Below are 57,671 nucleotides of genomic sequence, written 5' to 3' on the forward strand. Positions count from 1 at the left end.
TCCTCGTTTTGATCGTGATGACCGTGCCCCTCGTCGTGATTCGGGTGAGCGTCCTCGTTTCGATCGTGATGACCGCGCCCCTCGCCGTGAGTCGAACGACCGGGCACCGCACCGGTCGCAGGACCGTACGCGTTCGTCCGACCGCGGCTTCGGCGGCCGCGACGCGGGTCGCCCCGCGCCGCGCACGGACCGCCGCGACGATCGTCCGCGCCGCAGCGACGACAACCGCCCCGGTCGCTCGGACTGGACGGCCAAGCCCGCGCGTGACGAGCAGCGCGTCGATGTCGTGCACGAGCGTCTGCAGGCCCAGGCCGTGCAGGCCGGTGACGTCACCGATGTGACGTTCGGAGATCTCGGACTGGGTGAGAACATCGTCCGCGTCCTCGCCGAATTGGGCGCCCCGCGCCCTTTCCCGATTCAGGCCGCCACGATCCCCGCCGTCATCGAGGGTCGCGACGTGCTCGCACGCGGACGCACGGGCTCGGGCAAGACGATCGCCTTCGGTGCGCCGCTGGTCGAGAGCGTGCTGCGCAGCCAGTCCGGCAAGCGTCGCGAGTTCGCCCGCGCGCCGAGGGCGCTCATCCTCGCGCCCACTCGCGAGCTCGCGCTGCAGATCGACCGTACGATCCAGCCGATCGCTCGCAGTGTGGGCCTGTTCACGACGCAGATCTACGGCGGTGTGCCCCAGGCGCGTCAGGTCGGCGCGCTCCGCAAGGGCGTCGACATCGTGATCGGCACCCCCGGTCGCATCGAGGACCTCGTCAATCAGGGCAAGCTCGATCTGTCCGACATCGCGATCGCGGTGCTCGACGAGGCCGATCACATGTGCGAGCTCGGGTTCCTCGAACCCGTGCAGCGGATCCTGCGCCACACGGCCGAGGGCAGCCAGAAGCTGCTGTATTCGGCGACCCTCGATCGCGAAGTCGCTGCGCTCGTCGACGAGTTCCTCGTCGAGCCGGCGGTGCACGAGGTCGCCGGTGAGGACCAGGAGTCCTCGACGATCGACCACCGTGTGCTGCTCATCGACCAGCGCGACAAGGCCGAGATCCTCACCTCGCTGGTCGACCGCGAGGGCAAGACGCTCGTGTTCGCGCGCACCCGCGCGTACGCCGAGATGCTGGCCGAGCAGTTCGACGATGCGGGCATCAGCGCTGTCGCGCTGCACGGTGACCTCAACCAGGCCAAGCGCACGCGCAATCTTCACCGGCTCACGTCGGGCCGTGTCAATGTGCTCGTCGCGACCGACGTCGCCGCACGCGGCATCCACGTCGACGACATCGATCTCGTCGTGCAGGCCGATCCGCCGGACGAGTACAAGACGTACCTGCATCGCTCGGGCCGTACCGGTCGTGCGGGTCGTGCCGGCAACGTCGTGACGCTCATCACCCGTCAGCGCCGCCGTCGCATGACCGAACTGCTCGACCGGGCCGAGATCGAGGCGCCTTTCGACGAGGTGCGCCTGGGTGACGATCTTCTCGAGGAGATCTCCGGCCGGCAGCTGAACCCGGTCGCCTGAGGCCGGTCAGAAGAGCATCGCCGGCGCGGCTTCGGCTGCACGGCCACGGGTCGTCGTGAAGACTCGTGACCGTGTGGCCGCCGCCGACGGCGAGGGCCTTCTCGGCGCGGCTTCTTCGTCGTGCCCGTCGAGGCCGTGCACGCGCATCAGGGGACGCACGCGCTTGGCGAGCCACGTGCGATAGGCCTTCGGCGCGGTCGTCGATGCTCCTGGATACAACCCGCGATACGCCGACACGAGATCCGGATGCTCGTGCTCGAGCCATCGGAAGTACCACTGCTTGGCGCCGGGCCGCAGGTGCAGCGCGCCGAAGACGACCCGTGCGGCGCCGGCGTGCTTTATGCGTCGCAGTGCCTCGTCGATCGCCGCGACCGAGTCGGTGAGGTGCGGCAGGATCGGCATGAGGAACACCGTGACGCGGAATCCCGCGGCGGTCGCGGCGCGCACCGTCTCGAGTCGCGCCGTCGCCGACGGCGTGCCGGGCTCGAGGCTGCGCTGCAGAGAATCGTCGAAGACGGCGATCGACATCGCGATCGACACATCGACCGATGCCGCCGCCTCGGCCAGCAGCGGCAGGTCTCGGCGCAGCAGAGTGCCCTTCGTGAGCACCGAGAACGGCGTACCTGAATCCGTCAGCGCCGAGATGATCCCGGGCATGAGGCGATACCTGCCCTCGGCGCGCTGGTATGGGTCGGTATTGGTTCCCAGTGCAACGGGCTCGCGCCCCCATGAACCGCGCGCGAGTTCTCGCCGCAGCACCTCGGCGACATTGACCTTGACGACGATCTGAGAGTCGAAGTCGCGCCCCGGGTCGAACTCGAGGTACTCGTGCGTGCCGCGGGCGAAGCAGTAACTGCAGGCATGGCTGCAGCCCCGATAGGGGTTGATGGTCCAGTCGAACGGCATCGCCGACGAGCCCGGCACATGGTTCAGGGCGCTCTTGCAGAGAACCTCATGGAACGTCATGTCGGCGAACTCGGGCGTCGTCACGGACCGGACGAGACCGTTGAGATGCTCGAGGCCCGGAAGAGCCGCGGGATCCGGCACTCCGAGTTCCTGCCCCTGCCATCGCATGCCACCATGGGAACAGATCTACGAAAGTATGTCAACCGGTAGTGCGGTCTTCTTCGAAGACTGACGTCGTCCGACGCGACGACTGGCCTTCGAACCCCTGGCGGGACAGAATGGGACGCGGTGCCCGATCCCGAACAGACCCCCCCGATGCATCGCGCCGCGCACGCGGCCGGCGATGACGCCGGGGTGCCCGGCAGTGCTCCGCGCACACGTCGGGCGCTGCGCGAAGCGCAGGCGGAGGCATCCGATTCACCGCGCACGCCCGCGATCTTCAAGAAGCCCCTGCCGGACATGCCCCCGGTAGCCGCACGACCCGCGCCTCTGCTGGGCGGCTGGCGCCGCCGCGCCCCGATCCGTCATGCGCGTGCGAACCGCGTCGTGCACGCCTCGGTCGGCATGGCGCTCACGGTCGCGAGTCTCATCGTCGTCGGCTCGACCTCGGCGGTCACCGGTGCGCTCGTGCCGGAGCCGGTCGCGATCGTCGCCGAAGAGGTCGTCGCGGACACGCTCGGCGAAGTGCGCATCGAGGCTCGCCCCGGCCTCGGCGCACCGCCGCTGACGGCCGAGGCCTTCGCGCCCGGTGAGTCCTCTGTCGTCGTGCGCGATCTTCCGGACCCGTGCAGCGACCCCGTCGTTCTCGCGGCGCTCGAGGCCGGCAACGAATCCGCGACGATCGCCGCCGCCGGCGGGCCCACGGTGTTCCGCGATGCCGTCGCATCGGGCCTCGCGCCCTGCATCCGCCTCGACGACCCCGCCCGCACGTGGCTGGTCGTTGACAAGGCGCGGCCGTTCGTGCCCATCGACTATGCGCCCGACGACCTGGCGGTGCCCCCGGGCATGCGCGACCTCGGCGGCGGCGAACTGCGGGCCGATGCGGCTGACGCGATGGCCCGCATGGCGGCAGCCTCGATCGCCGCGGGCGCGGGAGAGATCGCCGTCGGCAGCGCCTACCGCTCGTACATGACGCAGGTCTCGACGTACGAGCACCACGCGCGTGTGCGCGGCGGTGACCAGGCCGACCTCGTGAGCGCGCGCCCGGGCTACAGCGAGCACCAGTCCGGTCTTGCGGCCGACGTCGTGCCGTGCGCCGAGACCTGTGCCACGATCGACGATCTCGCCGCGACGCCCCAGGGCACATGGATCGCGGCGAACGGGTGGCAGTACGGCTGGGTCGTCCGCTACGAAGAGGGCGGCACCGAGGTCACGGGGTACCTTTCCGAGCCGTGGCACCTGCGCTACATCGGCGTGGAGCTGGCCCGCGAGTACCACGAGGGCGGCTGGCGCACGCTCGAAGAGTTCTTCGGACTCCCGCCCGCGCCGCATTACGATCACCAGCACTGACCGGGTGGAGGCATCCGACAAATCCCGGTACCGAGTACCGCGGAACATGGGATGCGATCTCACAACGATGGCCTGACCGCGGATGCCGCGGCTAGACTCGCCTGCGGCGAAGAGGTCTGTGAGGCCCGCCGCTTCGGCTCACGAAAGGACGCAGCTCATGGAACGCGACATCTACGACGAGGACCACGAGGCATTCCGCGACGTCGTGAAGGAGTTCGTCAAGCGCTTCGTCACGAACGACGCGATCGAGCGGTGGGATGTCGCGGGCGAGATCGACCGCGACACGATGCGCGCGGCGGGCGACGCCGGCATCATCGGTCTCTCGGTGCCTGACGAGTTCGGCGGCGCCGGCATGCTGCAGGACTACCGCTTCCGCGCCGTCGTCAACGAAGAGATCATCGCCGCCGGTGCGGGATCGCTCGCCGGAGCATTCGGCATCCAGGACGACCTCGCCGTGCCCTACCTCGTGCACATGGGCACGCAGGAGCAGAAGGCGAAGTGGCTTCCGGGCATGGCTACCGGTGAGGTCCTCGGCGCGCTGGCGATGACCGAGCCCGGCGCCGGCTCTGACCTGCGCGGCATCAAGACCACGGCGAAGAAGGTCGAGGGCGGCTACATCGTCAACGGCGCCAAGACGTTCATCTCGTCGGGCAAGACCGCCGACATCGTCGTGACCTTCGTCAAGACCGGCGAGGGAAACCGCCCTGACGCGTTCAGCCTCGTCATCATCGAGAGCGGCATGGAGGGCTTCGAGCACGGCAAGAAGCTGCAGAAGATGGGCTTTCACGGCCACGACACCGCCGAGCTCTCGTTCAGCGACGTCTTCGTGCCCGAGGCGAACCTCATCGGCGGCAAGGAAGGCATGGGCTTCGTGCAGCTCATGATGAACCTGCCGCTCGAGCGCCTGTCGATCGGGGTCGCCGGCGCAGCCGCTGCGGCCGCTGCCCTCACGTGGACCCTCGAGTACACGAAGGAGCGCGAGGCGTTCGGCGAGCGCATCATCGACTTCCAGAACACGCGGTTCCGCATCGCCGACGTCGCGACGACGGTCGACGCGCTGTGGGCGTACATCGACCGCGCGCTGCTGGCCTACAAGGACGGCAAGCTCTCTCCCGAAGAGGCCGCGAAAGTCAAGTTCTGGGCGACCGAGCGCGAGTGGGAGGTGCTCGACACGTGCGTGCAGCTCTTCGGCGGCTACGGCTACATCACCGAGTACCCGATCGCCCGGGCGTTCCTCGACGCGCGCGTCCACCGCATCTACGGCGGCACGAACGAGATCATGCGCGACATCGTCTCGCGCCCCCTCGCCGGCAAGCGCTGAGTCGTACCGCTATGTGAGCTCGGCGGCGCCGACGAAGAGCGCCGCCGAGACCACCCAGAACAGCACGACGAAGACGGTATCGCGCGTGCGCCACGGCACGAGGTGCCGTTCGGTGCGGTCGCGGTGCGCGCCGAAGGCGCGGGCATCCATCGCGAGGGCGACACGCTCGGCGTGCCGGATGCCTCCGGCCAAGAGCGGCACGACGTAGCCGAACCAGCGCGCGAGCGCCGCGAACGGGCCGCGCCCACCGTGTGCCCCGCGCACGCGGTGGGCCTGCCGGATCACGTCGAGCTCGTGCCCGAAGCGCGGCACGAAGCGGAAGGCTGCGAGCGCGGTGTAGCCGATGCGGTACGGCACATGCAGCTGCTGAACGCTCGCCCGCACGAAGTCGGGCCCTGCCGTGGACAGGCCCGCGAGCAGCGTGAGCGCGATGATCGCGGCGAGCCGCAGCCCTGTTCCGACACCGATGACGAGGGCGCCTTCATACAGCGTCCAGTCGCCGATCCGCCAGGCGACGGGGGTGTCCGAGACGAGCGCGGGGTCGGTCCACACCGCGAACCCGAGTGACAGCGCGAGGGCCGCGACGGGGATCGCCAGTGCGAGCATGCCGACCAGGCGCGGGGTGAAGCGCACCCCGATGAGCAGCAGGGCGTAGGCGAGCACGAGGAAGGCCGCCGGCGTCGCGAGGTCGCGCACGAAGATGAGCACGGCGATGACCGGCAGGGGGGCGATGAGCTTCGCGAGCGGATTGAGGCCGTAGAGGAACCGCACGGGCGAGGCGGTGACCTGTTCGGCGTACGGGTCGGCTCGGCCGCTCGGGGCGACCGTGAGGATGGGACCGGTCGCGCTCATGACGTGCTCCCGGCCGGAAGGTCGGCCAGCCGCGTGATGCGTGAGAGCTCGGGATGCCGCGTGAGACCGCGCAGCGCTCGGCGCAGGGGCGGCGGGCGCAGACCTGCGCGTTCGAGCAGCTCGTCGTCGGCGAAGATGTCGGCCGTGGGTCCTGCCCGCAGGATCCCGCCGTCGCCGACGACGACCGTGCGGTCGGCGTACTCGGTGACCAGCTGCATGTCGTGGGTCACGACGAGGATCGTCGTGCCGTCGGCGTTGAGTTCGCGCAGCAGACCGAGCAGCTCATCGGCGCGGGCACGATCCTGCCCGAAGGTGGGTTCGTCCAGCGCAAGGACGGGGGCGCCGGCCACGAGCGCGGTGCCGACCGAGAGACGGCGCTTCTGCCCGCCCGACAGGAGGAAGGGGTGGGTTCCTGCCCGGTCGGCGAGGCCGAACCGTTCGAGCAGGCGAGTGGTGCGCTCGCGCACTTCGTGGTCGGGCACGCGTCGCAGGCGCAGGCCGTGTGCGATCTCGTCGTACACGGTGTGCGCGATGAACTGGTGCTCGGGGTTCTGGAAGACGAAACCGACGTGTGACGACAGCGAGCGCGGGTCGGCGCGTGCGACGTCGAGGTCGCCGATTCGCACGGTGCCCCGCGGGGGCGGCACGACACCGGCGATCGCCTGCAGCAGCGTCGTCTTGCCCGCGCCGTTCGCGCCGACGATGGCGACGAAGTCTCCTGCCCCGACGTCGAGATCGACCCCGTGCAGCACCTCGGTGCGCCCGCGTCGCACCGACAGCCCCCGCACCCGGATGAGGCCCGCGCCCTCGCGCGCAGCGACCGGAGGCGCCGGCTCGGCGACCGGCACGTGCGGCCCGTCGGCAGCCTCGAGCGCTGCGTGGAGTTCGGCGGGCGTCAGCGGCAATGGGTCGAGCTCGTACCCTGCGCGACGCAGCCGCAGGGCCGCGAGCGCCGAGACGGGCAGCCAGACGCCCATCTCGTGCAGATCGTCGGCGCGGTCGCGCAGCACGGCGTCGACCGATCCGTCGGCGACGACGCGACCGTCATGGTCGAGCACGATGACGCGGTCGACGAACCCGACGGCGGCGTCGAGGTTGTGCTCGACGAGCAGGATCGCGCGATCACCGGCGGCGACGAGTTCGTCCAGCGCCGCATAGACCTCCTCGATCCCGCGCGGATCGAGGTTGGCGGTCGGCTCGTCGAGCACGAGCAGGGGCGATCCCATCGCCAGCGCGCACGCGATCGCGAGGCGCTGCCGACCGCCGCCGGAGAGCTTGTCGGGGTTCTCGGTGCGCCGCTCCCAGAGGCCGACCCGGCGCAGCGCGTCTTCGGCGCGCGCGAGCACTTCGCCCACCGGCATCCGCAGATTCTCGGGTCCGAAGGCGACTTCGTCGAGCAGCGTTCCCGTGACCAGCTGCGCGTCCGGGTCTTGGAAGACCATCCCGACGTGCGTGCTGAGCTCGGCCACCGTCGCCTCGGTCGTCGGCCGTCCGGCGACCTCGACGTCCCCGCTGAGGTCGGCCGGCACGGCGTGCGGAATGAGGCCATTGAGGGCGAGCGTCAGGGTCGACTTGCCCGATCCGCTCGGGCCCAGCAGCAGCACGACCTCACCGCGGTCGATGTCGAACGACGCGGACGCGGGTAGCGCGATGTCCGCACCCTCGTGCCGGATGGCGAGATCGCGCACGCGCACGAGGGGTGCGGCGGTCACGTCGTCCGCGTGCCGCCGCGGTGGCCGACGCCGGCCCGGCGCAGGCCCGCGCCGATGGCGAGGCCGACGGCCGTCCAGGCGATGGGACCGAGCACCGATACGGCGAGGTAGAGGATCTGCGCCCACAGCGCCATCGTCCCGATGTTCGCGGCGAAGAAGACCGCGGCGGCGACGACGAATCCGATGAAGATCGCCGAGACGAAGAACCGCCACGGCGCCCACGAGCGGTAGCGCACGAGGGCGGCGACGAGCTCCTGGATGCCGCCGAAGAGGATCGCCGTGCCGAGGAACTGCATCGCGTACGGCGGAGCGATGGCGCACGACACGAGCGCCGCGAGCAGGTGAGTGGTCAGGGCGACCCAGGGGAGGCGCAGCGATTCCTGCGCGATGATGCCGGGAAGGACATGCACACCCAGCACGAGTCCGTACACCTGGGGGAGCGCCGCGAGCAGGGGGACGGTCACCCAGCCGGCGATGCCGCCGAGCAGTCCCGTCGCGACGCCGATCGCCGCGCAGACGAGCAGCGCGCGAGTCGACAACAGCGGGGTTCGGGCCACGGTTCGATCGTAGTCCGCGTCACATCCGCCGACGACGGCGGGTGAGCCGCACCGCCGGCATGGGCGGGGCCGGGATGCGCTCGTCGCCGTGCCCGACGACATGGCCGAAGCGGGCGGAGCCGGCTTCCCAGTCCTCACGAGCCTCGGCGATCTCTTCGTGTGCGCGGCCGACGAAGTTCCACCACATGATGATCTCGTCTTCGAATGGCTCACCGCCGAGCAGGAAGATCCGCGCACCGGCCTCGGTCGACACCTCGATCGACTCGCGGCGGACGCCGAGGTACAGCAGCTCGTCGGCGGCGACGGGCGGCGTCTCCCCCTCTGCATGCAGGGTCACCTCGCCGTCCACGCCCACCACGGCGTGCTCCCACGCGGCATCCAGCGGCAGTCGCACGCGTGCGCCGGGAGGCAGGTCGATCTCGGCTCCGACGATGGGGGTGTGCATCGTCGCGGGTGATGTCGCTCCCGCGAAGGTTCCCACGACGACGCATGCCGTACCCGCGGGTGCGTCTGCCGATGTGCCGGCGAGCTCGACGCGGGGAAGGTCGACGTGGCGCTCGAATCCGGGGGCGCCGTGGCGCCTGCTCTCGGGCAGCGCGACCCACAGCTGCAGCGCATCCAGCGCGATCGGGCCGTCGCCGACGGAGTACTCGGAGTGCGAGATCCCGGCGCCGCTGGTCATGATGTTGAGGGCGCCGCGTCCGATCTCGACGTCGCTGCCGACCGAGTCGCGGTGGTGCACTTCGCCGACGAGCGGCCACGTGACCGTCTGCAGGCCGATGTGCGGGTGCGGCTCGAGCCGCATCTTCACGCTCTGCTGGCCGAAGCGGTCCAGGAAGCACCAGGCCCCCACCATCGGCAGGTCGCGGTGCGGCAGCAGCCGGCGCACGTGCATCGCACGCACACCGCCCAGCGGCACGTCGCGGGGTTCGATGCGGACGGCACGCGGGCCGTCGCACACCGCAGCGCCGGCCAGCTGCGGTGCCTCGTCGCGCAGCAGCCCCGCCTCGTCGTGCCGGGTCATGTCAGGCGTTGTTCGGCCACGCCAGCGTGAGGCCGTCGATCTCGTTCGCACGCACGTACTTGGCCACGGCCGGGCACAGCGGAACGACGGTGTCGCCGCGTGCGGCGCTGTCGGCCATCGCCTCGCCGATGAGCGCGCCGGCCAGACCCTTGCCGCGGAAGGCCGGGTCGATCTCGGTGTGCGGGAACACAACGCGCCCGCGCGCGTCGGTGCGGAACTCGGTGAAGCCGGCGAGCACATTGCCGACGTGCACTTCATATCTGCTCTGCGCGTCGTCGCGCGTCACGGTCGGTTCCTGGGTCAGGTCGGGCAGGTCGGTGGTCATGCCGGTCCTCTCATCGGGGGCGCGTGATCCCAACGTATGCGGGCGTGGCACGTTTGGCGACCCTCTGCGCTCCGTCCCGCGATCACGGCACCGCTCGTCGCTCGGTTGGCGCCGTTCGTCGCATCCGGACCGGCACGACGACCCGACGGGCGGATGCCCGGCCTAGCGTGTCTTCACGCACAGAGTCGCGCGGATCTTGGAGTTGCCATGACATCACAGTCCCGTCCCCGGAAGGGTGGCGCCGCTGCCGTTCTTCCCCCCGTCGAGGTCCCCGAAGCCGAGCGCAGGCGCGAGGCGAAGTGGACGCTCCCGAAGATCCTGCTCTGGGTCGGGATTTCGCTCCTGGGCGGACTCGCCTGGGTCATGCTCGCGATCGTGCGGGGTGAGACCGTCAATGCGATCTGGTTCGTCTTCGCTGCCGTCTGCACCTACCTCATCGGGTACCGCTTCTACTCGAAGGTGATCGAGAAGTACATCACGCGGCCCGACGACACCCGCGCGACGCCCGCGGAGCGCAAGCAGGACGGCAAGGACTACGTCCCGACCGACCGCCGCGTGCTCTACGGCCACCACTTCGCCGCGATCGCCGGCGCCGGGCCCCTCGTCGGCCCCGTCCTGGCGGCTCAGATGGGCTTCCTCCCCGGCACGATCTGGATCATCATCGGCGTGATCTTCGCCGGTGCCGTGCAGGACTACCTCGTGCTGTTCTTCTCGATGCGCCGCGGCGGCCGCTCGATCGGCCAGATGGCCCGTGACCAGCTGGGACGCATCGGCGGCACGGCGGCGATCATCGCTTCGCTCCTGATCATGATCATCATCGTCGCGATCCTCGCGCTCGTCGTGGTCAACGCCCTCGGCGAGAGCCCGTGGGGTGTCTTCAGCGTCTCGATGACGATCCCCATCGCGCTGTTCATGGGTTGCTACCTGCGCTGGATCCGCCCGGGGCGCATCACCGAGATCTCGATCATCGGCTTCGTCCTGCTCATGCTCGCCATCGTGGCGGGCGGGTGGATCGCCGACACCGAATGGGGTGCGGCCGCCTTCACGCTGGATCGCACGACGATTGCATGGGGCATCATCATCTACGGCTTCGTCGCGGCCGTCCTGCCCGTCTGGCTGCTGCTCGCGCCGCGCGACTACCTGTCGACGTTCATGAAGATCGGCGTCATCGTCATGCTCGCGGGCGCCATCGTGCTCGTGCGTCCCGAGATCTCGGTGCCGGCGTTCACGGTCTTCGCCGAGACGGGCCTCGGGCCGGTGTGGGCGGGGCCACTGTTCCCCTTCCTCTTCGTCACGATCGCGTGCGGTGCGCTATCCGGCTTCCACGCCCTCATCGCATCCGGCACGACCCCGAAGCTCATCGAGAAGGAGCGCCAGACGCGCTTCATCGGGTACGGCGGCATGCTCATGGAGTCCTTCGTCGCCATCATGGCGCTCGTCGCGGCGATCTCGATCGACCAGGGCATCTACTTCGCGATGAACTCGCCCGCCGCTGTGACGGGCGGAACCGTCGAGGGCGCCGTCGCGTTCGTCAACAACCTCGGCCTTCAGGGAGTGAGCATCACGCCCGAGCTGCTCAACTCGACAGCCGCGGCCGTCGGTGAACCGAGCGTCGTCTCGCGCACCGGTGGCGCCCCGACCTTGGCGCTCGGCATCGCCCACATCATGAGCTCGCTCGACGGCGGAGCGCTCATGGCGTTCTGGTACCACTTCGCGATCATGTTCGAGGCGCTGTTCATCCTCACGGCCGTCGACGCAGGCACCCGGGTCGCGCGTTTCATGCTGCAGGACTCGATCGGGACCTTCATCCCGAAGTTCCGTGACGTCTCGTGGCGTCCGGGGGTCTGGATCGCGACGGCCATCATGGTCGCCGGCTGGGGCGCCATCCTCATCCTGGGTGTCACCGACCCGCTCGGCGGGATCAACACCTTCTTCCCGCTCTTCGGCATCGCCAACCAGCTGCTCGCAGCGATCGCGCTCGCGGTCGTCATGGCGATCGTCGCCAAGCGCGGCAAGAGCTACGCGAAGTGGCTGTGGATCGTCGCCGCGCCGCTCGCGTTCACGGCGGTCATCACCATCACGGCGTCGATGTACAAGATCTTCTCGCCCGTCCCGGCCATCGGCTACTGGGCGAATCACATCCGCTACCGCGACGCGCTCGCGGCCGGAGACGATTCGCTCGGCGCCCCCGAGGTGCTCGAGGCGGTCATCCGCAACACGGCCGTCCAGGGCACCCTGTCGATCATCTTCGTCGTGCTCGCCATCGTGGTGATGGTGATGTCGATCATCGTGACGGTCCGCGCGGTCATCCGCGGGGGAGGGGACGAGAACGAAGACGAATACGTGCCGTCGCGTCGCTTCGCTCCGTCGGGCTTCATCGCCACCAAGACCGAGCGGGCGATCGAGAAGGAGTGGGCCACGGTCGCCCCCGTCGACGGCGCACGCCCGCGCTCGGGACACTGACCAAGAGCCGGGGTGCAGCGCAGACTCCTCTGCGCGGCACCCCGCTCTGTCCGGACCAGGATGCGTCCATTACGCTCGCTACTGCGCACGATGACGGGAGGGTCTGATGACTCCGACGGATGCCGCAGCCACTGCGCTGCCCAAGGGCCTGTGGGCCGGCGTGCAGCGCGCCGGGCGCAGCGTGCGCTGGTACATCACGAACCTCATGGGTGACCGGGCCTACGACGCCTACCTCAGCCATCACCACGCGCATCACGACACCGAGCCGATGAGCGAACGCGAGTTCTGGCGTCAGAGGATGGCCGAGCAGGACCGCAATCCCGGCGCTCGCTGCTGCTGACGTGCTCGACCCCGTCATCGTCGCCGGAGCGATCGGCGTCGTGCTCGGGGCCGCCCTCATTCTCGCGCTGGGCCTGCTGCGCCGCGTCGCCGGCGGTTCGCGCGATCTCGGCAGCGATGCGGAAGGCGCGGAGTACCGCACGCTGCATCTCGCCGCGCTCGCCGCCGCTGCGCTGCGTAGCACGGGCGAGGCTCCCGATCGCGCCCGGGCCGCGAAGCAGCTGCGCGCACTTCTGCGCGCTCAGGCCGTCGCGATCGTGGGGCCGGACGGAGACGTGGCCCTCGACGGCGCGTCCGACGCCCTGCGGGCCTCTGCCGCCCGCGTCGCCGAGCGGGCTCGGCAGACCGGGCGCCGCCAGGTCTTTCCCCGTCGCCGTTCGGGTGAGCTCGAAGCCGTCGGTGCGCCCATCATCATCGACGGCAACGCGTGGGGCGCCGTCGTCGCCTTCTCGGAGCACGTGCGCGCACCGCTCGTGCGCGCGACGGGCGAGGTCGCCGCGTGGTGCGCCGCGCAGCTCGCGCTCGGCGAGCTCGAAGCCTCGCGCACGGCGCTCGCCGAGGCGCAGCTGCGCGCGCTCCGTGCGCAGATCAGCCCTCACTTCATCTACAACGCGCTGACGGCGATCGCGTCGTTCATCAGCACCGACCCGCCGCGGGCCCGCGAGCTCGTGCTGGATTTCGCCGACTTCACGCGGTACTCGTTCCGCCGGCAGGGGGAGTTCACGACGCTGTCCGAAGAGCTCGGCAGCATCCACTCGTATCTCGAGCTCGAGCGCGCCCGCTTCGGCGAGCGCCTGACGGTGCGGCTGCAGGTCTCGCCCGAGACGCTGTCCACCGTCATCCCGTTCCTCTCGGTGCAGCCGCTCGTCGAGAACGCCGTGCGCCACGGACTCGAACCCGGCGAGTGCGGCGGGATCATCACGATCACCGCGCACGACGACGGAACGCACACCGAGATCACGATCGACGACGACGGTGTCGGGATGGACCCTGCGGCGGCGGCATCCCTGCTCGCTGGAGCGGCGTCGTCAGCCCACATCGGCCTGCGCAACGTGGATACGCGCCTGCGCCAGCTGTACGGTCCGACCGGTGGACTCATCGTCGAGACGAACCCGGGGGCCGGCATGCTCGTGCGCCTGCGTATTCCGCGGTCCCAGCCCCTCAACGACCCTGAAGTGACCTAGCCTGGACCGCACCTGCCGGGAAGGGGCACGCGCATGACGATCGAGGTGCTCGTCGCCGACGACGAGCCGCCGGCGCTGGCCGAACTCGTCGCGCTCCTGCGCCGGGATGCGCGGATCGGCACCGTGCACGCCGCCTCGAACGGAGCAGAAGCGCTCCGACTGCTCGATGCGCATCGCGTCGACGGCGCCTTCCTCGATATCCATATGCCCGGGCTGACCGGCTTGGAGCTCGCGCGCGTGCTCTCGTCGTCACCCACGCGGCCCGCCGTCGTCTTCGTCACGGCGGACGACGCAGGTGCTGTCGAGGCCTTCGACGTGCGGGCCGTCGACTACGTGCTCAAACCCGTGCGGGTCGAGCGGCTCCGCCGCGCGGTCGACCGGGTCGTCGCTGCGGCGACCGAGGATTCCGGGGCCCCGGGCAGGGACGAGCTGATCCCGGTCACGATCGGCCAGAACGTGCGGATGCTTCGCCGCAGCGACGTCCGGTGGGTGCACGCGCAGGGGGATTACTCCCGGCTGTGGACAGCGACCGAAGGGCACCACGTGCGCACACCCATCTCCGAACTCGAGGAGCGCTGGGCCGACGCCGGCTTCGTGCGCGTGCACCGTTCATACCTCGTGCACAAGGAGGCCGTCGTGCAGCTGCGTCTGGCGGCGACGCCGCCGACCGTCGTGCTCGCCGAGATCGAGCTGCCGGTGAGCAGACGCCTGCTGCCGTCGGTGCGTGAGGCCTTCACGAGAGCCGAGCCGTGACCGGTGCGGAACCCTCTGACCCGCGCGCCCGCGTGCGGGTCTCGGGCATTCCGGATGCCGCCGTGCCGACGCGGGGCATCGCGCTGCCGGGTGCTCCCGTGCGCGAAGCCGGCACCGTGTTCGAGCGTTCGCTCGTGCGCGGTCAGCTGCGACTCGCCCTGGGCTGCCTGATCGGCTTCTTCCTCTTCGCGGGGGCGCTCACCGCCGTGATCTTCCTCGTCGCGCGGTTGCACGACCCCGTCGTCGCCGGGGTTCCCCTGTCGTGGCTCCTGCAGGCGTACGGGTACTACCCGCTCATCCTCGTCTTCGCGGTCATCTACGCCGTGGGGGCCAGCGGCAACGAACGGCGCTACCGCGAGCTGTCCCGCTCGTCGGCGGAGTCCCGGGGCGAACCGTGAATCCCGTGTTCGACCTCGTCGCGATCGCGCTGCTGGTCGCCGTCACGGTCGCACTCGGTGTCGCAGGGCTGCGCATCAGTCGCACCACGAGCGACTTCTTCGTCGCATCCCGCAGTGTGCGCCCCGTCTGGAACGCCTCGGCCATCAGCGGCGAGTACCTTTCTGCGGGCACGTTCCTCGGACTCGCGGGAATCGTGCTGCTGTCAGGTGCCGAGGGTTTCTGGTTCCCCATCGGCTACGCCGCGGGCTACCTGCTCGTGCTGCTCTTCGTCGCGGCGCCCCTGCGCCGCAGCGGGGCGTACACGATCCCCGACTTCGTGCAGGCGCGACTGCAGTCCTTGGGGGCCCGCCGGGTCACGAGCATGCTCGTGCTCATCATCGGGTGGCTGTACATCGTGCCGCAGATGCACGGCGCGGGTCTCGTGCTGGGCGTCGTCGCCGACGTCGAGCCGTGGGTCGGGGCCGTGCTCGTGGCTGTGCTCGTCGCCGGGATCGGCGCGGCGGGCGGGATGCGCGCCGTCACGGCGGTGCAGGCGATGCAGTACTGGCTCAAGCTGACGGCGCTCGCACTGCCGGTCTTCTTCCTCGTCATCGCCCTCTCCGACGGCGAGCCGTCGTTCGATCCGGCGCTGGTGTTCCCCGCCGAGGTGGGGCCCGCCGGAGTCGACATCTATGCGACGGTGTCCCTGTTCGTCGCGCTCCTGCTCGGCACGATCGGGCTGCCTCACGTGCTCGTGCGGTTCTACACGAGCCCCGACGGAGTCGCGGCGCGACGCACGACGGTCATCGTCATCGCGATGATCGGCGCGTTCTACGCGGTATCGAGCACGATGGGCCTCATCGGCCGTGTCGTGGCCCCCGACCTCGCCGTCCCCGGTCTCGCCGACACCGTCGTGCTCGCGCTGCCCTCGCGGGTCTTTCCCGGCCTCGGCGGCGAACTGCTCACGGCGCTCATCGTCGCCGGTGCGTTCGCGGCGTTCCTGGCGACGTCGTCGGGCCTGGTCGTATCGATCGCGGGCGTTGTGAGCCAGGACCTCTTCTCGGGCTCCGTGCGCTCGTTCCGTTTCTCTGCGGTGCTGTGCACCATCGTGCCCCTCGCCGTCGCACTGCTGACGGTGCCGTCGGGTCTCGGGGCGAGTGTGGGAACGGTGTTCATCTTCGCGGCATCCACCCTGACCCCTGTGCTGCTGCTGGGGGTGTGGTGGCGGCGCCTGACGGCACGCGGCGCGGTCGCCGGAATGGTAGGCGGGGCCGTGTCGTGCGCGGCGGCGCTCGCCGTGTCGGCGGTGGCGCCGCTGTCCGGCTTCGCGGCGGTGCTGCTCGCGCAGCCGGCGGCCTGGACGATCCCGCTGGCGGCCGTGCTCACGATCGGGGTGTCGCTGGCCGATCGCGCACGGATCCCGACGCGCACCGAGCGATATCTCGCACGGCTGCACCTTCCGGAGCGCGGCAGGCCCGGCGTGTCGGGCAGACTCGACGGGTGAGCCTTCTTCCCCCGCCGGTCGGCACAGACCCCGATGCCGTCTACGACATGTTCGTCGAGTGGGCGACCGACCGCGGGCTGACGCTCTATCCCGCGCAGGACGAAGCCGTCATGGAGCTCGTCTCGGGCGCGAACGTCGTGCTGTCGACCCCCACCGGGACGGGCAAGTCGCTCGTCGCGATCGCCGCCCACGCGGCATCCCTCGCCCGGGGCGGTCGGACGTACTACACGGCACCCATCAAGGCCCTCGTGAGCGAGAAGTTCTTCGCCCTCGTCGACATCTTCGGCGCGGCGAACGTGGGCATGGTGACCGGCGACTCGTCGGTGAACCCCGATGCGCCGATCGTGTGCTGCACGGCCGAGATCCTCGCGAACATCGCGCTGCGCCGCGGCCCCGACGCAGACATCGACCAGGTCGTGATGGACGAGTTCCACTACTACGGCGACCCCGATCGCGGATCGGCGTGGCAGGTGCCGCTGCTGATCCTCGAGCGCGCGCAGTTCCTGCTCATGTCGGCGACCCTCGGCGATGTCACGCCGATCGCCGACGACCTCACCCGCCGCACGGGCCGGCCGACGGCGCTCGTGACGGGGGTGGAGCGGCCCGTGCCGCTGCACTTCTCGTATTCGCGCGAGCCCGTGCCCCAGGTCGTGCAGAATCTGCTCGATGAGCGCGAGACGCCCGTGTACATCGTGCACTTCTCGCAGGCGGCCGCGCTCGAACGCGCGCAAGGGCTCGTCAACACCAAGATCGCCTCGCGTGAGCAGCGCGACGCGATCGCCGAGGCGCTCGGTGCGTTCCGCTTCAACACCGGTTTCGGCAAGACCCTCTCGCGCCTCGTGCGAGCGGGGATCGGGGTGCACCACGCGGGCATGCTGCCCCGCTACCGCCGCCTCGTCGAAACGCTCGCACAGCAGGGGCTGCTCAAGGTCATCTGCGGCACCGACACGCTCGGCGTCGGCATCAACGTGCCGATCCGCACCGTGATGGTGACGGCACTGACGAAGTTCGACGGACAGCGGATGCGGCAGCTTTCTGCCCGCGAGTTCCACCAGATCGCGGGGCGCGCGGGCCGGGCGGGCTTCGACACGCACGGCAACGTCATCGTCATGGCGCCGGAGTGGGAGATCGAGAACGCGGCGGCGTTGCGCAAGGCCGGCGACGACCCCGCCAAGCGCAAGAAGATCGTGCGCAAGAAGGCCCCCATGGGCACCGTCAACTGGGGTGAGGGCTCGTTCGATCGGCTCGTCGCGGCCTCGCCGGAGCCTCTCGTGCCGCACCTGCAGCTCACGGCCGCGATGCTCATCAACGTCATCGCGCGCGGCGGCGACGTGTTCGGCAATGTGCGCTCGCTCGTCTTCGACAACCACGAGCCCCGCGCGCGTCAGTACGAGCTCGCCCGGCGCGCGCTCGCGATCTTCCGCACGCTCGTGACCGCGGGCGTCGTGCAGGCCGGGCCGTCGGGCATCAGCCTCACGGTCGACCTGCAGCCCAACTTCGCGCTCAACCAGCCGCTGTCGCCGTTCGCGCTCGCCGCGATCGGGCTGCTGTCACCCGATGACGACGAAACCGGCACAGGGCACTACGCGCTCGATGTCATCAGCGTCATCGAATCGACCCTCGACGACCCGCGCGCGATCCTGTCGCAACAGGAGCATCGCGCGCGCGGCGAGGCGATCGGCGCGATGAAGCGCGACGGCATCGAGTACGACGAGCGGATGGCGCTGGTCGAGCAGATCACCTACCCCAAGCCGCTCGCCGACCTGCTGGCCCAGGCGTTCGAGACGTTCGCGTCGTCGCAGCCGTGGGTGCTGGATTTCGAGCTGTCGCCCAAATCGGTCGTGCGCGACATGTACGAGCAGGCGCTGTCGTTCGGAGAGTTCGTCTCGCTCTACGACCTGACACGCAGCGAGGGTCTCGTGCTGCGTTATCTGTCGGATGCCTACCGGGCGGTACGCCAGACGGTGCCGAACGAGGCGCGCACCGACGAGTTCGACGACCTCGTCGAATGGCTCGGCGAACTCGTGCGCCAGGTGGACTCGTCGCTCGTGGACGAATGGGCCGCGCTCATCGACCCCGTCGCGGCGGGTGAGGCACCGGTCCTGCCTCCTGCGCCGCCGTCCATCCTGACGAACCGTCGGGCCTTCACGGTGCTCGTGCGCAACGAGCTCTTCCGTCGCGTGCAGCTGGCCGCGCTGCAGCGCGACGACGCCCTCGTCGAGCTCGACCCCGACGTCGACTGGCCCGCCGTGCTCGATGCGTACTACGACGAGCACGACGAGATGCTCACGGGCGGATCCGCGCGATCGCCGCGGCTGTGCGCGATCGACGAGACCTCGACCCCGGGCCGCTGGCTCGTCGAGCAGACGATCGACGACCCGGCGGGCAACCACGACTGGAGAATCCGCGCCGAAGTCGACCTCGCGGCATCCGTCGAGGCGGGCGCGGCCGTCGTGCACGTCACCGAGGTGCTGCGGCTGTAGCCCATCCCGCTGCGCGACAAGGGGGTGCCGCCCGTGCGTCGCGCGCAATACCGTAACCGTATGGCGACCTTCTTCGCGTTTCTGAGGGCCATCAATCTGGGTCCGACACGCAAGTTCTCGAAGGACGACATCAGCCGGGTCGTGACCGGTGCCGGGTTCGCCGACGCCGAGACCCACATCAACACCGGCAATGTGCGGTTCGCGACGACGATGCGCTCGCGCGAGCGCATCGAGCAGACCCTCGAGAGGGCGTTCCTCGCCGATCGCGGCTTCGAGGTGCCCACGATCGTGTTCCGGCCGGGTGAGTTCGCCGAGATCGCGCGGGATGCGGCCGCGCTCGCCGCCGCGCGTCCGAAGACGGTGCGCCACTACGTCTCGCTCATGAAAGAGGCCCCCGAGCCCAGCGTCGTGGCCGAGGTCGAAGCGACGTCATCCGATGCGGGAGACGTCGTCGTGCGCGGACGCGCCGTGCACGCGCTGCTCGTCGAGGGCTATGCGTACGCCGATGTGCCGGCGCTGCGCGTCGCGAGGCTGCTGGGGGTCAGCACGACCCGCAACGCCACGGTCATCGCGGCCATCGCGGCGAAGTGGGGCTGAGTCCGCTCCGGGTCTGCGCCCGGCGTCGGCGGCCGTGGTTACGCTTGAGGGATGTCCCGCGAAGCTGAGTCCGCCGCGCCGTTCGCGACGGCTGACGCGGCGACCGATCCTTATGCCGACCTCGCGTGGGATCCCGATGAGTTCGCGCCGCCGCCCGAGTTCGACGAGCCGCCGTTCGGGCTCGACGCTCCCGCCGCCGACCCCTTCGCGGGCACTCCCCGGCGTGACTTCACGGGTGCCGATCCGCGCGTCGTCCTGAAAGAGGTCTTCGGCTACGACGCCTTCCGCGGGGATCAGGGCGCGGTCGTCGAGCAGGTCGTCGGCGGGGGTGACGCCGTCGTGCTGATGCCGACCGGTGCCGGCAAGAGCATCACGTACCAAGTGCCCGCCCTGGTGAGGCCGGGCACGGGGCTCGTCGTGAGCCCGCTCATCGCGCTCATGCACGATCAGGTCGACGCGCTCGTGGCCAACGGCGTGCGCGCGGCCTATCTCAATTCGACGCAGGCGCCGGCCGAGCGGGCAGCGGTCGAGCGGGCGTATCTCGCGGGTGAGCTCGACCTGCTCTACGTCGCGCCCGAGCGCCTCTCGGGCTCGGCGACGACGGCGCTCCTTCAGCGCGGGCGGCTCAGCGTCATCGCGATCGACGAAGCCCACTGCGTGTCGCAGTGGGGGCACGACTTCCGCCCCGACTACCTTGCCCTCGGCGACCTGCATGAGCGGTTCCCCGCTGTGCCGCGCATGGCGCTCACGGCGACGGCGACGCGCGAGACGCACCGCGAGCTGACGCAGCGCCTGCACCTGCCCGACGCGCAGCACTACGTCGCGAGCTTCGATCGCCCGAACATCCAGTACCGGATCGAGGCCAAGGTCGATCCGCGACGCCAGCTCGTCGGGTTCATCCGGTCGCTCGGCGACGAACCTCGGCCCGCCGGCATCGTCTATGCCCTCAGCCGCAAGTCGGTCGAGCAGATGGCCGAGTTCCTGCAGACGCAGGGCATCGATGCTCTGCCGTACCACGCGGGGCTTCCGGCTGAGGTGCGCGCGGCGAACCAGTCCCGCTTCCTGCGCGAAGACGGCGTCGTCATGGTGGCGACGATCGCGTTCGGAATGGGGATCGACAAGCCCGATGTGCGCTTCGTCGCGCACATCGACCTGCCGAAATCGGTCGAGGGGTACTACCAAGAGACGGGGCGCGCGGGCCGTGACGGCGCAGCATCCGTCGTCTGGATGGCCTACGGGCTCGGCGACGTCGTGCAGCAGCGCCGGCTCATCGACCAGAGCCCCGGCGAGCGGGCGTTCAAGATGCGGCTCGGTCAGCATCTCGACGCGATGCTCGCGCTCTGCGAGACGGTCGGATGCCGCCGCCAGAACCTGCTCGCCTACTTCGGCGAGGACTCCGCTCCGTGCGGAAACTGCGACACGTGCCTCGAGGCTCCCGACACGTGGGACGGGCTCATCCCCGCACAGAAGCTCCTCTCGACGATCGTGCGACTGCAGCGCGAGCGCGGTCAGGCGTATGGCGCGGGGCACCTGATCGACATCCTGCGCGGGGCCTCGACCGATCGCATCCGCCAGCAGGGGCATGACTCGCTGTCGACCTATGGCCTGGGGTCCGACCTTTCCGACCAGGACTGGAGAAGCGTCGTTCGGCAGCTTCTCGCGCGGGGCATCCTCGTCGCCCGCGGCGAGTACGGCACGCTCGCCCTCGGCGAGCCGGCAGCGGGTGTGCTGCGCGGCGAAGTGCCCGTGCCACTGCGCCGGGATGTGCTCGGACGCGGTGCGGGGCCTGCCCGGCTGCGCAAGGGCTCGGCGCCCGTCGATGTCGCCGACAAAGACCGCGACCTGTTCGAGGCGCTGCGCGCGTGGCGTGCCTCGGTGTCGAAAGAGCTCGGGGTGCCCGCGTACATCGTGTTCGGCGACGCGACGCTGCGCGCGCTCGCCGAGCGGCGCCCCGCGACCCTCGCCGACCTCGACGGCATCACGGGTATCGGAGCGAAGAAGCGCGAGGCATACGGCGAAGCCGTTCTGGCCGTCGTCGCCGACGCCTGAGGTCCGCCTCCGCGACCGGCCGGCCGTGCTGCTGTCGGGACCGCACAACCGGTCCGGACGGCGCCCCGACCCCATTTTGTGACATTCGTCTAACGCGGTTGGCGCCCACTTGTGGGAGTCCTACGGTTGGTGGAGATTTCCTGTCGCACGAAAGGTGATGTTCCATGGCCGATGCCGTCGTCCGGTCCTCGAAGCCCGCCACCAGCAAGCGCACGCCCGCCGGCGGCGCACCGACGGCTGCGCACACGGCCGCCGAGGCGTCCGAACCGCGCATCGACACCGCGGCGGTCAACGATCTGCTGCTGGGCACGTGGGCTGACACCCGCCGCATCGCTCGCGCCATGATCAAGGACCCCGTGTTCTGGCAGGTCCCCGGCACGCCCATGGCCGAGCACCGGGAGCGCGTCCTCACCCAGCTGCACCTGCTGGTCGACCACGGTGCAGCCGGTCGGGCATACCCCAAGGAGTACGGCGGCGAAGCCGACAACGGCGCGAACATCTCGGGCTTCGAGGAGCTCGTGCTCGCCGACCCCAGCCTGCAGGTCAAGGCGGGCGTGCAGTGGGGGCTGTTCGGGTCGGCGATCCACCACCTCGGCACGAAGAAGCACCACGATCTGTGGCTCGAAGGCGCCATGACGCTCGAGATCCCGGGTGCGTTCGCGATGACCGAGACGGGCCACGGTTCGGACGTCGCCGCGATCGGGACGACAGCGACCTACGACCCCGAGACCGAGGAGTTCGTCATCCACACGCCGTTCCGGGGCGCCTGGAAGGACTACCTCGGCAACGCCGCTCTGCACGGCAAGGCCGCGACCGTCTTCGCGCAGCTCATCACGGGCGGCGTCAATTACGGCGTGCACTGCTTCTTCGTGCCGCTGCGCGATGACGAGGGAGCCTTCCTGCCGGGTATCGGCGGCGAGGACGACGGCGTCAAGGGCGGCCTCAACGGCATCGACAACGGCCGCCTGCACTTCGACCAGGTCCGCATCCCGCGCGACAACCTGCTCAACCGCTACGGCGACGTGGCACCTGACGGCAGCTACTCGAGCGACATCGCCAGCCCGGGCCGCCGCTTCTTCACGATGCTCGGCGCGCTCGTGCAGGGCCGTGTCTCGCTCGACGGTGCGGCGATGACCGCGACCGCGCTCGCGCTCACGATCGCGATCACGTACGGAAACCAGCGCCGCCAGTTCGACTCGGGCAGCGGAACCGACGAGGTCGTGCTGCTCGACTACGGCAAGCACCAGCGCCGGCTGCTGCCGCTGCTCGCCCAGAACTACGCGCATTACTTCGCGCACGATGAGCTGCTGCGAAAGTTCGACAGCGTCTTCTCGGGCCGCAACGACACCCCCGACGAGCGCGAGGATCTCGAGACGCTCGCCGCTGCGCTGAAGCCCCTGTCGACGTGGAACGCCCTCACGACCGTGCAGGAGGCCCGCGAGGCCTGTGGCGGTGCGGGCTACCTCGCCGAGAATCGCATGGTCACCCTGCACCAGGATCTCGACGTCTATGCGACGTTCGAGGGCGACAACAACGTGCTGCTCCAGCTCGTCGGCAAGCGTCTGCTGTCGGACTACGCCAAGCAGTTCAAGAACAAGGATGCCGCGGCTCTGGCCCGCTACGCCGTCGGGCAGACGGCGGGCAAGGTCTTCCACGGCGCGGGTCTGCGACAGCTCGGGCAGGCTGTCGCCGACTTCGGTTCGACGGCGCGGTCGGTCGAGCTGGGACTGCGCGCCGACCAGCAGCACGAACTGCTCGCGGAGCGCGTCACGCAGATGGTGGCCGACGTCGGCGGGCGACTGCGTCCGGCGGGGAAGCTGCCGATCGACGAGGCGGCCGACCTGTTCAATCAGAACCAGGCCGATCTCATCGAAGCGGCGCGCGCCCACGGCGAGCTCTTGCAGTGGGAGGCCTTCACCGACGGAATCAACAAGCTGACCGACCCGTCGACGCAGCAGGTGCTCTCGTGGCTGCGGGACCTGTTCGGCTTGCACCTGATCGAGAAGCACCTCGCGTGGTATCTGATCAACGGCCGCCTGTCGGCTCAGCGCGCGGCGTCGGTGTCTCGCTACATCGATCGTCTGGCGGCGCGGCTGCGTCCGCACGCGCAGGATCTCGTCGAGGCGTACGGGCTCGAGCCCGAGCACGTGCGGGCCCCGATCGCGTCGGGTGCAGAGCGCGAGCGTCAGAACGAGGCTCGCGACTACTACGCGGCGCTGAAGGCGTCGGGGGCGGCGCCGGTGTCCGAGAAGTCGCTCAAGAAGAAGAAGTAGCTGACGAGGGCGCCGCGATGCGGCTCGTAGTCTGAACGTGTTCCGTTCGACGAGAGGATCAGGGATGCTGCCACGTGTCGTCATCGCGGGTGCGACGGGCTTCGTCGGCAGGCGGGTCGTCGAGGCCTTCGTCGCCGACGGGTATCACGTCGATACGATCGGCAGAACAGCGCCGGTGACGTGGGATGACCCGGCCGCGATCGCTCGCGTCGTCGACGGCGCCGACGTCGTGGTCAACCTCGCCGGCAAGTCAGTCAACTGCCGCTACATCGACGCCAACCGCGATGAGATCTACCGGTCGCGCATCGAGACGACGCGTGCGCTTCGCGAGGCCGTGGTGGCTGCCGCCCGGCCGCCGCGCGTGTGGCTCAACGCCTCGACGGCGACGATCTACCGCCACTCGATGGACACCGCGAACACCGAGGCCGACGGCGTCCTGGGCAACGGGTTCTCGGTCGACGTCGCACGGGACTGGGAGGGCGAGTTCTTCGCCGGCGATCGGCCTGAGACGCGGCGCGTGGCGCTGCGCATGGCGATCGTGCTGGGCGATGGTCCCGCGACGCGGATGCTCGCGACCCTCGCCCGTAATGGACTCGGCGGTCCGCATCTCGACGGGTGGTGGCCGCAGCATCGTCGCTACCGCGGGATCGGCGTCTCACCGAGCGGCGACGGGCGCGCCCCGCACTATGACACGCGTGGACGGCAGCGATTCAGCTGGATCCACATCGACGACGTCGTCGGCGCGGTCAGGTTCCTGCGGGACCGCGATGACATCGACGGCGTGGTCAACCTCGCGAGCCCGACCCCGTCGGACAATCGCACGCTCATGGCGACCCTGCAACGGATCGTGGGGGTTCCGTTCGGGCTGCCGATCCCGCGGCGGATGCTCGAGCCCGCGATGTGGTTGTTTCGAACCGAACCGGAGCTCGTGCTCAAGAGCCGGTGGGTCGTGCCGGAGCGGCTCGTTCGCGAGGGGTTCGGATTCGAGCACGTCGATCTCGAAGAGGCCCTTCGGGCGGCGCTGTCGCGCGCGTGAGCCCGCCGGAAGAGCCCGAAAGCACCGCGGAAACGCCGCATCGTAGAGTCGACCCGTGACGACCGACACGATCATGGGGCTCGACGGTCGTGCTCGGTGCTCGTGGGTCGGTACGGACGCCGAGTATGCCCGGTACCACGACGAAGAGTGGGGCGTTGCGCTGCACGGCGACCGACACCTGTTCGAGAAGATGGCCCTCGAAGGATTTCAGGCCGGATTGTCGTGGATCACGATCCTGCGCAAACGGCCGAGATTTCGCGAGGTCTTCGCCGGGTTCGATCCGACGGCCGTCGCGCAGTTCGATGAGCGCGATGTCGAACGGCTCATGGCCGATGCGGGCATCATCCGCAACCGCGCCAAGATCGAGGCCACGATCTCGAACGCGCGCATCGCGCGCGAGATGGATGCCGGACAACTCGACGCGCTGATGTGGTCCTTCGCACCCCCGCCCGGCACGCGCCCCGCATCCTTCGCCGACGTCCCCGCGACCACCGCCGAATCCACGGCGCTCAGCAAGGAGCTGCGCCGCCGCGGCTTCCGCTTCGTCGGTCCGACGACGATGTACGCCCTCATGCAGTCCGCCGGCATGGTCGACGACCACGTCGCCGGCTGCTGGCGCACCCTGCCTTCGCCCTGAGGACGCGAAGTGTCCGCGGTGTGCGGCACAATGTAGCCGACTCGAGGAGGACCATGTCCGACAAGCACGTCGCCGATTCGCATGAAGTCATCCGTGTCGTGGGGGCACGCGAGAACAACCTCAAAGACGTCAGCGTCGAGATCCCGAAACGTCGACTCACGGTTTTCACGGGCGTGAGCGGCTCGGGTAAGTCGTCGCTCGTGTTCGCCACGATCGCGAACGAATCACAGCGCCTCATCAACGAGACCTATCCGACCTTCGTGCAGCAGTTCATGGGGCAGCTGAACCGCCCCGAGGTCGACGCACTCGAGAACATCAGCCCGGCGATCATCGTCGACCAGGAGCGCATGGGAGCCAACTCCCGCTCGACGGTCGGCACGGCCACCGACGCCCACGCGATGCTCCGCATCCTGTTCAGCAGACTCGGTCAGCCGCACGTCGGCTCGCCGCAGGCGTTCTCGTTCAACGTGCCCTCGGTCACGGGCGCCGGCGCGGTCACCATCGAAAAGGCGGGCCAGCGCATCAAAGAGCGCCGGTCCTTCGAGATCACCGGCGGCATGTGCCCGAACTGCGAAGGCCTCGGCGAGGTCAGCGACGTCGACCTCGACGAACTGTTCGACCGCACGAAGTCGCTCGCCGACGGCGCCATCACGATCCCCGGCTACAGCGTCGACGGCTGGATGGTGAAGGGCTACACCGAATCCGGCTTCGTCGACCCGCACAAGCCCATCGCCGACTACACCGATCAAGAGCTGCAGGACTTCCTCTACAAAGAGCCCACGAAGGTCAAGATGTCGGGCATCAACATGACCTACGAGGGGCTCGTCTCCAAGATCACCAAGTCGATGCTGCAGAAAGACCGCGATGCGCTGCAGCCGCACATCCGCGCGTTCGTCGACCGTGCCGTCAAGTTCTTGCCCTGCCCCGCGTGCGGGGGCACCCGTCTCAACGACGGGGCCCGCTCATCGAAGATCAAGGGCACGAGCATCGCGGATGCCGCGGCGATGCAGATCACCGATCTCGCCGCCTGGCTGCGCACGGTCGACGACCCCGAGGTCGCCCCGCTCATGCGGGGCCTGCGCGACACGATCGACTCGTTCGTCGAGATCGGGCTCGGCTACCTCTCGCTCGACCGCTCGTCGGGAACTCTCTCAGGCGGAGAAGCCCAGCGCACGAAGATGATCCGCCACCTCGGGTCGTCGCTCACCGACATCAGCTACGTCTTCGACGAGCCGACGGCGGGCCTTCACCCGCACGACATCCAGCGGATGAACGACCTGCTGCAGCAACTGCGCGACAAGGGAAACACGGTGCTCGTCGTCGAGCACAAGCCCGAGGTGATCGAGATCGCCGACCACGTCGTCGATCTCGGGCCGGGCGCGGGGCGTGCGGGCGGAGAGATCCAGTACACGGGCGACGTCGCGGGGCTGCGCGCATCCGACACCGTCACCGGCCGCCACCTCGACCATCGCGCGCGCCTTAAAGACACCGTGCGCACGGCGATGGGCAGGCTCGAGATCCGCGGTGCCGACCGGCACAACCTGAAGGACGTCGACGTCGACGTGCCGCTGGGCATCCTCACGGTCGTGACGGGCGTCGCCGGTTCGGGCAAGTCCTCGCTCATCCACGGCTACGTGCCCGCGTTCGACGACGTCGTCGTGCTCGATCAGGCACCCATCAAGGGCTCGCGCCGGTCGAGCCCGGCGACCTACACGGGCATCCTCGATGCTGTCCGCACGGCCTTCGCCAAAGCAAACGGGGTCAAGCCCGCCCTGTTCAGCGCGAACTCGCAGGGCGCGTGCCCGGCGTGCCGGGGGCTCGGCGTCATCATCACGCAGCTCGGGTTCACGCAGAGCGTCGAGACGATGTGCGAGACGTGCGAGGGCACGGGGTTCAGCGATGACGTGCTCGAGTACCGACTCGACGGCAAGAACATCGCCGAGGTGCTCGCGATGTCGGCGGGCGAGGCAGCGGAGTTCATCACGAAAGGCCCCGCCCACACGACGCTCGCGCGGCTCATCGACGTCGGGCTCGGGTACATCACGCTCGGCCAGGCGCTCAACACGCTGTCAGGCGGCGAACGCCAGCGACTGAAGCTGGCGATCTCGATGGCCAAGAAAGGCGCCGTCTACGTGCTCGACGAGCCCACGACGGGGCTGCACCTCGCCGACGTCGACAACATGCTGAGCATGCTCGACCGGCTCGTCGAGGCGGGCAATTCCGTCATCGTCATAGAACACCACCAGGCGGTCATGGCGCATGCCGACTGGATCATCGATCTCGGCGCCGGCGCAGGCCGCGACGGCGGGCGCATCGTCTTCGAGGGGACGCCGGCTGACCTTGTGGCATCGGGTGGCACTCTCACGGCGACGCACCTGGCGAAGTACGTCGGCATGTGAAAGATGGGGAAACTTCCCCATCTTTTATGTTGCGAAAGAGGAACATTCCGCGGTTAGGCTAAGCAGATCACACCTCCGAGTGTGAGCACCCGGGGCGGCCCCGGGATCCGACGCTCCGCGTCGGCAGCGCCCCGGGGGAGGCCGAACTGATGAAGTCGTTTGCTTGGCTGCGCGCGCGCCCGAGGACGCTCGCCTCGGCGGGTGTCGTGACCGTGTCCGCGCTCGCGCTGACAACGATGGCGTTCTTCCACGAAGGAAAGCCGACGACCGAGGTCGACCTGCACGACGGCGGGGTGTGGGTGACGAAGCAGTCGAGCCTGCTCATCGGCCACTTCAACCACGAGTCCCGCGTGCTCGACGGTGCCCTGCGCACGACGAGCGACGACTACGACATCCTGCAGTCCGGTGAGACGGTCCTCGTGCACAACGGCACCGATGCCACATTGACGACCATCGACCCCGCGATGGTGGCCCTCACGACGGCCGCGAAGGTGCCCGGCGATGCGCAGGTCGAGCTGGGCGGATCGACCGTCGCGGTCCTCGATCGTCCGTCGGGTGACCTGTGGGTGCTGCCGTCTGCGGCGGCGAGCGCTTTCGAGCTGCAAGGTACGGACCCGATCGCCTCACTCGGCGCGGGAGCTGCCGTGACGGTCGGTGCCGATGGCACGGTGCGCGCCGTGGCGCCCCAGACCGGCGAGCTGGTCACCGTTCCCGTCGATCCTGACGGTGCGCCTCTCGAACCCGTATTCAGCGAGCTGCCCGGCGTGGATGAGACCAGTCGGGTGAGCATCACCGTGGTCGGTGAGATCGCTGTCGTACTGGATGCCGCATCCGGAATATTGCACACCTCGACGGGTCAGTCGACCGAGGTCGACCGCGGTGACACCGGTGTGCTTCAGATGCCGTCGGTCGCCACCGACGCCGTCGTCGTCGCGACCGCATCCTCGCTCGTGCGGGTGCCTTTGGACGGTTCCGAGCCCGTGGTGACCTCGTCGGGTGCGCAGGGTGTCCCCGCGGCGCCCGTCCAGCTGTCGGGCTGCACCTATGGGGCGTGGTCGGGATCGGCCGCGTTCATCCGCGACTGCATCGGGGCGGACGACGACCTGACGACGACGGTCGAGGGAGCGGATGCCTCGGCCGTGCTGCGCTTCCGCGTCAATCGCGACGTGATCGTGCTGAACGACATCGTCGGCGGCGCGGCATGGATGGCCAGCGACAGTCTGCAGCGCATCGACAACTGGAACGACGTCACTCCGCCCGAGAGCGAGTCCGAAGAAGAGAACGAGCAGACGACCGAGGAATCCGTCGAGACGACGCTCCCGGAGCGCACGGAAGAGAACACTCCGCCGATCGCGACGGACGACGATTTCGGTGTGCGTCCCGGCCGCACGACGGTGCTTCCCGTGCTCGACAACGACAGTGACCCCGACGGCGACGTGCTCACCGTGACGCTTCCCGATGGCGCGCCCGCCCTCGGTGAGATCCAGCCCGTCAACAACGGTGCCGGTCTGCAGATCGCCGTCCCCGACGACGCGACCGGGTCGGACGCCTTCGTCTACCTGATCGATGACGGGCGCGGCGGTACGGACACCGCGACGGCCCGGCTGTCGGTGCACGGATGGGACGTCAACGCCGCGCCCGTGCAGAACCGCATCACCGCGGTCACGGTCGAATCCGGCGGCACCGTGACGTACAACGTGCTGCCCGACTGGATCGATCCTGACGGCGACGATGTCTTCCTCTCGGCGGTCGTCCCCAGTGAGGGCGATGAGGCCGACTTCACGTCGGACGGACGCATCACCTACCGTGCCGTCGGTGGCACGCAGGGCCGCAAGGACGTTCCGATCATCGTGTCCGACGGTGACAAGGTCACCGAGGGGATCGTCCGCTTCGACGTGCGCCCCGTCGGCTCGACGGTGCCCGTCACCAACGCCGATCACGTCGTCGTGCGTGTGGGGCAGACCGTCACGGTGTCACCGCTCGCCAATGACACGAGCTCGAGCCGGGAGCCGTTGCGGCTCACGCGTGTCGACGAGGTGGCCGGCGCGACGATCGTCCCCGACTTCGCCAACAAGTCGTTCTCGTTCACCTCCGATGTCGCCAAGACCTATTACGTGCAGTACTTGGCTTCGGCCGGGGCGAACGGCGTGCCGGGCCTCGTGCGGGTCGATGTGCTGGACGACGCCGACCTCGAGCGCGACCCGATCGCCGTCCGCGATGTCGCGCTGCTTCCCAGCGGCGGCGACGTACTCGTCAACGTGCTCGCGAATGACAGCGACCCGGCGGGTGGCATCCTCGTCGTGCAGTCGGTGACGGTCGAGCCCAACAGCGGCATCGCCGTGTCGGTGCTCAACCACGAGACCCTGCGCATCACCGACCAGGCGGCGCTGGGCGCACAGGTCGTGATCAGCTATCGCATCTCCAACGGCGCCCGCTCGGCCGAAGGCGAGGTCATCGTCATCCCGGTGCCGGCCCCGGCACAGCTGCGCCCTCCCGTGGCCAACGATGACGAGGTCATCGTGCGCGCAGGAGACATCGTCACGATCCCCGTCCTCGAGAACGACTACCACCCCAACGGCGACACGATCCACGTCTCTCCCGACCTGATCCCGCCGTTCATCGACGCCGCCGTGGGCGAGATCTTCGTGTCCGAGGACACCCTGCGCTTCCGCGCGGGCGACGAGCCCGGCACCGCCTACGCGACCTACGAGGTGTACGACAGCACGGGGCAGAAGGATGCCGGCTACGTCACGATCCAGATTCTGCCGGTCAACGAAGAGACCAACACGGCTCCGAGGCCGCGCGACCTGACGGCTCGCGTGCTCAACGGCTCTCAGGTGCGGATCGCGATCCCGCTGGACGGCATCGACCCCGACGGCGACTCGGTCGAACTCGTCGGCGTCGCAAGCGCCCCCAAGAAGGGACGCATCGTCGAGGTCGGCCCCAACTACCTGACCTATGAGGCGTTCACCGAGTCCGCCGGCCTCGACTCATTCACGTATCGCGTGCGCGATCGGCTGGGCAAAGAGGCGACGGCCCCGATCCGCGTGGGCATCGCCCCCGCCGAAGCGGCGAACCAGGCACCGTATGCCGTGAAGGACTCCGTCATCATGCGCCCCGATCGCTCGGTCGCCGTGCCTGTCACGGCGAACGACTCCGATCCCGACGGAGACCAGTTCGGCCTCGTCCGCGATGGACTCGTCGTGCCGAACGTCGAGGGCCTGAAGGCCGTCGTGCAGGGCGAGCGCGTCGTCGTGACGTCGCCGCCCGAGCCGGTCGAGACGAGCGTGCAGTACACGATCCGCGACGCACGCGGCGCGGAAGCCATGGCAGTCCTGCAGATCACGGTCGCCGAGAATGTGCCGCTGCAGCGCCCCATCGCCCGTGACGACCGGATCCGCCCCGAAGACATCGACGGCGCCACGGTCGACGTCGAGGTGCTCGCGAACGACGAGGACCCCGACGGTACGAAGGACGGTCTGACCGTCACGACCGACGCCGAGACGGCGCGGGTCGTCGGCGGCGACACCCTGCGGGTGACGCTCACCGACGAAGCGCAGCTGCTGACCTACACGATCACCGACCAGGACCGCCTGACCGCCTCGGCGTTCGTCTTCATTCCGGGCCTCACGACCATGCCGCCTGTACTCACGACGGTGCAGGGCATCGAGGTCGTCAGTGGCGAGACGGTCGAGATCCCGCTGGCCGAGCACGTGCGTGCGGCGGCGGGCAAACGCGTCGTCATCACCGAGGCCGCCAAGGTGCAGGCGTCGAACTCGAGCGGCGCGAACCTCGTGAAGGACCAGACGACGCTGGTCTACACGTCACGGGACGGCTACTTCGGTCCGGATGCCATCACCTTCGAGGTGACGGATGGCACGGGGCCCGATGATCCCGCCGGCATCAAGGCGATGCTGACGCTCCCGATCACGGTCCTCCCGCCCGACAATCAGCAGCCCACGTTCACGAACGGCCAGATGGACGTCGCTCCGGGTGAGGATGCGGCGACGCTCGACCTGCGCGCGCTCACGACCGACCCCGACAGCGGTGACCTCGAGCGCATGCGGTACCAGCTCATCGGCGGCGCTCCGTCGGGGTTCTCGGCCTCTGTCGACGGCGGCAGCCTTCTCGTGAGCGCGTCGCCCAGCACGCCGAAGGGCACGGCCGTGACCCTCGCGATCCGCATCTCGGACGGCGAGACCGAACCGATCGAGGGCAGTGTGACAGCGCGCGTGACGGCGTCGACCCGCCCGCTGCCGACAGCGAACGACGACACGATCGACGAGGCTCACCAGGGCAAGACGGTGACGGTTCCCGTGCTCGCCAACGACTTCAACCCGTTCCCCGACACGCCGCTCAAGGTCACGACGGCGATCGTCGAGACCGGTGCCGGCACGGTGGATGTCGCGGGCGATCAGGTGCGCGTCACGCCCAACGGCGACTTCTTCGGAACGATGGTCGTGCGTTATCGCGTGCAGGATGCCACCGCCGACGTCGATCGTGAGGTCGAGGGTCGCATTCGTCTCACGGTGCAGGGCCGGCCCGACGCGCCGGGCACCCCGACGGTGTCCAGCGTGCAGGATCGCACCGTCGTGCTCTCCTGGAGCCCGCCGCCCAACAACGGTGCCGAGATCACGACGTACACGGTCGAGGCGGTCAGCGGCACCTACACCAAGTCCTGTGCCGCCACGACGTGCACTTTGGACGGCTTGACCAACAACGTCGAATACAACTTCACGGTCGTCGCGACCAACCGCGTGGGCGATTCGGATCCGTCTGCACCGTCTGAGACGGCCCGCCCCGACGCGCGCCCCGACACTCCGCAGCCGCCGACCCTGAAGTTCGGCGACCGGAGCCTTCAGGTGGCGTGGGTCACGCCCACGACACCGGGATCGCCCGTCGAGTCGTTCACGCTCGAGATCTCACCGGCGCCGCCGTCGGGGATCGCGCAGAAGACGAACGTGACCGGCACCTCGCTGACCTGGGAGGGCCTCGAGAACGGCACGAACTATCAGGTGCGCGTTCGGGCGCACAACCGCGCGCCCGACCCGTCGAGCTGGAGCGCCAACTCGGCACCCATGGTGCCTGCGGCGCCCCCGGCGGCAGCCGCTGCACCGGCGACGGCGCGCTTGGCGCCGGTCGGTACCCAGGCGCAGATGCAGGTCGCCTGGCAGCCGCCCGCCAACAACGGCGACACGATCGACCAGTACCGCGTCAACGTCCTCCGTGGCGGCTCGGTCGTCAGCACCATCGGGAACATCCCCGGCAGTGCGACCTCGCAGGCGATCGTCGTCGCGGCGTCCGAGACGGACTACACCTTCACGGTGGAGGCGCACAACAAGGCGGGCTGGGGCGCTGCGAGCTCCGCGTCCGCGCCCCGTCGGGGCTTCACGCAGCTCGGTGCGCCGACGAACGTGCAGGCGACGACTCCCGCGGCGAACAGCCGCATCGTCGTGACCTACGGTGCCGCGCCGGGCAACGGCGCGCGCGCCGGCGAGATCGCCTACGAGTACAACGTCGGCGGAGGCTGGCGCAGCGACTGGGACGGTCGCACGATCACGGCGGGCATCTCGAACAACTCGAGCTACACCGTGCAGGTGCGCGGCTACACGACGATCGACGGCGTCAGATACGACGGGCCGGCCGCGTCGTCCGCGAGCCCCGCGCGCCCGTATGGTCCGGTCAACACTCCGGGAGCAGGGGCGTCGGCCAGTGGCACGACGATCACCTACTCGTGGTCTGCTCCGGCCGACAACGGCCGCCCCATCCAGACCATGCAGATCAAGATCAACGGCGAAGCCTGGAAGAACGTCGGTCGCTCCGGAAGCGAGTCGCGCGACCACGGTCACAGCTTCACGGGCACGATCCAGGTGCGGGCCTACGACTCGGAGGGTCAGGTCTCGGCCGTCGCTTCGCAGTCGGCGACGACCTCCGCGCCGCCGCAGGCGTCCGCCCAGACGTACAAGGGCACTCGGACCAACAGCGCAACCTGCACGTCCCAGTACTGCGCCCAGATGGGCGTGACGGTGAAGAACTTCCCCGCGGGCAACTACGACATCATCTGCAGCCACGCCAACGCACCGGGGTTCGCCCGCTACTCGAACGTCTACCTCCCCGCCAACGGCTCGAAGGAGTTCACCTGCCACTTCGGCGGAGCTCCTGGATCGCAGGCGTGGATCACGATCGTCGGCTGGGGCGACGCCGCACGCGCCACCTGGTGACCCCGACCGCTTCCCCATCTTCGAGAGAAAGACACGACACGCATGACTATGACCCCCGAGCAGGCGGCCTGGTTCCAGGGCACGTTCACACGACTCGTCGACAATGTCGACCGAGCCCTCATGGGCAAGCGCGACGTCGTCGGGCTCGTGCTCGCGGCGATGCTCGCCGAAGGACACGTGCTGCTCGAGGATGCCCCGGGCACCGGCAAGACGAGCCTCGCGAAGGCCCTCGCGGCGACCGTGCAGGGCACGAGCAATCGCATCCAGTTCACGCCCGACCTTCTTCCCTCCGACGTCACGGGTGTCACGATCTATGACCAGGCGACCCGCCGGTTCGAGTTCCACAAGGGACCCGTCTTCGCATCGATCGTCCTCGCCGACGAGATCAACCGCGCGTCGCCCAAGACGCAGTCGGCGCTGCTCGAAGTCATGGAGGAGTCGCGCGTCACCGTCGACGGTGTCGCGCACGAAGCGGGGAGGCCCTTCCTCGTCATCGCGACGCAGAACCCGATCGAGCAGGCGGGCACGTACAAACTGCCCGAGGCGCAGCTCGACCGCTTCCTCGTGAAGACGGCGATCGGCTACCCCGACCTCGAGATCGCCGAGCGGATCCTCGCCGGTGCCGCCGAGCGCAACCCGTCGGCGAACCTGACGGCCATCATCACGACGAGCGCCGTCGGCGACATGGCTGATCTCGCCTCGACCGTGCACGTCGAACCCGCCGTGCTGCGCTACACCGCCCAGCTCGCCGAGGCGACGCGCGCCGACGCCGCGACACGCCTGGGCGTCTCGGTGCGCGGCGCCATCGCGATGATCCGCCTCGCGAAGGTGTGGGCGGCCGCGCACGGCCGTCACTTCGTGACGCCCGACGACATCAAGCGGCTCGCCGCACCGACGTGGACCCACCGTCTCGTGATGGACCCCGAGGCGGAGTTCTCGGGCACGACGCCCGAGACCGTCATCGCCCGCACGCTCGAGACGGTCGACGCCCCGCAGGCGAGGTCGGCAGCTTGATGACGACGGATGCGCTCCGCCCGGCGACTGCCGTGGGGCAGCGCCGTGAGCACGCGCAGGGCGTCGCCCTGGGCGTGTGGGAGCGCGTCCGCAGCATCCTGTCCGTGTTCCGCCCCCTCGCCTGGGTGCTCATCGCGACGGCGATCGTGCTGTGGATCGCGGGGCAGAGCCTCGGCTGGTGGGAGCTGACGGTCACGGCCGTCGTGCTCGCGAGCGTCGTCGCCCTGTGTGCGCTGTTCCTCATCGGCCGCACGACGTACGCCGCCACGCTCGACCTCAACCGCACGCGTGTCGTCGTCGGCGAACGGGCCGTCGGTGCCCTGACGCTCGCCAACACCGGCACCCGCGCGATCATGCCCTCGCGCGTCGTTCTCCCCGTCGGGGCAGGTCGCGGTGTCTTCGCCGTGCGTCGCCTGGCGGCGGGCGAGACCGCCGAAGAGCTCTTCGCGATCCCGACGCAGCACCGAGGCGTGCTCGCCGTCGGGCCCGTGAGTGTCGTGCGCGGCGACCCGCTCGGCGTCTTCGAGCGCGTACACCGCCGTGACGACCCGGTCGATCTCTACGTGCACCCTCGCACCGTGGCGTTCTCGGGCCAGTCGCTCGGGTTCTTGCGCGACCTCGAAGGGCTTCCCGCGACCGACCTCTCGCGCGACGACGTGTCCTTCCACGCGCTGCGCGAGTATCAGCCCGGCGATGACCTTCGCCACGTGCACTGGAAGTCGACGGCGCGCATCGGCGAGATGATGGTGCGCCAGTACGAAGAGACCCGCCGATCGCACTTCGTCATCGCACTGTCACGAAGCGCGGGGGACTACCTCGACGGCGACGAGTTCGAGCTCGGCATCTCGATCGCCGGATCGATCGGCCTGCGCGCTCTGCGTGATTCGCAGCGCGTCGAGATGCGCGTGCAGGGCCGCGAGCTGCCGGCATCCAACGGAAAGCGATTCCTCGACTCGCTGTCGGTCATCGACCACTCGCGCCCGCGCGAGGGCGGCATCGTCGAGCTCGCCGGAACCGTCGGCGCGACCCTGCCGCTCGCGAGCGTCGTCGTGCTCATCTGCGGCAGCTCGGTCGACGCCGCGGCGCTGCGCCGCGCGTGCGCACGCCTGCCGTTCGGCGCGCGTGTGCTCGTGGTCGTCGCCGAACCCGGCGCCGCCCCGGCGCTGCGTCGCATCGGCGATGCCGACGTGCTCACGGTCGGAGCCCTCGACGAACTGCCCGGTGCGCTGCGGAAGGTGCTCGCATGACCGCTTCGACCACGTCGCCGTCGCGTCTGCCGCTGCGGCGCTGGATCCTCGACCTCGTCGCTGTCGCGCTGCTGCTGTGCGTGCCCATCGTCGGCTTCTGGCCGACCTTCGAGGCGCCCTCCTACCTCGTCGCCGCCTTCGGGGCTGCTCTGCTGGGCATGGGCATCGCGTCGCTGGGTGCGTGGTGGCGCTGGGGTGCTCTGCCCATCGCCGGGGTGACGGTCGCGGTCTACTTCGTCTTCGGCGGCGCGCTCGCGCTGCCGCACACCGCGGTGGTCGGTGTCGTGCCGACGCTCGACACCCTGGGCGGCCTCGCTCTCGGCGCGGTCACGTCGTGGAAGGGCCTGCTCACGACCGTCGCGCCTGTCGCGCCCGGCGACGGCCACCTCGTCGTGCCGTTCCTGCTCACGCTCGTCGCCGCCGTTCTGACGACGAGTCTCGCGCTGCGCGCGAACCGCGCCGCGTGGGCGCTCATCCCGGCGGCAGCGTTCCTCGCGATCCAGATCGCGATCGGAACCTCTGAGCCCGCCGCCCCGATCGTGCAGGGCATCCTCTTCGCGATCGTCGCCGTTGCGTGGCTGTCTGTGCGCGCCGCCTGGGCGCACAGCGGAGTGGCGATCTCGCTCGGCGCAGACGGCGAAGGCTCGCCGCGCGCCGCCGCGGCCCGCCGCATCCTGCTCGGCGGAGGAGTCGTCGCCGTCGCCGCGATCATCGGCGTCACCACGAGCGCCCTGGCCGCACCCGACTCGCCGCGGTACGTGCTGCGCGATGTCGTCATCCCGCCGTTCGACATCCGCGAGTACCCGAGCCCGCTGCAGGGCTTCCGCGCGCTCGTGCGCGATCAGGCCGATGAGCCGCTGTTCCGGGTGTCGGGCCTGCCCGAGGGGGCGCGCGTGCGCATCGCGACGATGGATGCGTACAGCGGCACCGTCTACAACGTGTCCGACGAGGGTGCCGGGTCCTCGAGCGCCTTCCGCCCCGTGCGCGGCAAGATGTCGGCGGATGCCACGGGCACGCCCGTGACGCTGCGCTTCGACATGGATCAGTGGGACAGCGTGTGGATGCCGGGCGCCGGATCCATCGCCGAGGTCGAGTTCGACGGTCCGCGTGCCGATGATCTGCGCCGCAGCGCGCACTACAACGAGTCCACCGGCACGGGCGTCGTCATCTCGCGCCTCGCGACGGGCGACGCGTACACGGTCGAAACGATGCTGCCCGTCGAGCACAGCGACGAACGCCTCGCCGATGAGGCGTTCGCTCCCGTCACACTCCCCTCGCAGAAGGGAGTGCCGCAGAGCCTCGCCGACATCGCAGCCAAGGCGGTCGCCGACGCGAACACGCCGATCGAGCAGGCGCGCGCGTTGGAGAGCTTCCTCGCCGAAGACGGCTTCTTCAGCCACGGGCTCGAGGGGGAGACCCTCTCGCGCGCCGGTCACGGCGCGGAGCGGATCCTGACCCTCGTCGATTCCGATCAGATGATCGGCGACGACGAGCAGTACGCGACCGCGATGGCTCTGCTGGCCCGCGAGATCGGCATACCCGCGCGCGTCGTCATGGGGTTCTATCCCGAAGACGATGCTGCGGGCGAAGCCGTCTTCACGGCGACGGGCGACACGCTGCACGCGTGGGTCGAGATCGCGTTCGAGCGATCCGGCTGGGTGCGCTTCGACCCGACGCCGCCCGAGGACCAGGCGCCCAACGACCAGACCACAAAGCCGCGGGCCGATCCCAAGCCGCAGGTGCTGCAGCCGCCTCCGCCCGAGCAGGAGCCTGTCGACCTGCCCATCGCGATCCCCGACGACCGCGAGAGCGAAGACGAGGAGAACAACGACCTCGGCATGCTCGGGGTGATCCTCGCGATCGGCGGCGGCGTGCTCGGTGTGCTCGCGCTTCTCGCCGCGCCGTTCATCGTGATCGGGCTCTTCAAGGCGGCCAAGCGTCGCCGTCGCCGCGCCGCGGAGCGCCCGTCCGACCGCATCAGCGGTGGGTGGGACGAGCTCGTCGACCGCGCGGTCGACTACGGCACGCCCGTCCGGGCCGGTGGCACGCGTCAGGAGGACGCCGTCACCGTCTCAGACGCGTTCGCTGAAGCCCGCGTCACGGCGCTGGCGACCCGCGCCGACGTCGAGGTGTTCGGTCCGAGCGACCCCACGCCCGAGGACATCGACGAGTTCTGGCGCCAGGTCGACGACATCGTCGGCGGCATGGCGACCCGACGCTCGCTCTGGCAGCGGATGCGGGCCAGACTGAATCTGCGCTCGCTGCTCGCGGGCACGCGGTTCGCGCTCCCTTCACGCACAACCCGCGCCCGCTCGGTCGGTGACGATCGACGAGCCGACACCTCCTCACCCCCGGAGTCCGAATGAGTCAGCCCACCTACGCTTTGCCGGTAGCTCCCGCGCCGCGCGGCCCTGCGCTCGCTTCGATCGGGCGCCGCGTCGCCGCCTACGTGGTCGACGGCGCGGTCCTCGCCGCCGTCATGATCGTGGTGACGGTGCTCAGCGTCGTGATCGCGCAGCCGCTGGCCGCCGGCACCCCCGAGGCCATCGTGCTGGTGCTGCTGTTCGTCTATGGTGCCCTCGGCCTCGCGAGCATCGCCTGGGCGCTGGTCTACTCGGCGCTGCAGGGCGGCAAGGGGTCGCCCGGCCAGCGCATCGTGCGCGTGCAGGTGCGGGATGCCACCACCGGCGCTCCGATCGGCTTCGGCCGGGCACTGCTGCGCAACATCATCTGGGGCCTGGCGGGTTCGATCATCGTCGGGTACTTCACGCCCCTGTTCGACCCCGTGCGGCGCCAGGGGTGGCATGACAAGGTCGTGAACGCCGTCGTCGTCGACGCCGTCGCCCGTGCCGGAGCACCCGAGTCGGCGCCGCCATCGCGTCCCGCAGCCGCCTCGCAGCCGCCTCGCCCCGCGGCGCCCGCCACACCGCCGCCTCCCCTGCCGCCGCGCGACTTCGCACCGCCCCTCGCGCCGGCGTACCCGTCGACGCCCCCGAAGCCCCTCGCCCCGTCGCCCCGCACCGATGTCGCCGCCGACGGCATGATCTCGCTCGTGCCCGGCATTACGATCGACCCGACCGGGGGCGGGGCATCTCCGGCTGCGGCTGCGGCACCGAGCCCTGCTCCGGCGGTCACCCCCGCGCCCGCCGTCCCGGCTGCTGTGTCGGCGCCGCCCCTTGCGCCGCCGCGCATCTCGGCGCCCGGGCTGATCTCTGAGGAGATCGACATCGATGAGACGCGGGCCGCGAATGCTGCGAGCGCCATCGTCGTTCTCCTGTGGGATGACGGTACCCGCACCGCCGTCTACACGCGCACGCTGTTCGGTCGCAATCCGGGCAGCGAAGACGGCGCCGTCGTCGCGTCGCTCCGTGATGAGACGCTGTCGCTGTCCAAGACGCACTTCGAGATCGGGTCGACGGCGACTGGCCCCTACATCGTGGACCGCCACTCGACCAACGGCACGACGCTCGTGCGCGACGGCGGGCGCCAGGTTCTCGCGGCGGGCGTGCAGACCGCGCTGCGCCCGGGCGACGCGCTCGAGTTCGGCGATCGCCGTGCCACCGTCGGAGGCGACGCGTGAGCGTGCCTCTCGTCGAGGTCGCGGCGGGCGCCGCGACCGACCCGGGCCTGCGCCGCCGCATCAACGAGGACTCGCACCTGGCGGCATCCCCGCTCTTCCTCGTCGCCGACGGCATGGGCGGCCACCAGGCGGGTGAGCTTGCCTCGGCCGCCGTCATCGCCGAGTTCTCGACGCTCGCGGGGCGCGACAGCCTCTCGATGCGCGACGTCCGGGCGGCCCTGGACACCGCTCGGAGGCGCGTCGACGACCTTCCCGAAGCGGCAGCGGGTGCCGGCACCACCCTCAGCGGCGTCGTCATCGCCGATGTCGACGGCGTCGCGTGCTGGCTCACCCTCAATCTGGGCGATTCGCGCACCTATCTGTTGAGCGACGGCGAGTTCGACCAGATCAGCGTCGACCATTCCGTCGTTCAGGAGCTCATCGACAGCGGACAGCTCGACGCGGCCGCCGCCGCCGTCGATGCCCGTCGCAACGTCATCACGCGCGCGATCGGCGGCGGAAGCTCTGCCGAAGCCGATTACTGGGTCATCCCCGCACAGGTCGGCGACCGCGTGCTCGTGTGCTCCGACGGACTGTCCGGAGAACTGAGCAGTGAGCGCATCGACACGGTTCTGCGGGCTGAATCCGATCCGCAATCCGCTGCGACCCGCCTCGTTCACGAGGCGATGCTGCAGGGCGGCCGCGACAACATCACCGCGATCGTCGTCGACGCGCTCGTCATCCATCCCGGTGTGACGGGGGACGACGATGACGACGAAGACGTCGACGAGGACACCCGACCCCGTGTCGGGACAGGAGGGGGTCGGCGATGATCGTCGGACGATACGCACCCGGACCGTGGCAAGCGGTGGTGACGGGCCGAGGGCTCGTCGTGCTGGGCGCCGACGTGCCCATCGCCCTGCTCGAGAGCGTCTGGCGGCAGGCGGACGCCGGTCGCGGGCTTCCCGCCGTCATCGAGGCCCTGACGGGAGCGTTCGGCACCTCGCTCGCCGCGATTCCGCCGTTCGCGGTCGTGCTCGCTGAAGACGACGGCGTCCGCGCGGTCGTGCGCGGCGCGTTCGAGCTGACCGTCGAGACGCCGACGGGCGTCGAAGAGCTCTCGGGCGCATCGGTCACGACCTGGAATGAGCGCACGATCCCGGGAGCCGTCCGCGCCCATATCGTCACCGCCGAACACGACGCCCCCGTCGAGTACCCCATCCGAGACGGCATCGTGCTGGTGTCCGCCGTGACGGTCTCCTTCGATGAGACGGATGCTGCGCCCGTCGGCGTGCCCGAGCCGCGTGCCGCCCGTGCCGAGGCTTCCGTCGTCGAGCCCGTCGTGACGATCGACGTCGAACCGGATCCGGCCCCCGAGCCGGTTCCTGCCCCCGAGCCGACCCCGGTGCCGGAAGCGCCTGCAGCCGGGCCGGTCGAGCCGGTCGAGGTGCCGGCGGCGATCGTGGAGCCGGCGCCGGCTCCCGTGGCGCCCGAGCTGCCCGGGCTCATCGACTCCGCCGCCGTCACGATGGCCGGTGCCGATACTCTCCTGCCCGCCGAATCGACGTTCGCCCGCACGGGTGACTGCCCGCCCGAGGGGTCGCCGGCACGCACGGCGGCATCCGAGAGCCCCGCCGACCGGGGCGAGGGCGAGAGTCCGTGGGCCGCGACGATCGTGCGCCCGGCCGATGCACCCGCTGGCCCGCCCGCACCCATCGCGGGCGACCACGACGGCGAGACGATCTCGCTCGCCCAGCTGCGCGCGATGCGCGGCGCGCTGGGCACCGATTCGATGCCGCCGCCGCCGCCGCTCGCTCCGCCCCGGCGGACGGCGCCCGGCCGCATCCGGCTGTCGACGGGGCAGGAGCTGCTGCTCGATCGCACCGTCGTGATCGGCCGCCGACCGCGATCGACGCGTGTCGTCGGCACCGACCTGCCGCACCTCGTCGCGGTCGACAGCCCCGAGCAGGACATCTCACGCAGCCACCTCGAACTGCGGGTCGAGGGCGACAGCATCGTCGCGACCGACCTGAACACGACGAACGGCACGATCCTGCACCGGGCGGGCGCCGACCCGGTGCGCCTGCATCCGAGCGAGGCGACGGTCGTCGTCAGCGGCGACCTGCTCGACCTCGGCGACGGCATCACCGTGACCGTCGAGGAGTCCCTGTGAACGCGAAGCGCGCGCCCATGGCGCCGCCCGATCTGCCGGGGTTCACGTACATCGACGTCCTCGGCTCGGGCGGTTTCGCCGACGTCTACCTCTACGAGCAGCAGCTGCCTCGTCGCCGCGTCGCGGTGAAGGTGCTGCTGCTCGATCGCATTTCGAGCGGTTCGGTGGCTGAGTTCACCGCCGAGGCGAACGTCATGGCGATGCTGTCGACGCATCCCGCGATCGTCACGATCTACCAGGCGGGGGTCGCCGGCGACGGCCGCCCGTACCTCGTGATGGAGTACTGCCCCAAGCCGAACCTCCAGGTGCGTTACCGCCGCGAGCCGTTCTCGGTCGCCGAATCGCTGCGCGTCGGCGTGCAGGTCGCCGCGGCCGTCGAGACGGCGCACCGCGCAGGGGTCCTGCACCGCGACATCAAGCCCGCCAACATCCTCGTGACGGAGTACAACCGCCCCGCGCTCACCGACTTCGGCATCGCCTCGACCACGGCCGCAGCGGCCGAATCGGCGGGGCTTTCGATCCCGTGGTCGCCGCCGGAATCGTTCGCCGACGCACCGCAGTCGACCCCGCGCTCCGATGTCTACGCGCTCGGCGCGACGGTGTACACCCTGCTCGCGGGGCGCTCGCCGTTCGAGCAGCCCGACCAGCGCAACACAGCAGCCGACCTCATCCAGCGGATCGAGACCGCACCGTTGCCCTCGCTGGCACGCACGGACTCGCCCGCATCGCTGCAGTGGGTGCTCGAGCGCGCCATGTCCAAGAACCCGGCCGACCGCTACGAGTCGGCCCTGGGGTTCGCCCGCGCCCTGCAGAAGGTGCAGATCGAGCTGTCCCACGCCGTCACGGCGATCGACATCCTCGATGACGCCGTGCCCGAGGAAGACATCGTCGACGACGATGACGACGGCCTCACCCGCGTGCGTGGTGTCGTCAGCATCAACCCCGAGACCGCACCCGCGGCCGGACTCACGCGCCCGTCGGCAGCGACCGCTCCGGCCCAGCACCGACCCGCGCCCTCTGCTTTCGCGCCGGGCGTCGATGAGACGATGCTGCGCGTGCCGCCGGGGACGGCCGAGCCGGCGACCGATGTGTCGGCGACGATTCTGCGCCCGCCCGCTCACTCCGCCCCTGCCGCGCCGCCCGTCGAAGCCGAAACGCCCACGGCTGCCGAGGCATCCGCCCGCGCGGCATCCGTCCCCGAGGCATCCGCCCCGGCAGCGTCCGAGCCGCCCCCGCCGCCCGCGCGCTCGCGTCGCACAGTGGTGGGCTGGTCGATCGGCGCCGGTGTTCTGGTCGTGCTCGCCGCCATCATCGTCGGCGTCTCGCTGCCGGGCATTCTCGCCGGGAACACGCCCACTCCGCCGCCGCCCGAGACGTCGGCCAACCCGCAGGACCCCGTCTCGGTCGCGGTTCCCGCTCCCGCCGGCGTCACCGCTGTCGCGGTGGGCGCGGATGTGACCTTCACCTGGACGAACCCCGATCCGCAGGACGGTGACCACTACCTGTGGTCGGTCGTACGCGCCGGAGAGGAGCGCTCGCCCGCCAGCACGTCCGAGCCGACCGTCACCGTTCCGGCAGACCCGTCGGGCCGCACGTGCATCGAGCTGTTCACCGTGCGCGAGTCCGGGCGTTCATCTCAAGCCGTCACGGAGTGCACCTCATGAGCGCGCCCCCACCGCTGAGCGTCGAGTTCGCCGGCGAGGTCTTCTCGGTCTCACCCGACGCCGAGTTCACGGTCGGTCGCGAGGGCGACCTGGCGATCGATGACAACCTCTTCCTGCACCGCACCTTCCTGACGATCTCGTGCATCGAGGGGCTGTGGCTGCTCTCGAACGTCGGCAGTCGGCTCACCGCGACGGTGACCGATTCGGGCGGACGCGTGCAGGCCTGGCTGGCCCCCGGCGCCCGGCTGCCGCTCGTCTTCGCCGCGACCTCGGTCATCTTCAGTGCCGGACCCACGACCTACGAGCTCACCGTGACCTCGAGCGAACCGGCGTTCCGCGAGACCGCGCGCATCGACGACGACGACCGGGGCGACGGACTCAGCACGATCGGCGACGTACCGCTGACCCTCGGTCAGCGGCTCATGATCCTCGCGCTGGCCGAGCCCGTCCTGCGCCGCGAGGGCACCGGCATGAGCGAGCTGCCGACGTCGGCGCAGGCCGCCGAGCGGCTGGGCTGGACGCTCACGCGCTTCAACCGCAAGCTCGACAACGTGTGCGACAAGCTCGACCGCATCGGTGTCCCGGGCATGCGCGGCGGTGTGCGCTCGTACGCGACCAACCGTCGCGTCAGGCTCGTCGAGCATGCGATAGCGGCGCGCCTGGTCACGCGCGACGATCTGGCCCTGCTCGATGAAGCCCAGAGCGCAGACGACGAGAACTGACCCGGGTCAGCGACCCGTGTCGTAGAGGTGCGGGCCGCCGTGACCCAGCACCTTGACGATGATGCCGCGCCGGCGCAGCTCGGCCACCGTGCGGGTCTCTTCATCGATGCTGCGGCCGAGGGCGTGCACGTTCGCGACGACGATCACGTCACCGCGGTCGAGGCGTCCGACGAGGCGGTGAAGGCGCTCCTCCCACGACTCCATCGTCTCGGGCGAGGGGTGGCGGAACCCCTCGATCGGTACGCCGAACCGCGTGAGTTCGTTGCGCTGCTCGACGACCGATGGCATGTCCTCGCGAGCGACGACGAGTCCGACCAGGCGCGAACTCGACGGGCGGGCCTGCCACCAATCACGGTCGGCGCGCAGCTCGGTGAAGCACTTCGGGCACTCCGCCGCCGCGTGCGGCAGGGTGACCGGGCTCGTCTCAGGACCCGGCGTCAGGTCGGCGCGGGTCGTGATCGCGGCATCCGCATCGATGATGTCGCTCATGGTGCCCCCTTGTTCCCGTCCATTGTCGCCCACTTCCCGCGCGGGGGCACCTGGGCTGCCTGCTCTGCCGCGGGAGGCGCGGAGCGGTACCGTCGAACCTATGACGCTCGACGAAATCCTCTATCCGCCGATCGAGCCGTACGAGACCGGTGAGCTCATCGCGGGCGAGGGCAACCGTGTCTACTGGGAGCAGTCCGGCAATCCCGACGGCAAGCCCGTCGTGTTTCTGCACGGCGGCCCCGGGGGCGGCACGGCTCCGTGGCACCGGCGGTTCTTCGACCCCGAGCGCTACCGCATCGTGCTGTTCGATCAGCGTGGATGCGGCCGCTCCACCCCGCACGCGAGCGCACCCGACGCCGATCTGCGCCACAACACGACGTGGCACCTCGTCGCCGACATGGAGCTGCTGCGCCGCAACCTCGGCATCGAACGCTGGCAGGTCTTCGGCGGCTCGTGGGGGAGCGCCCTCGCGCTCGCCTATGCCGAGGCGCACCCCGCCGCCGTGTCCGAGCTCGTGCTGCGCGGCATCTTCACGCTGCGCCGTCACGAACTGGAGTGGTTCTACGAGGGCGGCGCATCGGCGGTGTTCCCCGACGAGTGGGAGAGATTCCTCGCGCCGATCCCCGTGCTGCAGCGCTCTCGGCTCATCGAGGCCTACCACCGGCGCCTGACCGACCCGGATCCCGCCGTGCACATTCCGGCGGCCGTCGCGTGGTCGCGGTGGGAGGCAGCCTCGCTCACGCTGCGCCCCGACCCGTCGCTCATCGACACGATGACCGACCCCCAGGCGGCGACGGCGTTCGCCCGGATCGAGAACCATTACTTCCTCAACGGCGGGTGGTTCGAAGAGGGGCAGCTGATCGCTCGCGCCGGCCGGCTGCGCGGCATCCCCGGTGTCATCGTGCAGGGCCGTCACGACGTGTGCACACCCGCCATGACGGCGTGGGATCTGCACCGTGCATGGCCCGAGGCCGATTTCGTGATGGTCCCGGATGCCGCCCACTCGGCGTCCGAGCCTGGCATCGCAGCGGCCCTGAGAGAGGCGACGGACCGGTTCGCAGGCGGCTGAAGGGCGCGCCCGTCCGCTGAGGTCTCAGGCGCCGAAGGCGCGGGCGAGGGTCTTGATGAGGTCGGCGGATCGGCGGTTCATGCGGAAGCGCGTGAGTCCTTCGCTCACGACGGCGCCCGTGCGGGCGGAGACGAACCACGGCGGCTTCGGCAGCAACGAGAAGCTGCGTCCGCGCGAGCGGATGAGTGCGCGCGGATCGAGCGAGCGCGGGAAGGGGCGGAACGGTCCGCGCACCACCGACCGCTCGACGTGATCCAGCAGCAGCGCGTTGTGCACGATGCCGATCCCGCTCTGCACGTCGTCTACCGTCGCGCCGGGAAAGCCGCCCCACGTCAACGTCGGTGTGAGAAAGCCCATCGCGGTCCAGGCGTTGACGGCGATCGAGCCGTACCGAAGGTCGGCGATCGCCTGCTCGACGCGCTCGCCCAGAGCGGCCTGGGTGAGGGGATCGATGAGCAGATTCGCGCCGAGCGTGCCTGACAGGTTCTCGTTGGCGTGGGCGACCGCCGCGTCGAGGAAGCGCGCTCCCGCGCCAGGCAGGGTGACGACGCCGAGGACGGGCGCGAAGTACTCGGTCGTCTGCAGCGCCGTCGCATCCGTGTCGTCGTCGATCTCGACGAGCAGGCGCGTACCGGCCCCGCTCACGCCCGCATCCGGGTATGCGGCCGCCGCGCGGGCGAGGCTCTCGTCGGCGCGGGGGTACCAGACGGGGCGCGCGGGGGCTGCCGCATAGGCGCGGCGCAGCTCGGCGAGGAAGGCCTCTCGCTGCGGCCAGTCGGCGCTCAGCAGCACGACCTGCCCCGCGATGCAGTTGTGCCCGCTGTTCTGCAGCCGCATCGTCGCGATGTGCTCGGCCTGGAAGCGCAGGTCGGCGTCGGACCACTCACCCGGCACGACGATGACGGGCGAGACGCCGCCGAGCTCTGCCGTGATCGGCACGCGCAGGTGCGGCGCGATCGCGTTGAACGTCCCCGCGGCGCCCGTGATGTGCACGTGGGCGACATCGGGATGCTGCGTGAGGTAGGCCCCGACGGCGCCGTCTCCGCGGACGATCCGCAGGAAGCCCGGCTCGATGAGGGGGGCGAGCGCGCGCTCGAAGATCGGCACGAGCGCGTCTTGTGTGGGGTTCACCTTGAGGATCGCGACGCGGTTGTGCGCCATCAGCTCGTAGAGCACGTCGAGCACGGGGATCGACGTCACGTTCCCCGCCCCCAGGACGAGCCCGATGCCTCCGGGGGTCGCGGGCGACAGCTGCGCGAGCCCTGCGTCGCGGCGGATCGTGGCATCCGTCACCCCGGGCTCGAACCAGACCTCGCCCGAGAAGCCGGAGAGCAGCAGGTGGTCGATCGGGTCGAGCGGGAAGACGCTCGCGCGGCGGCGGTCGGCGGGTGCAGGCTCGGTTGCGATCCCGGTGAGCGGATGCACCCCGCGGGCGAGGCGCTCGAGCGTGCGGCGGTAGGCGTCGAGGGTGACGATCGTGCCGTACGGGCCGGCGAGCCACTCCTCGCCGCGCAACACGTGGCCGGCGTCGAGACCCTTCGACGTGGCGGCGACGTCGACCCACTCGTCGGCGACCGCCGTCACCGCGGCGCGCACTCCCTGCAGGAGACGAGCGCGCTGCGTGAGGGTGAGGTGCGCCCACGTCGCGGACCCCGTTCTGAGCTCGGTGATCGCGGCGTCGATCGGGCGACGGACGTCCTCGGCGAGGGCGGGCGCGGTCTCGGGCACGGGCTCTCCTTCAGGCGGGCCGTTCAGTCTACGCCGCGCTCGCCGTGCGAGGACGGTGCGTGTGGGGTGGCTCCTGGTGTTCTCGTGGTGCGGCCTGCTCGGGCTCGTTTGCCTCAAACGGCGCTGCCGCGCGGCCGGGCGAGCAGAGTGCGACAAGTGAACGGATGCTGCTCGGGTTCGTTTGCCTCAAAGGGCGCTGCCGCGCGGCCCGGGGGAGCAGAGTGCGGCAAGTGAATCGGTGGCGCCGCCCGACTGCAGCCCGAGCTTCATTTGCCTCAAACGGCGCTGCCGGGTGTGCCGGGTGAGCAGAGTGCGACAAGTGAAGCCCCAGGCAGGCCGAACCGGACCGGACCAGGTTGAACCGAACCGGACCAGGCCGAACCAGGCCGAACCGGACCAGGCCGAACCGAACCGGACCGAACCGGACCAGGCCGAACCGGGCCGGACCACCCCACCCAGCGCCCGACGCCGTCAGCTCTCGGCAGTGACGGCGTCGGCGACCGCCCGCATGCCTGTCAAGGTCTCGGCGAACGACGTCGAAAGCGGCGACAGACCGATGCGGAGGCCATCGGGGTCGCGGTAGTCGGGGATGACGTCGTCCTTCCACAGCCGCGCCGTCACGGCGCGCATCGACGGATGCGACAGGGTGACATGGCCGCCACGCAGGTCGGGGTCACGCGGCGACGCGAGCGTCACGCCCAGCGGGGCGAGCAGCTCATCGAACACATCGACGGCGAACGAGGTCAGCGCGACCGACTTCGCCCGCACCGCATCGATCCCGGCGCTGTCGATCATGTCGACGGTGTCCTGCATCGCCAGCATCCCGACGATCGGGGGTGTCCCCGACAGGAACCGGCGCATTCCGGCCGCCGGCGCATACGTCGGACCCATCGCGAAGACGTCGGCGGCGCCCATCCACCCTTGGATCGGCTGCGCGAGGCGGTCCTGCAGGTCGGCCGCGACGTACGCGAACGCGGGCGAGCCGGGGCCTCCGTTGAGGTACTTGTAGGTGCATCCCACCGCGAGGTCGAAGCCCCACTCATCGGCGTGCACGGGCACCGATCCGGCCGAGTGGCAGAGGTCCCACACGATGAGCGCGCCGGCGTCGTGGGCGATGCGCGTGAGCGATGCCGCATCCGCGAGGTAGCCCGAACGGTAGGCGACGTGCGACAGCAGCACGACGGCGGTCTCGGGCCCGACCGCCTGCTGCAGTGCCTCTGCCGTCACGCCGGACGACAGATCGACGTCGATCCAGCGCACGCGTCCGCCGCGCTCGCGTGCGATGCCGTCGACGAGGTATCGGTCGGTCGGGAAGTTGTCGCGATCGACGACGATCTCCACACGCGCGGGGTCGGCCGCGTGCTGTGCGTCGAAGGCGGCGCGCACGAGCTTGTAGAGCAGCACGGTCGTCGAGTCGCCCACGACGGTCTGGCCGGGGGCCGCGCCGATGACCGCCCGCCCGATGGCGTCTCCGACGGCGAAGGGCAGCTGCATCCACGATTCGTCCCACCCGCGGATGAGCCGCCCGCCCCACTGTTCGGTCGTGAACCGCGCGAGCCGGTCGACCGACGCACGCGGGGGGCGTCCGAGCGAGTTGCCGTCGAAGTACACCAGCGAGGTCTCGGCCCCGATGAACAGCTCGCGATAGTGGTGCAGCGGATCGGCGGCATCGTGGGCGGATGCGGTCGAATCGAAGTCAGTCTTGGTCATGTGTGAGCTCCTCAGTGAGATCGACGGTCGCCGTCGCGAGCCACGCGGGCAGCTCGTCGAGTGCGTCGGGCGGCGTGCCCGGGATGAAAGTGGTGAAGGCGCCCGTGCTCGGCGCGAGCGGCCACGGGTCGGTGAGGGCCTGGATGAGCGCGGGCCCCTGCAGGCCGGCGTCGACGAGGGCCGCGAGTTCGCGTTCGTTGACGCCCGTGGGCAGATCGCCGTTGCCGAGGTCGGTGCCGTAGAGCACGGTTCCTCCCGCGGCGACGAAGGCCGCGAGGTTCGCCACGGCGGCCGTACGCGCATCACCCTGGTGGATGTCGAGCGTCGAGATCCACCGCTGCCCGGCGGCGACGGCGCTCGCGATGAAGCGCGGACCGAGCGGGTCGGTGGGCGTATGGGCGAGCGCGTCGACGCCGGCGCGCAGCGCGAGGCGCGGCATCCCCTCGCCCTCGGCGTGAGCGACGACGGGCAGGCCCCGTGCGTGCGCGGCCGTCACGATCGCGGTGAGGGTCTCGCGATCGAGAACGGGGCCGGCGGTGCTGTTGAGCGCCACCTTGATGACGGATGCACCGAACGAGGCCTGTTCGGTGACGGCGGTCGCCGCCCCACCCGGCACGCCCTCGTGCGGGGAGTCGCTCGTCACTTCGTGCACGATGCTCTCGGGGGCCCACGAGCGGCCGGACGGATAGCCGCCCGGCACCGTCAGGAATGCCCCCGCGAACGCGCGGCGAGGCACGGCGCGCCGAGGCTGGCGCGCGAGCGAGACGGGGTCTCCGCCGAGGTCGACGACGCCGGCGATACCGCCCGCCACGAGGCGTCGATCGTCGATGAGGTGCAGGTGCACGTGGTGATCAACGAACGGGGGCAGCGCGATGCCGGTGTCACCGGTGAGGCCTCGCCGGCACGCGGATGCCGCGGAGCCGAGCAGGTGCGCCAACCGCAGCGGATCGACGGGGTCGTTCACAGCTCCGTCCGTACCGCGAGCAGCTCGGGGAAGAACGTCAGCTCGAGGGCTCGCCGCAGGAACGGAACACCGCTGGACCCGCCCGTTCCGGTCTTGTAGCCGATGATCCGCTCGACCGTCTTGAAGTGACGGAAGCGCCAGAGCTGGAAGTTGTCCTCGAGGTCGACGAGCTCTTCGCTCGTCTCGTACGCCGCCCAGTGCTCAGAGGGGTGCGCATAGATCTCGGTGAAGATCGGCACGAGCTCGGGAGTGAAGGTCCACGCCTGCGTGACGTCGCGCTCGAGCACGCTCTGCGGGATCGCGTAGCCGCGGCGCGAGAGCAGGCGCAGGAACTCGTCGTACAGGCTCGGTGCCTCGAGGGCCGCCGTGACGAGGGCGTGGGCGGCGGGGTCCGACTCGAACACCCGCAGCATCGCGGCGTTCTTGTTGCCGAGGGTGAACTCGACGGCGCGATACTGCGCCGACTGGAACCCGCTGGAGTTGCCCAGCACGCCGCGGAACTCGACGTACTCCGCCGGGGTGAGGGTCGCCAGCACCGACCACTGCTCGGTGAGGGTCTTCTGGATGTGCTTGACGCGGGCGACGCATTTGAGGGCGAGACCGAGCTCGTCGGCACGCAGGTGCCGGCACGCCGCACCGAGTTCGTGCAGCACGAGCTTGAGCCACAGCTCGGTCGTCTGGTGCTGGATGATGAACAGCAGTTCGTCATGGTGCTCGGGGTTGCTGAGCGGATGCTGCGCAGCAAGCAGCGTGTCCAGTTCCAGGTAGCCGCCGTAGCTCATGCGGTCCGAGAAGTCGGTCACGACTGTGCCCTCGATGATTCGGGTGTTTCCTTCGATGCCGTCGTTCACGCCATTGAGCGTAGACGGTCGGCTGTCCTCATCGTCAGGCCCTGTCGCCGGATTCTCAGGCCGACATGGGGGAACGCACCGTATTGACCAGGGCCTTGTGGCGCGGATTTCGCAGTGCCATACTCCGCTCAGAACCGGCATGTTCGCACCCGACTGGGGAGGGGTGATGGGCCTGGCACCACTGATGGTCGGCCGTCGGCGAGTCCGTTTCGGCTCGGCCGCGCTGGCATTCGTCGTCGTCCTCGGCGCGACGATCTCGGGTGCGCCGGCGGCGTGGGCTGCTCCGCCGAGTGCCGTGCTCGTCTCGCCGGCTGACGGTGCGACGGCCACGAGCACGGCTCCCGCCCTCTCAGTCCGGGCCACGGACCCCGACAACGACCCTCTGCAGGTCACGTTCGAGGGCCGGCTGAAGGGGGCGACGGTTCCCGGGCAGACGACCGCCGAGCCGTTCAGCATCGTCGCCATCCCGGATATCCAGAACTACACCAACGCGTCGCGGGCCCCGGTCATCGCGCAGCAGGCTCAGTGGATCGTCGACACACGCGCGGAACTGAACACCCAGTTCGCCGTGCAGCTCGGTGATCTCGTCGGCACCTGGTCGTGGGCGGGACACTGGCCGTTCGCATCCGATGGCCTGAAGGTGCTCGACGACAACGGCATGCCCAACGCCGTGGTGGCGGGCAACCACGACTTCGATTACGCGACCGGAGACCACACCCAGTACGACAGGTGGTTCCCGCCGAGTCGCTATCAGAACGCGGCATGGACGCCGTCGACCGCCCGATACGGCGGGTACATGGGCCAGAACCAGTTCGGCACCGACGCGTCGGATCGCGCGAACATGAACAACTACTCGCTCTTCACTGCGGGTGGCGTCGACTGGCTCGTGCTCGGTCTCGAATGGGAGGCCCCGACGCCCGTGCTCGAATGGGCGGACCGCGTGCTGAAGGCGCATCCTGACCGACAGGTCATCATGTTCACCCACGCCTTCCTCGATGTGCCGGGCACGCGACGCACTCGGCCCGAGCGCCCCGGAGGCACGACGCCCGAGGTGATGTGGCAGAGCTTCGTGCGCACCCACTGCCAGATCCGGCTCGTCTTGAACGGACACGAGACCGACGGGGATCTCGGCGAAGCGCATCGCACCGATGACAATGCGTGCGGTCAGCCCGTCCATCAGGTCCTGACCGACTATCAAGCGCGTCCGAACGGCGGCAACGGGTGGCTCCGCTACTACCGTTTCGACCCGGCCGCGGCCACGATGACAGCAGTGACCTACTCGCCGTACCTGGGTAGCTACGAGACCGACCCGGATTCGTCCTTCACTCTTCCGTTTCCGACGGTGCCTCCGGAACCGGCACCGTTCACCCCTCTCGCGACCGTCCTGACGGCGTCGGGCGCGACCGCGACCACGACGTGGCAGGGACTGCAGCCTGACCGGGAGTACGAGTGGCGTGTCCGCGTGAGCGACGGTTCGAGCACCGAGACATCCGCCGTCTGGACGGTCAAGGCTCCGGGCGAGGTCGGCGTGCTGGCGCGGGACACGTTCGAGCGGTCGCTGTCCAGCGGATGGGGGGTCGCCGACGTGGGGGGCGAATGGACGATCACGGGGTCGCCCGCCCGGTTGCGTGTCGCAGACGGTCGCGCCTCGATGACCCTCACGTCGTCGACGGGGCAGCAGGCGAATCTGCGATCGGTTGCGACGACGCGTGCGCGGATGTCGGCGGTGTTCTCTGTCGACAAGATCGCCGAGGCGCACTACATCACGCTGATCGGACGCCAGGTCGGAGCCGAGCAGTATCTGCTGCGGGTTCGGATCGGCGCGAACGGCTCGGCGATCCTGCATGTCATGCGCGGCGGCACGGCGATCGGTGGCGCGTTCCCCGTGCCGGGTCTCACCATGACGCCAGGAGTCGCGTACCGCGCGCTGTTCGATGTCTCAGGCGTCTCTCCGACGACCCTGTCGGGAAAGCTGTGGCGCGCAGACCAGCCCGAACCGGCCGCGTGGCAGTTGACGCGCACGGACGGCACGGCAGCGCTGCAGTCGGCGGGGTCGATCGGAGTGCACAGCAGTGTGTCGTCCGCAGCCAATGCGTTCCCGCTGACCGTGACGTTCGACGACATCCGCGTCACGGATCCTTCCGCTACGGCGCCGCCGGCGAATCTGAGCCCGACGGCGGCGTTCACCCACAGCGCGCAGGGCCTGACGGTCGCATTCGACGGCAGGGGGAGTTCTGACGCCGACGGATCCATCGCGTCGCACTCCTGGTCGTTCGGTGACGGCGGATCGGCGACCGGCGCCCAGGCGTCGCGCACATATGCCGCTGCCGGCACGTACGCCGTGTCGCTCACCGTGACCGATGACGACGGTGCCGTGAACACCAAGGTGACCCAGGTCTCCGTCGCTGCACCGCCGCCTGCCGGGTTGGCCCGTGACGCGTTCGAGAGGTCGACGCTCACCGGATGGGGATCCGCCGATCTGGGCGGCGCCTGGTCGATCAGAGGAACCCCCGCCCAGTTCCGTGTCTCGGGCGGATCTGGGCACATGACCCTCGCGACGTCGACCGAGCAGCAGGCCACCCTTTCCGGCGTGACGACCACGAGGGCGCGCGTGTCGACGGTGTTCTCGGTCGACAAGGTCGCCGAGGCGCACTACATCATGCTCATCGGCCGTCAGGTCGGGGCCGAGCAGTATCTGCTGCGGGTGCGCGTCGGTGCGGACGGGTCGGCGATCCTCCACGTCATGCGGGGTGGAACGGCCATCGGCGCCGCGGTGCCGGTGAACGGACTGTCGATCGTCGCGGGGGCCGTATACAACCTCGCCTTCGAGGTGAGGGGGACATCGCCCACGACGCTCTCGGGCAAGCTGTGGCGAGACGGAACCGCCGAGCCGGTGGCGTGGCAGGTGACGCGGACCGACAGCACGGCGGCGCTGCAGGCTGCCGGAACCGTCGGGGTGCACAGCCGGGTGTCGTCGGTGGCGAATGCCTATCCGCTGACCGTCTCTCTTCGTGAGTTCTCGGTGGTCGACCCGTCGGTGCCCTGAGCGCAGCGGCCCGCTCTCGCGGAATCACGGGAGAATAGGGGGATGACTGCAGATTCCACCATCACGATGTTCGGCGCCGAATGGTGCTCGGACTGCCGCCGCACCAAGAAGCAGCTCGACGACCTCGGCGTCGAGTACACGTACGTCGACCTCGAGGCCGACCCGAAGGCCGCCGACGTCGCCCGCGACATCTCTGGCCGCACGAACATCCCCGTCGTGGTCTATCCCGACACGTCGCACCACGTCGAGCCGTCCAACGCCGACGTCGAGGCCAAGCTGCGCGAGCTCTCTCTGATCTGACGCCCTTCACCGCGAGACTGCATCGGCCCACGCCGATGCAGTCTCGCGGTGTCAGAGGGGTGGGTCTCGCCGGGCGTCAGCGCCGACCGAGGCCGCGGTATGTCCAACCGGCGTCGCGCCAGCGAGCGGGGTCGTAGCTGTTGCGCGCGTCGACGATGTTCGGCGTCGCGACGAGCGGCAGCACTGCTTCGGGGTCGAGGTAGCGGTACTCGTCCCACTCCGTCACGAGCACGACGACGTCAGCGTCGCGCACGGTGTCCTCGAACGATTCGCGGTAGTCCAGCTGCGGGTGCCGAGCCCGGGCATTCTCGATCGCAGCGGGATCGGTGACCCGGACGTCGGCGCCGAGGCCCTTCAGCCGCACCGCGACGTCGAGCGCGGGGGAGTCCCGCACATCGTCGGAGTGCGGCTTGAATGCGAGGCCGAGCATCGCGACGACCTTGCCGACCGGCCGACCGTCCAGGGCCTCGACGACGTGGTCGACGACCTTGCTGCGCCGGCGCAGGTTGATGGCGTCGACCTCTTTGAGGAACGCCACAGAGTCGGCGCGGCCGAGCTCTTCGGCCCGCGCGGTGAAGGCGCGGATGTCCTTCGGCAGGCAGCCGCCGCCGAATCCCACGCCCGCACCGAGGAACCGCCGACCGATCCGGTCATCGTGCCCGATCGCATCGGCGAGCTGCACGACGTCGGCACCGGTCACCTCGGCGATCTCGGCCATCGCGTTGATGAACGAGATCTTGGTGGCGAGGAACGCGTTCGCGGCGACCTTGACGAGCTCGGATGTCGCGAAATCGGTCACGATCAGCGGGGTGTCCAGTGCAATCACGGGGCCGTAGGCTTCGCGGAGGGCGGCCTCGGCCACGGCGGCCTGATCGGGCTCGGGCGGCAGACCGAACACGAGGCGGTCCGGAGTCAGCGAGTCCTTCACAGCCCAGCCTTCGCGCAGAAACTCTGGGTTCCACGCGAGCACGGCGCCCGAGCCCTCGATCCGCTCGGCGACCGCCTCGGCGGTGCCCACGGGCACGGTCGACTTGCCGACGATGACGTCGCCGGCTCCGATGTGCGCGAGCAGGCCGTCGATCGCCGAGTCGACGTACGACATATCGGCGGCCATGCTGTCTTTACGCTGCGGAGTGCCGACAGCGATGAAGTGGACGCTGCTGCCGACGGCATCCGCCATATCGGTCGAGAACCGCAGCCGGCCGGAGGCTACATGCGTCTGCAGCAGTTCGGGCAGGCCGGGTTCGAAGAACGGGGCCTCGCCCCGCGTGAGCGCGGCGATCTTGTCGGCATCGACGTCGACCCCGACGACGTCGTGGCCGAGTTCGGCCATGGCTGCCGCGTGGACGGCTCCGAGATATCCGCATCCGATGACTGAGATCCGCATAGATGTCCCTTCGTTGTTGGCGCTCGTCCCATCATGGACGGTGCACGCCGACATACCGGACACCCACCTGCGATCGCGCCGACCCAGAGATCGCACGGGGCACGTCGGTGAGGCCCTCGTCGCACGAGGGAGACAGTCGCGCCGTCAGGCCGATTCGACCCGGTCGACGGCGTCGGCGGCGCCGCGCTGGATGAGATCCAGCGCGCGGCGGAGCTGTGTGCTCGAGGTGTGTGCGGTGTAGGGGAAGTACACGACCTCGACGCCCACGCTCGCGAAATCACGCTCGAGGCGCAGACCCTTGTCTGTGCCGCGCCAGTCATCGCCCTTGAAGAAGTGGGTGAATCCGACGTCGCGCCACGCATCGAGCTTCTGCGGCGTCGTCTCGACGTAGACGTCGTCGACGAAGCTGATGTGGCGGACGATCTCGACGCGCTCGGCGGTGGGAACCACCGGATCGACGAGTTTCACCTGCCGCAGCATCTCGTCACTGACGACACCCGCGATCAGAACGTCGCAGTTCTCCTTGGCGTGGCGAAGGAGATTGAGATGTCCGACGTGGAACAGATCGAATGCTCCCGCGGCATAGCCGATGCGAACGGTCATTGAAGCCCCCAGAGGTGGACCCCTACCGCAACTCCCCAGCCGCGGCCCCAGATTCTGCGAGGTCCGCGTTGATCATAGCGTGCGGACTTCTGACGCGGTAGTGAGCGCCGCGACGGGCGGGTCAGCGCCGCGCGTACTCCTGGTAACGCCCGCCGAGGGCGCCCGCTGCCATACCGGCGCCACGCCACGCCGCCCGCGCTCCCCGGGCGCTGTGGCGGGGCGAGCGGGCCGCTTCGCCTGCGATCCATCGCGCGCCGCCGACGATGACGCGGGCCAGACCCCCCGCGAGCATCGTGATACGAGGCACGAGCCCTCGACTCAGCCCGAGCTCGGTCTGGGCCGAGGTCATTCCCACGCGGTACGCGCGCTGCAGAACCCACCGGCGGGTCAATCGCGCGGGGTCGACGATGTCGTAGACGAGTGCTGCCGGGCAGGAGGTGATCGTGCCGCCCGCGCGGACGAGCTGCTTGGTGAAGAAGATGTCCTCACCGCCGGACATCCCGAACCTCTCGTCGAAGCGCAAGCCGTGGGTGCGCACGAAGCGAAGATCGAGGAGCAGGTTGTTGGTCGCCGCCGCTGCCTGGGAGGCTCCGTCGTCGAAGTGAACGCGGCGGAAGAACCCACCCTCGACGATCCACTCGTCGGTGAACCCCGGCGGGAACGTCGTCTCGACGCGCCCCGACACGGCGGCGGCTCCGCTGTCCCGCCACCGAGCGATGAGCGTCTCGAGCCAGTCGGGCGACGGCAGTTCGTCGTCGTCGATGAAGATCAGCGCGTCCGCGTCGGCTGCTTCATCAAGAGCTCGGTTCCGCACGGCAGTCAGGCCGCGCGCCGGCTCCACGACATGGTCGACGCCATGCTCCCGGGCAACCGGCGCGGCCGTCGCGGCCGGATCGTTGTCGACGACGAGAATGCGCGCGCTGGTCGACTCCGCCTGAGGACGCAGCGCCGCGAGCAGAGCGGCCAGGGAATCCGGCCGTCGAAAGCTCGGGATCGCGACGACGACCTCGCTCATCGGCGCCTCCGGGTGTGAAGAGCCCGGCCGAACACTCTGACATGCGCCCTGCCGACGCCATCCCAGTCCCGCTGCGACAGGTCGGGTGTGCC

The 57,671-nt window shown here is 69.9% G+C and carries 43 protein-coding genes (1 of these 43 cut by a window edge); 28 read left to right on the forward strand and 15 right to left on the reverse strand.

The features are described 5' to 3' along the window. On the forward strand, positions 1 to 1,516 hold a 1,516-nt coding region (locus tag AC25YV_RS10370; protein ID WP_488123758.1), incomplete at its 5' end, for a DEAD/DEAH box helicase. A 6-nt stretch (positions 1,517 to 1,522) separates the two neighbouring features. Here the strand turns inward: AC25YV_RS10370 and AC25YV_RS10375 are convergent. Then, the gene (locus AC25YV_RS10375) at positions 1,523 to 2,590 is read right to left on the reverse strand and encodes an Rv2578c family radical SAM protein (RefSeq protein WP_488123759.1); all 1,068 of its coding nucleotides are present in this window, start codon (positions 2,588 to 2,590) and stop codon (positions 1,523 to 1,525) included. A 120-nt stretch (positions 2,591 to 2,710) separates the two neighbouring features. On the opposite strand from AC25YV_RS10375, the gene AC25YV_RS10380 reads away from it, so the two are divergent. After that, positions 2,711 to 3,931 carry a M15 family metallopeptidase gene (locus tag AC25YV_RS10380; protein WP_488123760.1) on the forward strand — a complete coding sequence of 407 codons (1,221 nt, stop codon included), beginning with the start codon at positions 2,711 to 2,713 and terminating at the stop codon, positions 3,929 to 3,931. Between the two features lie 157 nt (positions 3,932 to 4,088). Continuing rightward, positions 4,089 to 5,252: an acyl-CoA dehydrogenase family protein gene (locus tag AC25YV_RS10385; protein ID WP_488123761.1), complete on the forward strand. Its 1,164-nt coding sequence runs from the start codon at positions 4,089 to 4,091 to the stop codon at positions 5,250 to 5,252. Positions 5,253 to 5,261: 9 nt separating this feature from the next. On the opposite strand, the gene AC25YV_RS10390 is transcribed toward AC25YV_RS10385, so the two are convergent. From AC25YV_RS10390 to AC25YV_RS10410, 5 genes are read right to left on the reverse strand one after another with little or no spacing between them, the layout of a single operon-like run. Further along, on the reverse strand, positions 5,262 to 6,104 hold the full coding sequence (locus tag AC25YV_RS10390; protein ID WP_488123762.1) for an energy-coupling factor transporter transmembrane component T: 843 nt from the start codon (positions 6,102 to 6,104) through the stop codon (positions 5,262 to 5,264). After that, a complete protein-coding gene (locus AC25YV_RS10395; RefSeq protein WP_488123763.1) occupies positions 6,101 to 7,816 on the reverse strand; it encodes an ABC transporter ATP-binding protein in 1,716 nt (571 codons plus the stop codon). Before AC25YV_RS10395 ends, AC25YV_RS10390 begins: the two co-directional genes overlap by 4 nt. Beyond that, complete coding sequence (locus tag AC25YV_RS10400; RefSeq protein ID WP_488123764.1) at positions 7,813 to 8,373, reverse strand: ECF transporter S component; 561 nt, start codon at positions 8,371 to 8,373, stop codon at positions 7,813 to 7,815. Before AC25YV_RS10400 ends, AC25YV_RS10395 begins: the two co-directional genes overlap by 4 nt. A 19-nt stretch (positions 8,374 to 8,392) precedes the next feature. Then, entirely contained in the window at positions 8,393 to 9,397 is a 1,005-nt protein-coding gene (locus tag AC25YV_RS10405; protein WP_488123765.1) for a pirin family protein, read from the reverse strand. A 1-nt stretch (position 9,398) separates the two neighbouring features. After that, positions 9,399 to 9,722 carry a GNAT family N-acetyltransferase gene (locus tag AC25YV_RS10410; protein WP_488123766.1) on the reverse strand — a complete coding sequence of 108 codons (324 nt, stop codon included), beginning with the start codon at positions 9,720 to 9,722 and terminating at the stop codon, positions 9,399 to 9,401. Between the two features lie 207 nt (positions 9,723 to 9,929). On the opposite strand from AC25YV_RS10410, the gene AC25YV_RS10415 reads away from it, so the two are divergent. From AC25YV_RS10415 to AC25YV_RS10520, 22 genes are all read left to right on the forward strand, one after another. Beyond that, complete coding sequence (locus tag AC25YV_RS10415; protein WP_488123767.1) at positions 9,930 to 12,185, forward strand: carbon starvation CstA family protein; 2,256 nt, start codon at positions 9,930 to 9,932, stop codon at positions 12,183 to 12,185. A 106-nt stretch (positions 12,186 to 12,291) separates the two neighbouring features. Further along, positions 12,292 to 12,525, forward strand: coding sequence for a YbdD/YjiX family protein (locus AC25YV_RS10420; RefSeq protein WP_488123768.1), 234 nt, complete (start codon positions 12,292 to 12,294; stop codon positions 12,523 to 12,525). Position 12,526: 1 nt separating this feature from the next. Further along, positions 12,527 to 13,708: a sensor histidine kinase gene (locus tag AC25YV_RS10425; protein WP_488123769.1), complete on the forward strand. Its 1,182-nt coding sequence runs from the start codon at positions 12,527 to 12,529 to the stop codon at positions 13,706 to 13,708. 33 nt (positions 13,709 to 13,741) lie between these two features. Further along, complete coding sequence (locus AC25YV_RS10430; RefSeq protein ID WP_488123770.1) at positions 13,742 to 14,461, forward strand: LytR/AlgR family response regulator transcription factor; 720 nt, start codon at positions 13,742 to 13,744, stop codon at positions 14,459 to 14,461. Then, entirely contained in the window at positions 14,458 to 14,859 is a 402-nt protein-coding gene (locus AC25YV_RS10435; RefSeq protein WP_488123771.1) for a heavy metal transporter, read from the forward strand. The genes AC25YV_RS10430 and AC25YV_RS10435 overlap by 4 nt, the downstream gene beginning before the upstream one ends. After that, a complete protein-coding gene (locus tag AC25YV_RS10440) occupies positions 14,856 to 16,343 on the forward strand; it encodes a sodium/solute symporter (RefSeq protein ID WP_488123772.1) in 1,488 nt (495 codons plus the stop codon). Before AC25YV_RS10435 ends, AC25YV_RS10440 begins: the two co-directional genes overlap by 4 nt. 47 nt (positions 16,344 to 16,390) lie before the next feature. After that, entirely contained in the window at positions 16,391 to 18,826 is a 2,436-nt protein-coding gene (locus tag AC25YV_RS10445) for a DEAD/DEAH box helicase (RefSeq protein WP_488123819.1), read from the forward strand. A 60-nt stretch (positions 18,827 to 18,886) separates the two neighbouring features. Next, a complete protein-coding gene (locus tag AC25YV_RS10450; RefSeq protein WP_488123773.1) occupies positions 18,887 to 19,423 on the forward strand; it encodes a DUF1697 domain-containing protein in 537 nt (178 codons plus the stop codon). A 51-nt stretch (positions 19,424 to 19,474) separates the two neighbouring features. Beyond that, positions 19,475 to 21,472: a DNA helicase RecQ gene (recQ, locus tag AC25YV_RS10455; protein WP_488123774.1), complete on the forward strand. Its 1,998-nt coding sequence runs from the start codon at positions 19,475 to 19,477 to the stop codon at positions 21,470 to 21,472. Between the two features lie 164 nt (positions 21,473 to 21,636). Continuing rightward, positions 21,637 to 23,745 (forward strand): acyl-CoA dehydrogenase family protein, encoded by a 2,109-nt coding sequence (locus AC25YV_RS10460; RefSeq protein ID WP_488123775.1) that lies wholly within the window; start codon positions 21,637 to 21,639, stop codon positions 23,743 to 23,745. A gap of 64 nt (positions 23,746 to 23,809) precedes the next feature. Further along, positions 23,810 to 24,781, forward strand: a complete 972-nt coding sequence (locus AC25YV_RS10465) for an epimerase (RefSeq protein ID WP_488123776.1) — start codon at positions 23,810 to 23,812, stop codon at positions 24,779 to 24,781. Between the two features lie 73 nt (positions 24,782 to 24,854). Further along, the gene (locus tag AC25YV_RS10470; RefSeq protein ID WP_488123820.1) at positions 24,855 to 25,418 is read left to right on the forward strand and encodes a DNA-3-methyladenine glycosylase I; all 564 of its coding nucleotides are present in this window, start codon (positions 24,855 to 24,857) and stop codon (positions 25,416 to 25,418) included. 53 nt (positions 25,419 to 25,471) lie between these two features. Beyond that, a complete protein-coding gene (locus AC25YV_RS10475) occupies positions 25,472 to 27,817 on the forward strand; it encodes an ATP-binding cassette domain-containing protein (RefSeq protein ID WP_488123777.1) in 2,346 nt (781 codons plus the stop codon). Between the two features lie 149 nt (positions 27,818 to 27,966). Continuing rightward, positions 27,967 to 34,038: an Ig-like domain-containing protein gene (locus AC25YV_RS10480; RefSeq protein WP_488123778.1), complete on the forward strand. Its 6,072-nt coding sequence runs from the start codon at positions 27,967 to 27,969 to the stop codon at positions 34,036 to 34,038. A gap of 42 nt (positions 34,039 to 34,080) precedes the next feature. Next, positions 34,081 to 35,052: an AAA family ATPase gene (locus AC25YV_RS10485; protein ID WP_488123779.1), complete on the forward strand. Its 972-nt coding sequence runs from the start codon at positions 34,081 to 34,083 to the stop codon at positions 35,050 to 35,052. Next, positions 35,052 to 36,299, forward strand: coding sequence for a DUF58 domain-containing protein (locus AC25YV_RS10490; protein ID WP_488123780.1), 1,248 nt, complete (start codon positions 35,052 to 35,054; stop codon positions 36,297 to 36,299). Before AC25YV_RS10485 ends, AC25YV_RS10490 begins: the two co-directional genes overlap by 1 nt. Then, positions 36,296 to 38,665, forward strand: coding sequence for a transglutaminase-like domain-containing protein (locus AC25YV_RS10495; protein ID WP_488123781.1), 2,370 nt, complete (start codon positions 36,296 to 36,298; stop codon positions 38,663 to 38,665). The genes AC25YV_RS10490 and AC25YV_RS10495 overlap by 4 nt, the downstream gene beginning before the upstream one ends. Further along, a complete protein-coding gene (locus AC25YV_RS10500; RefSeq protein ID WP_488123782.1) occupies positions 38,662 to 39,879 on the forward strand; it encodes an RDD family protein in 1,218 nt (405 codons plus the stop codon). The genes AC25YV_RS10495 and AC25YV_RS10500 overlap by 4 nt, the downstream gene beginning before the upstream one ends. Further along, complete coding sequence (locus tag AC25YV_RS10505; RefSeq protein ID WP_488123783.1) at positions 39,876 to 40,691, forward strand: PP2C family protein-serine/threonine phosphatase; 816 nt, start codon at positions 39,876 to 39,878, stop codon at positions 40,689 to 40,691. Before AC25YV_RS10500 ends, AC25YV_RS10505 begins: the two co-directional genes overlap by 4 nt. Continuing rightward, positions 40,688 to 42,031, forward strand: a complete 1,344-nt coding sequence (locus tag AC25YV_RS10510) for an FHA domain-containing protein (protein WP_488123784.1) — start codon at positions 40,688 to 40,690, stop codon at positions 42,029 to 42,031. The genes AC25YV_RS10505 and AC25YV_RS10510 overlap by 4 nt, the downstream gene beginning before the upstream one ends. Then, a complete protein-coding gene (locus tag AC25YV_RS10515) occupies positions 42,028 to 43,695 on the forward strand; it encodes a serine/threonine-protein kinase (protein ID WP_488123785.1) in 1,668 nt (555 codons plus the stop codon). Before AC25YV_RS10510 ends, AC25YV_RS10515 begins: the two co-directional genes overlap by 4 nt. Beyond that, positions 43,692 to 44,417, forward strand: coding sequence for a hypothetical protein (locus AC25YV_RS10520; RefSeq protein ID WP_488123786.1), 726 nt, complete (start codon positions 43,692 to 43,694; stop codon positions 44,415 to 44,417). Before AC25YV_RS10515 ends, AC25YV_RS10520 begins: the two co-directional genes overlap by 4 nt. Before the next feature lie 6 nt (positions 44,418 to 44,423). Here AC25YV_RS10520 and AC25YV_RS10525 read toward each other — a convergent pair whose 3' ends face one another. Beyond that, a complete protein-coding gene (locus AC25YV_RS10525; RefSeq protein WP_488123787.1) occupies positions 44,424 to 44,906 on the reverse strand; it encodes a recombinase family protein in 483 nt (160 codons plus the stop codon). 100 nt (positions 44,907 to 45,006) lie between these two features. Between AC25YV_RS10525 and pip the strand changes: the two genes are divergently transcribed. Continuing rightward, positions 45,007 to 45,975, forward strand: coding sequence for a prolyl aminopeptidase (gene pip, locus AC25YV_RS10530; RefSeq protein ID WP_488123788.1), 969 nt, complete (start codon positions 45,007 to 45,009; stop codon positions 45,973 to 45,975). Positions 45,976 to 45,999: 24 nt separating this feature from the next. Here the strand turns inward: pip and AC25YV_RS10535 are convergent, their stop codons facing one another. The 4 genes from AC25YV_RS10535 to kynA all read right to left on the reverse strand — a co-directional run bounded on the left by AC25YV_RS10535 (position 46,000) and on the right by kynA (position 51,228). Then, on the reverse strand, positions 46,000 to 47,703 hold the full coding sequence (locus tag AC25YV_RS10535) for an aldehyde dehydrogenase family protein (RefSeq protein WP_488123789.1): 1,704 nt from the start codon (positions 47,701 to 47,703) through the stop codon (positions 46,000 to 46,002). 471 nt (positions 47,704 to 48,174) lie between these two features. Next, entirely contained in the window at positions 48,175 to 49,413 is a 1,239-nt protein-coding gene (locus AC25YV_RS10540; RefSeq protein WP_488123790.1) for a kynureninase, read from the reverse strand. Next, the gene (locus AC25YV_RS10545; protein ID WP_488123791.1) at positions 49,400 to 50,377 is read right to left on the reverse strand and encodes an amidohydrolase family protein; all 978 of its coding nucleotides are present in this window, start codon (positions 50,375 to 50,377) and stop codon (positions 49,400 to 49,402) included. The genes AC25YV_RS10540 and AC25YV_RS10545 overlap by 14 nt, the downstream gene beginning before the upstream one ends. Further along, on the reverse strand, positions 50,374 to 51,228 hold the full coding sequence (gene kynA, locus AC25YV_RS10550) for a tryptophan 2,3-dioxygenase (protein ID WP_488123792.1): 855 nt from the start codon (positions 51,226 to 51,228) through the stop codon (positions 50,374 to 50,376). The genes AC25YV_RS10545 and kynA overlap by 4 nt, the downstream gene beginning before the upstream one ends. 166 nt (positions 51,229 to 51,394) lie before the next feature. On the opposite strand from kynA, the gene AC25YV_RS10555 reads away from it, so the two are divergent. Next, the gene (locus AC25YV_RS10555; RefSeq protein ID WP_488123793.1) at positions 51,395 to 54,274 is read left to right on the forward strand and encodes a PKD domain-containing protein; all 2,880 of its coding nucleotides are present in this window, start codon (positions 51,395 to 51,397) and stop codon (positions 54,272 to 54,274) included. Between the two features lie 42 nt (positions 54,275 to 54,316). After that, positions 54,317 to 54,574: a glutaredoxin family protein gene (locus tag AC25YV_RS10560; RefSeq protein ID WP_488123794.1), complete on the forward strand. Its 258-nt coding sequence runs from the start codon at positions 54,317 to 54,319 to the stop codon at positions 54,572 to 54,574. Between the two features lie 76 nt (positions 54,575 to 54,650). Here the strand turns inward: AC25YV_RS10560 and AC25YV_RS10565 are convergent, their stop codons facing one another. The 4 genes from AC25YV_RS10565 to AC25YV_RS10580 form a co-directional block, all read right to left on the reverse strand. Next, on the reverse strand, positions 54,651 to 55,961 hold the full coding sequence (locus AC25YV_RS10565; RefSeq protein WP_488123795.1) for a UDP-glucose dehydrogenase family protein: 1,311 nt from the start codon (positions 55,959 to 55,961) through the stop codon (positions 54,651 to 54,653). 144 nt (positions 55,962 to 56,105) lie between these two features. Further along, positions 56,106 to 56,564, reverse strand: coding sequence for an FAD synthase family protein (locus AC25YV_RS10570; RefSeq protein ID WP_488123796.1), 459 nt, complete (start codon positions 56,562 to 56,564; stop codon positions 56,106 to 56,108). 121 nt (positions 56,565 to 56,685) lie between these two features. After that, positions 56,686 to 57,579, reverse strand: coding sequence for a glycosyltransferase family 2 protein (locus AC25YV_RS10575; protein WP_488123797.1), 894 nt, complete (start codon positions 57,577 to 57,579; stop codon positions 56,686 to 56,688). Beyond that, positions 57,576 to 57,671: the end of a glycosyltransferase gene (locus tag AC25YV_RS10580; RefSeq protein ID WP_488123798.1), read on the reverse strand. Its footprint extends 984 nt past the window's final position; the window shows 96 of its 1,080 coding nt (coding positions 985-1,080); its start codon lies beyond the right edge, outside the window — the gene reads right to left on this strand; the stop codon is at positions 57,576 to 57,578. The genes AC25YV_RS10575 and AC25YV_RS10580 overlap by 4 nt, the downstream gene beginning before the upstream one ends.

It is taken from the genome of Microbacterium sp. Y832 (assembly GCF_057669765.1).

What these genes read in the sequence shown, in the direction of transcription:
- AC25YV_RS10375 (WP_488123759.1), bottom strand. Translation starts at nt 2,590, where the DNA reads ATGCGATGGCAGGGGCAGGAACTCGGAGTGCCGGATCCCGCGGCTCTT.
- AC25YV_RS10385 (WP_488123761.1), top strand. Translation starts at nt 4,089, where the DNA reads ATGGAACGCGACATCTACGACGAGGACCACGAGGCATTCCGCGACGTC.
- AC25YV_RS10390 (WP_488123762.1), bottom strand. Translation starts at nt 6,104, where the DNA reads ATGAGCGCGACCGGTCCCATCCTCACGGTCGCCCCGAGCGGCCGAGCC.
- AC25YV_RS10405 (WP_488123765.1), bottom strand. Translation starts at nt 9,397, where the DNA reads ATGACCCGGCACGACGAGGCGGGGCTGCTGCGCGACGAGGCACCGCAG.
- AC25YV_RS10410 (WP_488123766.1), bottom strand. Translation starts at nt 9,722, where the DNA reads ATGACCACCGACCTGCCCGACCTGACCCAGGAACCGACCGTGACGCGC.
- AC25YV_RS10415 (WP_488123767.1), top strand. Translation starts at nt 9,930, where the DNA reads ATGACATCACAGTCCCGTCCCCGGAAGGGTGGCGCCGCTGCCGTTCTT.
- AC25YV_RS10420 (WP_488123768.1), top strand. Translation starts at nt 12,292, where the DNA reads ATGACTCCGACGGATGCCGCAGCCACTGCGCTGCCCAAGGGCCTGTGG.
- AC25YV_RS10430 (WP_488123770.1), top strand. Translation starts at nt 13,742, where the DNA reads ATGACGATCGAGGTGCTCGTCGCCGACGACGAGCCGCCGGCGCTGGCC.
- AC25YV_RS10445 (WP_488123819.1), top strand. Translation starts at nt 16,391, where the DNA reads ATGTTCGTCGAGTGGGCGACCGACCGCGGGCTGACGCTCTATCCCGCG.
- AC25YV_RS10450 (WP_488123773.1), top strand. Translation starts at nt 18,887, where the DNA reads ATGGCGACCTTCTTCGCGTTTCTGAGGGCCATCAATCTGGGTCCGACA.
- recQ (WP_488123774.1), top strand. Translation starts at nt 19,475, where the DNA reads ATGTCCCGCGAAGCTGAGTCCGCCGCGCCGTTCGCGACGGCTGACGCG.
- AC25YV_RS10460 (WP_488123775.1), top strand. Translation starts at nt 21,637, where the DNA reads ATGGCCGATGCCGTCGTCCGGTCCTCGAAGCCCGCCACCAGCAAGCGC.
- AC25YV_RS10465 (WP_488123776.1), top strand. Translation starts at nt 23,810, where the DNA reads ATGCTGCCACGTGTCGTCATCGCGGGTGCGACGGGCTTCGTCGGCAGG.
- AC25YV_RS10470 (WP_488123820.1), top strand. Translation starts at nt 24,855, where the DNA reads ATGGGGCTCGACGGTCGTGCTCGGTGCTCGTGGGTCGGTACGGACGCC.
- AC25YV_RS10475 (WP_488123777.1), top strand. Translation starts at nt 25,472, where the DNA reads ATGTCCGACAAGCACGTCGCCGATTCGCATGAAGTCATCCGTGTCGTG.
- AC25YV_RS10480 (WP_488123778.1), top strand. Translation starts at nt 27,967, where the DNA reads ATGAAGTCGTTTGCTTGGCTGCGCGCGCGCCCGAGGACGCTCGCCTCG.
- AC25YV_RS10485 (WP_488123779.1), top strand. Translation starts at nt 34,081, where the DNA reads ATGACTATGACCCCCGAGCAGGCGGCCTGGTTCCAGGGCACGTTCACA.
- AC25YV_RS10490 (WP_488123780.1), top strand. Translation starts at nt 35,052, where the DNA reads ATGACGACGGATGCGCTCCGCCCGGCGACTGCCGTGGGGCAGCGCCGT.
- AC25YV_RS10495 (WP_488123781.1), top strand. Translation starts at nt 36,296, where the DNA reads ATGACCGCTTCGACCACGTCGCCGTCGCGTCTGCCGCTGCGGCGCTGG.
- AC25YV_RS10500 (WP_488123782.1), top strand. Translation starts at nt 38,662, where the DNA reads ATGAGTCAGCCCACCTACGCTTTGCCGGTAGCTCCCGCGCCGCGCGGC.
- AC25YV_RS10510 (WP_488123784.1), top strand. Translation starts at nt 40,688, where the DNA reads ATGATCGTCGGACGATACGCACCCGGACCGTGGCAAGCGGTGGTGACG.
- AC25YV_RS10520 (WP_488123786.1), top strand. Translation starts at nt 43,692, where the DNA reads ATGAGCGCGCCCCCACCGCTGAGCGTCGAGTTCGCCGGCGAGGTCTTC.
- AC25YV_RS10525 (WP_488123787.1), bottom strand. Translation starts at nt 44,906, where the DNA reads ATGAGCGACATCATCGATGCGGATGCCGCGATCACGACCCGCGCCGAC.
- pip (WP_488123788.1), top strand. Translation starts at nt 45,007, where the DNA reads ATGACGCTCGACGAAATCCTCTATCCGCCGATCGAGCCGTACGAGACC.
- AC25YV_RS10540 (WP_488123790.1), bottom strand. Translation starts at nt 49,413, where the DNA reads ATGACCAAGACTGACTTCGATTCGACCGCATCCGCCCACGATGCCGCC.
- AC25YV_RS10555 (WP_488123793.1), top strand. Translation starts at nt 51,395, where the DNA reads ATGGGCCTGGCACCACTGATGGTCGGCCGTCGGCGAGTCCGTTTCGGC.
- AC25YV_RS10560 (WP_488123794.1), top strand. Translation starts at nt 54,317, where the DNA reads ATGACTGCAGATTCCACCATCACGATGTTCGGCGCCGAATGGTGCTCG.
- AC25YV_RS10565 (WP_488123795.1), bottom strand. Translation starts at nt 55,961, where the DNA reads ATGCGGATCTCAGTCATCGGATGCGGATATCTCGGAGCCGTCCACGCG.
- AC25YV_RS10570 (WP_488123796.1), bottom strand. Translation starts at nt 56,564, where the DNA reads ATGACCGTTCGCATCGGCTATGCCGCGGGAGCATTCGATCTGTTCCAC.
- AC25YV_RS10575 (WP_488123797.1), bottom strand. Translation starts at nt 57,579, where the DNA reads ATGAGCGAGGTCGTCGTCGCGATCCCGAGCTTTCGACGGCCGGATTCC.